The 57,671-nt window shown below is 43.5% G+C and carries 53 protein-coding genes and 1 tRNA gene (1 of these 54 running past the window's edge); 26 read left to right on the forward strand and 28 right to left on the reverse strand.

All coding sequences use genetic code 11. The features are described 5' to 3' along the window. The 6 genes from I595_RS17840 to xerA form a co-directional block, all read right to left on the reverse strand. A partial coding sequence (locus I595_RS17840) for a helix-turn-helix domain-containing protein (RefSeq protein ID WP_157449727.1) occupies window positions 1-165 on the reverse strand: 165 nt, incomplete at its 3' end. Between the two features lie 199 nt (window positions 166-364). Beyond that, entirely contained in the window at window positions 365-1,294 is a 930-nt protein-coding gene (locus tag I595_RS10845; protein ID WP_054559464.1) for an alpha/beta hydrolase family protein, read from the reverse strand. A gap of 170 nt (window positions 1,295-1,464) precedes the next feature. Beyond that, entirely contained in the window at window positions 1,465-1,857 is a 393-nt protein-coding gene (locus I595_RS10850) for a hypothetical protein (protein WP_054559465.1), read from the reverse strand. A 229-nt stretch (window positions 1,858-2,086) separates the two neighbouring features. After that, on the reverse strand, window positions 2,087-2,419 hold the full coding sequence (locus I595_RS10855) for a helix-turn-helix domain-containing protein (RefSeq protein WP_054559466.1): 333 nt from the start codon (window positions 2,417-2,419) through the stop codon (window positions 2,087-2,089). 11 nt (window positions 2,420-2,430) lie between these two features. Next, window positions 2,431-2,763: a type II toxin-antitoxin system RelE/ParE family toxin gene (locus tag I595_RS10860; protein WP_054559467.1), complete on the reverse strand. Its 333-nt coding sequence runs from the start codon at window positions 2,761-2,763 to the stop codon at window positions 2,431-2,433. 553 nt (window positions 2,764-3,316) lie between these two features. Beyond that, the gene (xerA, locus tag I595_RS10865) at window positions 3,317-4,444 is read right to left on the reverse strand and encodes a site-specific tyrosine recombinase/integron integrase (RefSeq protein WP_172675938.1); all 1,128 of its coding nucleotides are present in this window, start codon (window positions 4,442-4,444) and stop codon (window positions 3,317-3,319) included. Window positions 4,445-4,508: 64 nt separating this feature from the next. Between xerA and I595_RS10870 the strand changes: the two genes are divergently transcribed. After that, window positions 4,509-4,886, forward strand: coding sequence for a hypothetical protein (locus I595_RS10870; RefSeq protein WP_172675939.1), 378 nt, complete (start codon window positions 4,509-4,511; stop codon window positions 4,884-4,886). Between the two features lie 108 nt (window positions 4,887-4,994). Here the strand turns inward: I595_RS10870 and I595_RS10875 are convergent. Next, window positions 4,995-5,067 (reverse strand) — tRNA-Met (locus tag I595_RS10875). 195 nt (window positions 5,068-5,262) lie between these two features. On the opposite strand from I595_RS10875, the gene I595_RS10880 reads away from it, so the two are divergent. Together I595_RS10880 and era are read left to right on the forward strand one after the other, a co-directional pair. Then, the gene (locus I595_RS10880) at window positions 5,263-6,645 is read left to right on the forward strand and encodes an alanine/glycine:cation symporter family protein (RefSeq protein WP_054559468.1); all 1,383 of its coding nucleotides are present in this window, start codon (window positions 5,263-5,265) and stop codon (window positions 6,643-6,645) included. Continuing rightward, entirely contained in the window at window positions 6,632-7,516 is an 885-nt protein-coding gene (era, locus tag I595_RS10885) for a GTPase Era (protein WP_054559469.1), read from the forward strand. Before I595_RS10880 ends, era begins: the two co-directional genes overlap by 14 nt. On the opposite strand, the gene I595_RS10890 is transcribed toward era, so the two are convergent. Further along, entirely contained in the window at window positions 7,517-8,029 is a 513-nt protein-coding gene (locus I595_RS10890; RefSeq protein ID WP_054559470.1) for a hypothetical protein, read from the reverse strand. 77 nt (window positions 8,030-8,106) lie between these two features. Here I595_RS10890 and der point away from each other — a divergent pair, with 77 nt between their 5' ends. The 3 genes from der (at window position 8,107) to I595_RS10905 (ending at window position 10,126) form a co-directional block, all read left to right on the forward strand. Beyond that, window positions 8,107-9,408, forward strand: a complete 1,302-nt coding sequence (gene der / locus I595_RS10895) for a ribosome biogenesis GTPase Der (RefSeq protein ID WP_054559471.1) — start codon at window positions 8,107-8,109, stop codon at window positions 9,406-9,408. Between the two features lie 158 nt (window positions 9,409-9,566). Further along, window positions 9,567-9,812 (forward strand): AbrB/MazE/SpoVT family DNA-binding domain-containing protein, encoded by a 246-nt coding sequence (locus I595_RS10900; RefSeq protein WP_054559793.1) that lies wholly within the window; start codon window positions 9,567-9,569, stop codon window positions 9,810-9,812. After that, window positions 9,803-10,126, forward strand: a complete 324-nt coding sequence (locus tag I595_RS10905) for a type II toxin-antitoxin system PemK/MazF family toxin (protein ID WP_054559472.1) — start codon at window positions 9,803-9,805, stop codon at window positions 10,124-10,126. The genes I595_RS10900 and I595_RS10905 overlap by 10 nt, the downstream gene beginning before the upstream one ends. 626 nt (window positions 10,127-10,752) lie before the next feature. Here the strand turns inward: I595_RS10905 and I595_RS17845 are convergent. Then, complete coding sequence (locus I595_RS17845; RefSeq protein WP_417926339.1) at window positions 10,753-10,851, reverse strand: type II toxin-antitoxin system ParD family antitoxin; 99 nt, start codon at window positions 10,849-10,851, stop codon at window positions 10,753-10,755. A 396-nt stretch (window positions 10,852-11,247) separates the two neighbouring features. Between I595_RS17845 and I595_RS10920 the strand changes: the two genes are divergently transcribed. Beyond that, window positions 11,248-11,565, forward strand: coding sequence for a hypothetical protein (locus I595_RS10920; RefSeq protein ID WP_054559475.1), 318 nt, complete (start codon window positions 11,248-11,250; stop codon window positions 11,563-11,565). A gap of 164 nt (window positions 11,566-11,729) precedes the next feature. Here the strand turns inward: I595_RS10920 and pbpC are convergent, their stop codons facing one another. The 8 genes from pbpC to I595_RS10960 form a co-directional block, all read right to left on the reverse strand. After that, window positions 11,730-14,042 (reverse strand): penicillin-binding protein 1C, encoded by a 2,313-nt coding sequence (gene pbpC / locus I595_RS10925; RefSeq protein WP_083467596.1) that lies wholly within the window; start codon window positions 14,040-14,042, stop codon window positions 11,730-11,732. Between the two features lie 43 nt (window positions 14,043-14,085). Beyond that, window positions 14,086-14,796: a hypothetical protein gene (locus I595_RS10930; RefSeq protein ID WP_054559477.1), complete on the reverse strand. Its 711-nt coding sequence runs from the start codon at window positions 14,794-14,796 to the stop codon at window positions 14,086-14,088. A 28-nt stretch (window positions 14,797-14,824) separates the two neighbouring features. Further along, window positions 14,825-20,383: an alpha-2-macroglobulin family protein gene (locus tag I595_RS10935; protein WP_054559478.1), complete on the reverse strand. Its 5,559-nt coding sequence runs from the start codon at window positions 20,381-20,383 to the stop codon at window positions 14,825-14,827. A gap of 382 nt (window positions 20,384-20,765) precedes the next feature. Continuing rightward, a complete protein-coding gene (locus I595_RS10940; RefSeq protein WP_083467579.1) occupies window positions 20,766-21,617 on the reverse strand; it encodes a TPM domain-containing protein in 852 nt (283 codons plus the stop codon). Continuing rightward, window positions 21,598-22,035 (reverse strand): TPM domain-containing protein, encoded by a 438-nt coding sequence (locus I595_RS10945; RefSeq protein ID WP_054559479.1) that lies wholly within the window; start codon window positions 22,033-22,035, stop codon window positions 21,598-21,600. The genes I595_RS10940 and I595_RS10945 overlap by 20 nt, the downstream gene beginning before the upstream one ends. Before the next feature lie 7 nt (window positions 22,036-22,042). Next, window positions 22,043-22,639, reverse strand: coding sequence for a LemA family protein (locus I595_RS10950; protein ID WP_054559480.1), 597 nt, complete (start codon window positions 22,637-22,639; stop codon window positions 22,043-22,045). Between the two features lie 74 nt (window positions 22,640-22,713). Then, window positions 22,714-23,043: a MerR family transcriptional regulator gene (locus tag I595_RS10955; RefSeq protein ID WP_054559481.1), complete on the reverse strand. Its 330-nt coding sequence runs from the start codon at window positions 23,041-23,043 to the stop codon at window positions 22,714-22,716. Next, window positions 23,043-24,020 (reverse strand): M23 family metallopeptidase, encoded by a 978-nt coding sequence (locus tag I595_RS10960; RefSeq protein ID WP_054559482.1) that lies wholly within the window; start codon window positions 24,018-24,020, stop codon window positions 23,043-23,045. The genes I595_RS10955 and I595_RS10960 overlap by 1 nt, the downstream gene beginning before the upstream one ends. A 104-nt stretch (window positions 24,021-24,124) precedes the next feature. Here I595_RS10960 and alaS point away from each other — a divergent pair, with 104 nt between their 5' ends. Genes alaS through I595_RS10975 form a run of 3 tightly spaced genes read left to right on the forward strand, consistent with a single transcriptional unit; the run spans window position 24,125 to window position 27,971 of the window. Next, window positions 24,125-26,740 (forward strand): alanine--tRNA ligase, encoded by a 2,616-nt coding sequence (gene alaS, locus I595_RS10965; RefSeq protein WP_054559483.1) that lies wholly within the window; start codon window positions 24,125-24,127, stop codon window positions 26,738-26,740. 39 nt (window positions 26,741-26,779) lie between these two features. Next, a complete protein-coding gene (locus I595_RS10970; RefSeq protein WP_054559484.1) occupies window positions 26,780-27,322 on the forward strand; it encodes an ASCH domain-containing protein in 543 nt (180 codons plus the stop codon). Window positions 27,323-27,344: 22 nt separating this feature from the next. Next, complete coding sequence (locus I595_RS10975; RefSeq protein WP_054559485.1) at window positions 27,345-27,971, forward strand: DUF4230 domain-containing protein; 627 nt, start codon at window positions 27,345-27,347, stop codon at window positions 27,969-27,971. Here I595_RS10975 and I595_RS10980 read toward each other — a convergent pair. Both I595_RS10980 and I595_RS10985 read right to left on the reverse strand, forming a co-directional pair. Continuing rightward, entirely contained in the window at window positions 27,939-29,705 is a 1,767-nt protein-coding gene (locus I595_RS10980; RefSeq protein ID WP_054559486.1) for an aromatic amino acid hydroxylase, read from the reverse strand. The genes I595_RS10975 and I595_RS10980 overlap by 33 nt on opposite strands. 46 nt (window positions 29,706-29,751) lie before the next feature. After that, window positions 29,752-30,219, reverse strand: a complete 468-nt coding sequence (locus I595_RS10985) for a DUF3291 domain-containing protein (protein WP_054559487.1) — start codon at window positions 30,217-30,219, stop codon at window positions 29,752-29,754. 148 nt (window positions 30,220-30,367) lie between these two features. Between I595_RS10985 and I595_RS10990 the strand changes: the two genes are divergently transcribed. Next, window positions 30,368-30,835 carry an Lrp/AsnC family transcriptional regulator gene (locus I595_RS10990; RefSeq protein WP_083467580.1) on the forward strand — a complete coding sequence of 156 codons (468 nt, stop codon included), beginning with the start codon at window positions 30,368-30,370 and terminating at the stop codon, window positions 30,833-30,835. A 74-nt stretch (window positions 30,836-30,909) separates the two neighbouring features. Here I595_RS10990 and I595_RS10995 read toward each other — a convergent pair whose 3' ends face one another. Both I595_RS10995 and I595_RS17550 read right to left on the reverse strand, forming a co-directional pair. Next, complete coding sequence (locus I595_RS10995) at window positions 30,910-31,512, reverse strand: DUF4136 domain-containing protein (protein ID WP_054559489.1); 603 nt, start codon at window positions 31,510-31,512, stop codon at window positions 30,910-30,912. A 76-nt stretch (window positions 31,513-31,588) separates the two neighbouring features. Next, entirely contained in the window at window positions 31,589-31,750 is a 162-nt protein-coding gene (locus I595_RS17550) for a DUF5522 domain-containing protein (RefSeq protein ID WP_172675940.1), read from the reverse strand. 185 nt (window positions 31,751-31,935) lie between these two features. Here I595_RS17550 and I595_RS11000 point away from each other — a divergent pair, with 185 nt between their 5' ends. From I595_RS11000 to hemL, 4 genes are read left to right on the forward strand one after another with little or no spacing between them, the layout of a single operon-like run. Then, window positions 31,936-32,265 carry a hypothetical protein gene (locus I595_RS11000; RefSeq protein WP_054559490.1) on the forward strand — a complete coding sequence of 110 codons (330 nt, stop codon included), beginning with the start codon at window positions 31,936-31,938 and terminating at the stop codon, window positions 32,263-32,265. Then, the gene (locus tag I595_RS11005) at window positions 32,255-33,175 is read left to right on the forward strand and encodes a 1-aminocyclopropane-1-carboxylate deaminase/D-cysteine desulfhydrase (protein WP_245628272.1); all 921 of its coding nucleotides are present in this window, start codon (window positions 32,255-32,257) and stop codon (window positions 33,173-33,175) included. Before I595_RS11000 ends, I595_RS11005 begins: the two co-directional genes overlap by 11 nt. Window positions 33,176-33,183: 8 nt before the next feature. Beyond that, window positions 33,184-34,029: a glucosaminidase domain-containing protein gene (locus I595_RS11010; RefSeq protein WP_417926340.1), complete on the forward strand. Its 846-nt coding sequence runs from the start codon at window positions 33,184-33,186 to the stop codon at window positions 34,027-34,029. 28 nt (window positions 34,030-34,057) lie between these two features. Beyond that, complete coding sequence (gene hemL / locus I595_RS11015) at window positions 34,058-35,335, forward strand: glutamate-1-semialdehyde 2,1-aminomutase (RefSeq protein WP_054559493.1); 1,278 nt, start codon at window positions 34,058-34,060, stop codon at window positions 35,333-35,335. A gap of 419 nt (window positions 35,336-35,754) precedes the next feature. Here the strand turns inward: hemL and I595_RS11020 are convergent, their stop codons facing one another. Both I595_RS11020 and dinB read right to left on the reverse strand, forming a co-directional pair. Then, entirely contained in the window at window positions 35,755-38,760 is a 3,006-nt protein-coding gene (locus I595_RS11020) for a DNA polymerase III subunit alpha (RefSeq protein WP_054559494.1), read from the reverse strand. Window positions 38,761-38,990: 230 nt separating this feature from the next. Further along, a complete protein-coding gene (gene dinB / locus I595_RS11025; RefSeq protein ID WP_054559795.1) occupies window positions 38,991-40,205 on the reverse strand; it encodes a DNA polymerase IV in 1,215 nt (404 codons plus the stop codon). A gap of 197 nt (window positions 40,206-40,402) precedes the next feature. On the opposite strand from dinB, the gene I595_RS11030 reads away from it, so the two are divergent. Continuing rightward, complete coding sequence (locus tag I595_RS11030; protein ID WP_054559495.1) at window positions 40,403-41,359, forward strand: ROK family protein; 957 nt, start codon at window positions 40,403-40,405, stop codon at window positions 41,357-41,359. Between the two features lie 367 nt (window positions 41,360-41,726). Further along, window positions 41,727-42,296 (forward strand): hypothetical protein, encoded by a 570-nt coding sequence (locus I595_RS11035; protein WP_157449729.1) that lies wholly within the window; start codon window positions 41,727-41,729, stop codon window positions 42,294-42,296. 1 nt (window position 42,297) lies between these two features. Here the strand turns inward: I595_RS11035 and hutG are convergent, their stop codons facing one another. The 4 genes from hutG to hutH all read right to left on the reverse strand — a co-directional run bounded on the left by hutG (window position 42,298) and on the right by hutH (window position 48,260). Further along, the gene (gene hutG / locus I595_RS11040; protein ID WP_054559497.1) at window positions 42,298-43,251 is read right to left on the reverse strand and encodes a formimidoylglutamase; all 954 of its coding nucleotides are present in this window, start codon (window positions 43,249-43,251) and stop codon (window positions 42,298-42,300) included. 98 nt (window positions 43,252-43,349) lie between these two features. Beyond that, window positions 43,350-45,350 carry a urocanate hydratase gene (locus tag I595_RS11045; protein ID WP_054559498.1) on the reverse strand — a complete coding sequence of 667 codons (2,001 nt, stop codon included), beginning with the start codon at window positions 45,348-45,350 and terminating at the stop codon, window positions 43,350-43,352. A gap of 95 nt (window positions 45,351-45,445) precedes the next feature. Then, entirely contained in the window at window positions 45,446-46,678 is a 1,233-nt protein-coding gene (gene hutI / locus I595_RS11050) for an imidazolonepropionase (RefSeq protein WP_054559499.1), read from the reverse strand. Between the two features lies 1 nt (window position 46,679). Then, window positions 46,680-48,260 (reverse strand): histidine ammonia-lyase, encoded by a 1,581-nt coding sequence (hutH, locus tag I595_RS11055; RefSeq protein WP_054559500.1) that lies wholly within the window; start codon window positions 48,258-48,260, stop codon window positions 46,680-46,682. Window positions 48,261-48,342: 82 nt separating this feature from the next. Between hutH and I595_RS11060 the strand changes: the two genes are divergently transcribed. Together I595_RS11060 and I595_RS11065 are read left to right on the forward strand one after the other, a co-directional pair. Next, complete coding sequence (locus tag I595_RS11060; RefSeq protein WP_054559501.1) at window positions 48,343-49,236, forward strand: LysR family transcriptional regulator; 894 nt, start codon at window positions 48,343-48,345, stop codon at window positions 49,234-49,236. Between the two features lie 128 nt (window positions 49,237-49,364). Further along, window positions 49,365-49,919 (forward strand): nitroreductase family protein, encoded by a 555-nt coding sequence (locus I595_RS11065; protein WP_054559502.1) that lies wholly within the window; start codon window positions 49,365-49,367, stop codon window positions 49,917-49,919. A 1,115-nt stretch (window positions 49,920-51,034) separates the two neighbouring features. Here I595_RS11065 and I595_RS11070 read toward each other — a convergent pair. Beyond that, the gene (locus tag I595_RS11070) at window positions 51,035-51,538 is read right to left on the reverse strand and encodes a DUF456 domain-containing protein (protein WP_054559503.1); all 504 of its coding nucleotides are present in this window, start codon (window positions 51,536-51,538) and stop codon (window positions 51,035-51,037) included. Between the two features lie 146 nt (window positions 51,539-51,684). Between I595_RS11070 and I595_RS11075 the strand changes: the two genes are divergently transcribed. The 7 genes from I595_RS11075 to I595_RS11105 all read left to right on the forward strand — a co-directional run. Continuing rightward, window positions 51,685-52,044, forward strand: coding sequence for a BlaI/MecI/CopY family transcriptional regulator (locus tag I595_RS11075; RefSeq protein ID WP_054559504.1), 360 nt, complete (start codon window positions 51,685-51,687; stop codon window positions 52,042-52,044). Further along, window positions 52,041-53,939 carry a TonB family protein gene (locus I595_RS11080; protein WP_054559505.1) on the forward strand — a complete coding sequence of 633 codons (1,899 nt, stop codon included), beginning with the start codon at window positions 52,041-52,043 and terminating at the stop codon, window positions 53,937-53,939. Before I595_RS11075 ends, I595_RS11080 begins: the two co-directional genes overlap by 4 nt. Continuing rightward, the gene (locus tag I595_RS11085; protein ID WP_054559506.1) at window positions 53,936-55,105 is read left to right on the forward strand and encodes a tetratricopeptide repeat protein; all 1,170 of its coding nucleotides are present in this window, start codon (window positions 53,936-53,938) and stop codon (window positions 55,103-55,105) included. The genes I595_RS11080 and I595_RS11085 overlap by 4 nt, the downstream gene beginning before the upstream one ends. 126 nt (window positions 55,106-55,231) lie before the next feature. Further along, a complete protein-coding gene (locus I595_RS11090) occupies window positions 55,232-55,711 on the forward strand; it encodes a hypothetical protein (RefSeq protein WP_054559507.1) in 480 nt (159 codons plus the stop codon). Then, the gene (ruvC, locus tag I595_RS11095) at window positions 55,712-56,314 is read left to right on the forward strand and encodes a crossover junction endodeoxyribonuclease RuvC (RefSeq protein WP_083467581.1); all 603 of its coding nucleotides are present in this window, start codon (window positions 55,712-55,714) and stop codon (window positions 56,312-56,314) included. It abuts the gene before it with no gap. A 24-nt stretch (window positions 56,315-56,338) separates the two neighbouring features. Beyond that, the gene (gene hemW, locus I595_RS11100; protein ID WP_054559508.1) at window positions 56,339-57,532 is read left to right on the forward strand and encodes a radical SAM family heme chaperone HemW; all 1,194 of its coding nucleotides are present in this window, start codon (window positions 56,339-56,341) and stop codon (window positions 57,530-57,532) included. Between the two features lie 20 nt (window positions 57,533-57,552). After that, window positions 57,553-57,671, forward strand: partial view of a cyclase family protein gene (locus I595_RS11105; protein WP_054559509.1) — the 5' end (the start) only. Its footprint extends 631 nt past the window's final position; only the first 119 of its 750 coding nucleotides appear in the window; the start codon lies at window positions 57,553-57,555; its stop codon lies off the right edge, out of view.

The following is a 57,671-nucleotide window of genomic DNA, read 5'->3' on the forward strand; positions in this document are numbered from 1 at the left end:
TTTATCGTTAGGGTCGGACACCCATTTGTTGACCTCCCTGGTGATGGTGGAACGTGAACGACCGAGCTTTTTTGCTATAAAGGATTTGGTCTTTTTCTCTTCCAAAAGTGTCTGGATAATGACACGCTCCTCAAGTGACAACCGTTTGTGCTTTTTTGTCTTCATACAACAAATCTAAAAATTGGATTTGTTGCGTTAAGTTATTGAACTCGCACGGTCATTTTCAATATTGTGCCCAACGGTCTGGGCTATGAGTAGTTGCGTGGTTTAGAGGTTAACTTTGCAAGTACACACCAAACTGAAAATCCGCGAGGATTTTCAGAAGTAGGCGAGAACAAGCAATTACTTATAGCCATTGTTAGGGTTAGTTTTTTATCCACTCAATTGCATTTTTAGACATTCTTTTGTAGTCATGACCTACATTTTTTATAGTGTCTATTTCCCAATTAAATGTCCAATTATTTTTGTTTTTCAATTTCTTATTCGCATTAAAAAAGGTTGTTCCACGTTCCAGCCTATGTGCCCCTTGTTCCATTGCCAATTCAGTTGTTCTAAAAGTTCCTAAACTTGGGTCATTATCTAATTCGCCCAATAGAATAACCAATCTCTTATTATAAGATTTTTGCAAATCTATTCCTGTATTTTGAATGCCATACGGAAATTCAAGCTTCTCATTTGGCAAACTGTAAAATCCAGAATTAGCAGAGATAGCTGTTCTAATTCTCGATTCTGGCATCAACATTACCATTCTATGCACAAATTGTCCACCAGCAGAATGTCCAAAAATGTCGTATTGTTCGTTTGTAATATTGTTAACAGATTTAATATGGTCAAATATGTTTTCAACCACCGAATATGCCCATTCGCTTTTTGGGTTCTTAGTTCCAAAAAATGTGTATAGATTTCCCTCTTGATAGTCGTTAGTTGTGTATTTTGAAAACTTATTTTCGAATTCAGGTGCCAATATTAAAAGGTTATTTTCATCAGCTAATTCAATCCAAGCGTTTAGATAGTCATCTGCATTTCGACCACCACCGTGCATAACGAAAACTATTTTGTCTTCATCATTCCAACTTTCAGGTTTATAAGTCCATACCTTAATCGATTTTCTCTTACTATCTTTATAAGCGTAGATAACAAAAGAGTCTATTCCGCTGTCAATTTTTTTGATTTCCGTTATTTCAGGTCCTTTTGGAAGTACATAGAGGTAAACATAACCTGTAACTGAAAGAAGTAAAAGGATTGAAAAGGTATATAAGATTACCTTTTTTAAAATTCTAAATGTCTTGTTCATTTTAATTCTCAAATGTTGTTTTAAATTAACCCTAACGTGTTTGTGTATGGTTAGTTGCGTGGTTAAGCCTTAAAGTTAGCAAACAAATCACAGATAGAAAATTCCAGCGGAATTTTCGTAAGTCGGCAGTGACCAAGCAATTAATTATACACGGTGTTGTGCATAGTTTTTTATTCTCCCGCGACTCCGATGAACATTAGATATTCAATTTCGGTATCATAGATTTCGATTAATTCGTCTTTAGTCAGGTCAACTTTTTCCTCATTCAGAGCATATTCCACCATTTTGTTAATATCCAATTCTACGTTCGATTCAGATTCGCTTTCAGGATTTGGATTGTCAGAAGTCAGTCCAGTTTTCTCCATATAATTCATTTCCGCAAGTAGAGCGTCACGAATCAAATTCAAGCCAGATTTTTTCTTATTCAGCTTTAATGCAATGAAACAAGTCGCCTCGTCCAAATCATAGATTTCTTTTCCAGCGTTATTTTCATTCACAGTACAGATTGGTTCGTTTTTACAACCGAAAAATGAGAGTAAAGTCAAGATTAATATTTTTTTCACGTTTCTTGGGTTAAATTATGCACAACGGTCACGGCTATGGCAAGTAGGGCAGATGATAAGCACTTATCTTTCCGCCAAACCCGTAGCCAAAGCTTTTGCATTTTGTTTTTATTTTATCTATTCTAAAAGCCAAATCAAAAGATTTGGCGGACTTCGCAAACACGCCCAAGCTAATCGTTTCAGCACTTACCGCCCTATTTGCTATAGCCATTGTTATCTTTAGTGCTTTTTACGCAACCTTGAATTCCGAGTCATTCATTTGTACACTGAACTTTATATTCGCCTTTAGTGCGTTAAACACTTTTAAAATAGTTTCAATCGTTACGTTTTTTGCGCTTCGCTCCAGTTTAGAAATCTGTGACTTTTGAACTCCAATCAATTCACCAAGTTGTTCTTGGGTCAATTTCCGTTCTTTTCGCACGGACTTAATCATTTCGCCCAAGACCTCCATTCGCAAATCGAATTCATACTTGTCCCTATCCGCTGTTCCAATTTTCCCGATGTCCTTGTCCTTCATTTGGTCAAGGGTCATCATTTTCATCTTTTTCTTTTTTGTTGCCATAACCTTTGTTTTTATTGCTCGAAATATTCCGTTCGAATCTGTTTTGCTTTCTCGATTTCAGCTTTTGGAACCTTGTCCGTTTTTTTAACCATTCCGTGCGTTAAAATCACAAGCGTTTCGGTTTTGCCCGTCCTATCCCAGAATGCGAAAAGTCGGTATTGAAGTCCTGCGTATTTTGTCCTGAATTCCCAAATGTCGTCCGTCAGTTTCTTGAACAATTTTGGGTCAAGTCCAAGTTTTGCCTTGTCCAGATTATAGTAAATCTTTGCTTTTGCTTTCTTGTCGACCTTTGACATAAAGTCAATAGCCTGCTCAAGAAAAACGACTTCAAACCTTTTTTCCATTCTGTTTATGTGCCCATTTATAAGACAAATATAAATAAAAAAGTTGAATTATATAGAAACTTTTATATTTTGGTCAGCATTAAAGATAACGGTTCAGCTAAACGTAGTGCGGGGGCAAGTATGCGATGACTGCTGCGCCCCGGCCCTGAGCTGAAGCTTTTGGTTTAGGTTTATTTTTTTCTTCAAAGCTAAATCCCAAAGGTTTAGCGACCCCATAAATATACACAGACCTTTGGGTTTTGCCCCCAACCCCCGCATTACGTTTAGCTTTTGTTGCCACACGTATTTTTTATGCGCCGTTGCTTGCGCCCTTCCACCCCGGGAGGGGGAAGTCCGCGTAGTGCTTGCGTAGCTGCTCCGCACAGATTGGAAGGTTTTCCCATAACAGTTGCGCACTGCTTGGGCACCGTCCACTCGCCAATTTTCGAGTCCGTTTGCGTACCTGTTTTGAGCGTCCACGTAGCGCAATTCCCTACTTTATTTTACCTGCTCGATATGTATGGCAACAGTTGTATAAACGTAGTTTATTACGTTTATATCTATTTTGTGCACACTAATCTAAAGGATTTTTAATGCATTTAAAAGTATTAGTGGCCACATGGGTGTAAATTTCAGTTGTTTTACTGGAACCATGCCCCAAAAGTACTTGTATTTGCCTAAGATCGGCCCCGGATTCCAACAAATGGGTCGCAAAGCTATGGCGCAGTACATGGGGTGTTACCCTGGTTCGTATATGGGCTTTTCTTGCTGCGGCCCTTACAATGCTCAGAACGCTTTCGCCACTGTATTTAGTTCCTTTCCGGCCCTCAAATAAATAGGTTTTGGGCCTATGCATCACATAGTACTTTCTAAGGTCCGTTAAAGCGGTTTTGGATAGTAAGGTAAGCCTATCCTTGTTGCCTTTTGCATTTTTTATGTGTATCAACATACGTTGGCCGTCTATGTCCTGCGGCTTTAGGTTTAACAGCTCGCTACGTCTTAGACCGGAGCTATACAGCAATTGTACAATACACCTATGCTTAATATTGTTGGTATGGGCAATCATGGACAATACCTCTTCTTTGGAGATCACCGTGGGCAGTTTGCGCTCTTTTCTGGGCCGCTCTATGGCGTAGAGACGGTTGGGCATGCCCAACACCACCTCGTAGTAAAATTTAATGGCGTTGATCGTTTGGTTCAGGTAGGAGTTGGAAGCGTTTTTGTTGATAAGCGTTTGCAAAAAGGCCCGTACATCACTCTCGTTAAGACTGTTTGGTTCCTTGGTTTTGTAGTGGTTAAGGAACATTTCAAAACAGTGGACATAGGTTTTAACCGTACTGCGGGCATACCTTTTTAATTCTAGCTTTAGTAAGTATTCCTCCGGACAAAATCTATGGCCGGGTATGGGCTTTCTGTTCCTTAACCAGGCAACATCCACCACCGTATTGCTCCTTTTTATGGCCCTATTGGTCAAAAAACGGTTATAGTTGATATAGACCACCCCTTTAAAGGTGTTGAAGATTATGCCCAGGTTGGCTTTGTTATGTGGAATGTATGCCATGTTGTAGCGGTGGCTCCATTTAGGGTTGGGAAGTCCCTTGACCAAGCTTTGGATGAGCCGGTCTGGGGCAAATTTAATGCCGATGAATTTTTCCCCTTTAATCATTAAATGGTATAGGGTGATAGATTTTATGGAATCCATTGTGCAATCCTAAGCAAGAAATGGAATTTAAATGGTATATTATGCGTATAATATACTGCTAATTATGTCCAAAAAAAATTGCCCCATTTGCAATGCCGTGGTGACCGGCCGCACGGATAAGATATTTTGCTCCATCAAATGCAAATCCATAGACCAATATGAGCAAAGACAGCAAAAAGAGGCTTTCTATTTTAAGGTAGACAGGCAACTCCGCACCAACAGAAAAATATTGCGCAAACACAATAAAGCGGGTTTTACCACCCTAAGGGCCTCCACTTTGGCATCAGAAGGCTTCAACCCCAAATTTTTCACGCATTACTGGAAAAATAAAAAAGGGGAGGTCTACTTATTTGTGTATGAATATGGTTTTCTAAAAAAACGGATCCATGCAAAGGACAAATACGTCTTGGTCACCTGGCAGGACTATATGTCCACCCCCTAAACAAAATAAAGCTTACATCGTAGCGATTGGGGCACGTTAAAAAGGGCAAGTGGGTCTACAAATCATAAAAAAAGCCTTCCAGTTTCCTGAAAGGCTTGTTTTTGCTAGTAGCGGGAACTGGACTCGAACCAGTGACCTTCGGGTTATGAGCCCGACGAGCTACCTACTGCTCTATCCCGCGATATGGGTTTCTTCTCACTTGTTTTAAAAACATCGACACATGACACCAACGAGAAGAACGCTACTATTTGTAACGGGCGTCAAATATACAACTGTTTTTTCCTTAAATCAAAATACTTGCCATAATTAGTGCGGTAATTGGCAGATTCTTTAACAGGCTTTAAGATTTTTGGCGTAAATAACTACCTTCGGAACCATGAAAGAGTTCAACGATATTTTGCTAAAGGCCATTTCGGGCACAGAATGGCCCATGTTTCTCTTGTTGATAGGGGGTGGCTTATTTTTGGTCCTATTTTCCAAAGGTCTACCCTATCGGTATTTTGGTCACGCCGTGGCCATAGCCCGGGGCAAATATGATGATGTTACCGCCAAAGGGGAAGTTAGTTCACTCCAGGCCTTATCTGCCGCTGTGGCCGCAACGGTGGGCTTGGGAAATATTTCCGGTGTGGCCATTGCCATTCATGACGGTGGCCCGGGGGTTGTTTTCTGGATTTGGATGACGGCCCTCATTGGCATGTGCATCAAATTTTATTCTTGTAGCCTCTCCATTATGTTCAGGGGCCAAGATTCCAACGGTAATCTGCAAGGCGGCCCCATGTACTATATCACCAAAGGATTGGGCCAAAAGGCCAAACCGCTGGCCATCTTTTTTAGTATTGCCGGGCTGTTTGGGTTTTTAGGGGTGTTCACCGCCAATCAGTTCACGGAAACCTTTATGAGCGTGGTTAGGCCAGAAGAACGTTTGTTGGCTTTGGGAGGCACGGCAACCGACCCACTTTTTAATTGGAAGCTCACTATTGGGCTGGTGTTGGCCCTTGTTTCCTCCTTCGTGATTTTTGGCGGATTAAAGAATATAGCCAAAGTAGCCACGGCCATAGTGCCCTTTATGGTCATGGTCTATCTGGTGGCGGTCATTGCGGTAATGGTATTGAATGCCTCACAGGTGCTACCATCCTTAAAATTGATCATAACAGAGGCCTTTAACACCAAAACAGCCGTTACCGGAGGCTTTTGGGGACTGGTGATCATTGGGGTGAGAAGGGCCATGTTTTCCAATGAGGCCGGGCTGGGCTCGGCACCCATGTACCACGGACAGTCTAGAACCAATGAACCTATCAGAGAAGGGCTTGTGGCCATGTTGGGCCCTTTTATAGATACTATTTTGGTCTGTACCTGTACCGCGGTGGTGCTTATACTCAGCGGGGCCTATCTGCAGGAAGGAAGTGGTATTGTCATGACCCTAAATGCCTTTAATACCGCCTTGGGCAGTTGGGGCGGTGTGTTGTTAATGGTCATTGTTTCTGCCTTTGCCTTGTCTACCCTGTTTACCTATTCCTATTACGGCGTAAAAAGTTTGTCTTACCTCACCAATGCCAAAATAGGTAAATGGTATAACGTGTATTTTGTGGTCATGATCATCTTTGCGGCCATTGCTTCGCTAGAGTTGGTCAAAAACCTCATAGACCTCTCTTATGCGTTAATGGTAATTCCAAATATGATTGCCGTACTTTTACTGGCGCCAAAGGTAAACAGTGCCGCCAAGGTCTACTTTCAAAAATTAGGGAATGCAAAAACATAGAGCAGGTTTTGTGAACATCATAGGAAATCCCAATGTGGGGAAATCTACCCTAATGAACGCTTTTGTGGGTGAAAAACTGTCCATTATCACCTCTAAGGCCCAAACCACAAGGCACCGGATTTTGGGTATTGTCAATGGTGATGATTTTCAGGTGATTTTGTCCGATACCCCGGGCATCATAAAACCCGCCTATGAGATGCAAAATGCCATGATGGATTTTGTGAAGACCGCTTTTGAGGATGCGGATGTACTCCTTTACATGGTAGAAATTGGAGAAAAGGCCTTAAAGGACGAAGCCTTTTTTGAAAAAATAAAGCATAGCAAAATGCCTGTATTGGTATTGTTGAACAAGATAGACACCTCTGCCCAAGAAGTGCTGGAAAAGCAGGTGCAGCACTGGCAGGGATTACTGCCTGCCGCGGAAATACACCCCATTTCTGCACTAAGAAATTTTAACGTCAAAGAAGTCTTTGCCCGGATTTTGGAATTATTGCCAGAAGCGCCTCCCTATTACCCAAAAGACCAGTTAACGGATAAGCCAGAACGTTTTTTTGTGAATGAGACCATAAGGGAGAAAATCTTGCTGAACTATAAAAAAGAGATTCCATATGCCGTAGAAGTGGAAACGGAAGAGTTTTTTGAAGATGACACCATGATAAGGATACGATCCGTGATCATGGTAGAGCGGGATACCCAAAAGGGCATTGTTATAGGCCATAAAGGTGCCGCTTTAAAAAGGGTGGGGGTGGCCGCCAGAAAAGACCTGGAAAAGTTTTTTGACAAACAGGTACATATAGAGCTCTTTGTAAAAGTGAACAAGAACTGGCGCAGCAATACCAACCAGTTAAAACGTTTTGGGTACAACCAATGATCAGGTGCCATACTTTTGCTGTATGGCAATAAACAGCTCATCTGCGTATTTTCTAAGCTGTTGCATTTGGGGCTTTCCTTTGGATTTCCCAAGCCTGCCAAAGGCATAAAGTGCAAACCAGACCATCACCAAGAATCCCATGCCCAACAGCCAAGGGGTAACCTCATGCCCCAAGGAGTGCTTGGAGTAGGCAAAGACTCCCAAGATCAGGAACAATGTGGCCACCCCAAAATGAAGGAACATAAAAAAGGTCCATAATGCAGGGTTGGGTCCAAATACCCCGTGTATGGTGCTTTTTCCCTCGCTAAAAGAACTGATCTCCAAATGCAGTTGGGGAGACCAAAAGGTAGTCTCGGCCTTGTTGAACCTTATGTAGATATGCTCATCAATACGTTTGAGCAAGAAGGGTGGTTTTGGGGTTACGTCAAATGCTTGTTGTATAATATCCGGGCTGTTGTAAAGACGAATTTCAAAGCGTGGCCTTAGGATGATTTCGTTGACGAGTTCGCTCATTATTATTTTGTTAGGCCGTAAAAAGGTAACAACTTTTTGGTCAAAATAAACCGTACTTTTGCCAAAAATCTAAGTGCATGGGTGCTATTGTTGCCATTGTGGGACGGCCAAACGTGGGGAAATCCACCTTTTTTAATCGCCTTATCCAAAGAAGGGAAGCCATTGTGGATGCGGTAAGCGGTGTTACCCGGGACCGCCATTATGGGAAAAGCGATTGGAACGGAAAAGAATTTTCCTTGATAGATACCGGAGGCTATGTACTTGGCAGTGATGATGTTTTTGAAAAGGAAATAGATAAACAGGTAGAATTGGCCATAGATGAGGCAGATGCCATCATTTTTATGGTTGATGTGGAGTCTGGCGTTACGGGAATGGATGAAGATGTGGCCAAATTGCTTCGCCGTGTGGATAAACCGGTTTTCTTGGCCATCAATAAGGTGGATAATGCACAACGCGAAGCAGATGCCGTAGAGTTTTATGCCCTGGGATTGGGAGAATATTATACGCTGTCCAGCATCAACGGCAGTGGAACGGGTGAGCTGCTGGATGCCTTGGTAGAAGTGTTGCCAGAGGCACAGGATACGGATGATGACCTGCCGCGTTTTGCCGTTGTGGGCAGGCCCAATGCAGGAAAATCTTCTTTTATAAACGCCCTTATTGGGGAGGAGCGCTACATTGTTACGGATATTGCCGGGACCACTAGGGATAGTATAGATACCAAATACAACCGTTTTGGGTTTGAGTTTAACCTTGTGGATACCGCCGGTATACGCCGTAAGGCCAAGGTTAAGGAAGATTTGGAGTTCTATTCCGTCATGCGATCGGTAAGGGCCATTGAGCACTGTGACGTTTGTATCTTACTGTTGGATGCCACCCGCGGGTTTGATGGCCAGGTACAGAACATCTTCTGGCTGGCGCAGCGCAACCATAAGGGCATCGTTATTTTGGTGAACAAATGGGATTTGGTGGAGAAAGAGACAAACTCCGTCCGCGACTATGAAAAGCGTATCCGTGAGGCCATGGAGCCCTTTGTGGACGTCCCCATTCTCTTTATTTCCGTATTGAACAAGCAACGCATCTTTAAGGCCATTGAAACCGCGGTTGAAGTCTGTAAGAACCGTTCCAAGAAAATTGTGACCAGAAAGCTTAACGATATTATGCTGCCCATTATAGAAAATAGGCCACCCCCGGGATATAAGGGCAAATATGTAAAAATTAAGTTTTGTACCCAGCTGCCAACGCCCTATCCGCAGTTTGCGTTTTTCTGTAACCTACCACAGTACGTACGCGAACCCTACAAACGCTTTTTAGAAAACCAGTTGCGTAAGGAGTTTGATTTCACTGGCGTGCCCATGACGGTTTTTATGCGTAAGAAGTAATACCTGTGTTAAGGAAGAACTCCTAATTTTTTGTCAAAGCTCACTAACAATGGGATTAATATTTGTCATCTTAGGTTGGTTAAGCTGTTACCACTAATACTAGAAAAATTTGCGTATTCAACAAAATGTAATAACTTTGTATGTACATAAATAAAGCTATGGAAACAGCAATAATTAAAATCGGAAATTCCAAAGGCTTGCGTTTAAGCAAAACAATATTGGAAAAGTATAATATCAAGGACAAAGTGGAAATGATTTTGGAAAAGGGACAAATAATCCTGAAACCAATCGATAGTCCCAGAAAAAATTGGGACAAAGCATTTGAAAAAATGCGGGAAAACAATGACGACCGTTTATTGTTCAACGATGTATTCGAAGACGAGAATTTTGAGGAATGGAATTAAAACAATATTCCATTGTTCTCGTAAATCTAGACCCTACAATTGGCAGTGAAATCAAGAAAACACGTCCTTGTGTAATTTTATCGCCTAATGAAATCAACAAGTATTTGAATACAATCGTTGTTGCACCAATGACAACGAACCTGAAAAAATACCCGACTCGAATTCAGGTGCAACATAGTGCCAAGAAAGGTATGGTTGCAATCGACCAGATTCGGACAATTGATAAATCAAGGATACTAAAAACGTTCAACCAATTAACAAAATCCGAGATTCAAAAATGTAAGGATATTATTCATGAGACTTTCGTAGACTAAAAACAGAAACGGCATAGCATTGCGGGAAAGCACTAATGATAACCCTTGCTATAGTTCCTTGCGGCAGAATTTCCTATCCGAATTTCTAGACTATTTGCTAAAGTAATGGTTAAGGTGGCATGATACTCGCGTACTATTCCGTAACAAAAAATATACACAAACTGGTAGTAAAAATGTATAACAAAAAATGCGGTGAGGAATTCCCGTATTTAAAAAATTCATATCGCAAGTAGGTAATCAAATACCTCTTGGAAACCCATATATGTATTCATGTATCAGAGTACAATTCAACCTTATGGATATGATAGCAGATACAGATTTAGAAAATTATGCTATTTCGGAATTCACATCCGTAGTATTGGCATATGGCGCAGAAAATAGCGCTGACCCGAATAAAATTTAAACTAATAGACAAATTTGTAGAACAAGTTAAAATCCAGCCGATTTTCAATGCGATTATCATTTATGCAAAAGAAAAGGCCCGTTTAAGAAAAAAGGTAAGTTTTTATTCCGTCCTAGTTTTTACCAGTTCTGTATTTTCAGCTATATCTTGGCAAATATCAAGAGGCATATCATAATAGTGATCCGCTCTATTTTCATCCCATTTCCAAAAGATGAAGCCTCACTCAGATTACTTCGCTCACATTTTTGTATCTTCTAACAAAAACGTGACTTTGCACAAACTGCTCAGAATAATTTTCTAATGAGATTGAGGTGTTTTTCATTCTAATTGTAATGTATCCAATAACCCCAAATTTTGGTAAAGAATAAAATGGGAAGATGTTGCGCGTTAAGTAGGCCCTACCATCCCCAAATCCTATATGCACTTTGGGGAAAAATCTAAAGGGCTTTGTATATTTATAAAGTTGCTATGTTTTTGGATTTGGTTTATTACCCAGACTTGCCTACCAGCAAGCAGGCAGAAACTAATAGTTTGCTTCTTCTAGTCTTGCGCTTAGCCGAGTCGTTTCCAACAATTACAAAAATGAACAATAGAAAGATTTATTTTTTAACTTTTTGGTTTTTACCAGTGGTGCAATTTTACTTTTGATTACTGCTTCCTCTTTGCTTACAATAGCCCTAGATAACAACAAATTAATCCCTCTAAGAATTCTCATAACTTGGATTGGAATGATCTCATTACCCTTAACCGTATATTGGGTTTAAAAGCGGTAAGAAAGCCATGGAGCAAACTGAATAAAATTCTTTCTGGAATCCTGAAATTGATTATCCTGCTTGGAATTCTTTGGGTTCCGATCTCATATTTGCTTGCTGGCAATCTTTCATTTTCTTTTACCGAAAGAGAATCATTTCAGGGTGGACAACGAGCAATGCGATGGTTTTGGGGATTAAGCTACGGAATTGGTGCACTATTGATATTGATTGTTTGTTGGATTCCATTGCTCTTCAAAAAAAAGAAAATCTTGCCAAGAATGTAGCATCGGAATTAAGGCGCATTCTACTGCCTCTCGACTGTGCTTGGGGCAAGCCAGAATACAATCAGAATTGCTATGGTCAGTGTCAAAATTAAAATCAACGCAGACAAACCCAGAGCCATACTCCAGGACGTAACCAAAGCCAAATACCTTGATATTACCACGTATTAATAGGCTCTAGAGGCCTTTTGAATGCCAACTTGCCGGCTTATGGTATGCCCAGCTTCATCCACTGCCGTAAGCATATAATCACCGCTTGAAATGGGAAAAACCAATTCATGGATATCTTTGGTGCGCCCAATAAAAGCATCGTCCAAATACCAAAATACGGTGCTGTTGCCTTGTTGGTGGGCCAATTTAAAAACCACCTCATACGGTTGGTCTCCTAAGTCCTTGGGTAAAATAATATCCTCATTTTTCTTAGGGTATAGAAAAGTCATGATGTTTCTTTCTTCTGCACTGCAACCCAATTGATAGGGAGGTGGTGAAAGATAGTCTGGGTTGGCCTCTTGATAGTAATAGGCAATTTCAGAGGGTAAGATGAACCAGTTCTTCTGTTGAATTTCTGCAAGGGGATAACAAGAAGCGTTGACCTGGAAGCTGGCCGTGGCATCCAAGGAAATAACCTTGTGGTAAGGACAAGGCTTACTTTTGGCTCCGTTTTTGGGAACTAAAACCGCACTGCTTTTTTCACAATAAACACTGGCCAATAGACCGCTTTTGGTGCAGACGGCCAGCGAGGTAAAATCATCTAGGGGCTCTTGGAACCAGCCGCTGTAGGGCAGGTGGTTCAAGACATCAAATAACACCGGGGCCGCAGCGGTAATGCCCGTTAGCCCTGGTCTGCCTTCCCCGTCCGCATTTCCCACCCATACCCCAATGGCAAATCTTGGGGTGACTCCAATGGCCCAGGCGTCCTTAAACCCAAAACTGGTTCCTGTTTTCCAGGCCAAGGGCTGCGAATCTTCAAAGAACTGCCAGTTTTCTTCCCCTTCTGGCCGGTTTACCTCCCGCATGGCCTTGAAGGTATGGTAAATGGCACCTGCGTTCAAGTGGTTTGCTTCAAATTGGGACTCCCCAAAATCCAAGTGTTTGTTGGCCTCATAATTAGGGGATTGAAATTCCTGTGATCTATAGGTGCTGGAATTGGCGGTAAAGTGGTTTAAGGTAGATGCTAGGTTGGCATAGGTCTGCGTCATTTCCCAAAGGGAGCTTTCCGCACCGCCAAGGATCAAGGGCAAACCGTAATGGTTAGCAGGTTTCTCCAAGGAAGAAATCTTCATTTCCTTTAATCCATTGTAGAACTTTTGAAGTCCGTATTCCCGGAGCAACCTAACGGCAGGCACGTTTAAAGACCTAGATAAAGCGCGGCTGGCAGGCACGGCGCCCGCATATTTTTTATTGAAATTTTTAGGGTTGTACCCATTGATGACGGTGGGTATATCTTTGACCAGGGCATTGGGTAAAATGGTGCCGGCATCTAGCAAAGAGGCAAAAAGCAGTGGTTTTAAGATGCTTCCCGTACTCCGGTTTTTGCCAATTACGTCCACAAAATTACTGTCTTCGCTGCCAGAGGGAGAGTTGCCCACATAGGCCAGTACATTCCGTGTCTCCACATCCAACACTAAAATGGCAAGGTTGTGTATTTCATTGTTTTTAAGGCGGTGGTAGTGGTGGCTTGCCACTTGGTTACAGTGCCGTTGTAGGGTTACATCAAGGGTAGTGGTCACTGCTTTACCGGGATGTTCCTTGCGGATGCGCTCCGTTAAATGCGGAGCGTTATTAGGTAAGGCAAGCGGTTTTTGGGGCAATGGCTCCATAAGCGCCAGTTCATACGTAGTCTGGTCTATATGGCCTTTATCCCGTAGTTTTTTTAATAGCCGATTTCTTTTTTTAAGGAGGACATTTTCATTTTTTCCGGGAAAGATCAGAGATGGTGCATTGGGCAGCACGGCCAAGGTAGCTGCCTGTCCCCAGCTTAATTCTGCTGCGGAAAGTCCAAAATAACGCCAAGAAGCTGTTTCCAAGCCCACTACGTTGCCGCCATAAGGGGTGTGTGTGGCGTAAAGGTTTAAAATATCATCTTTGGAATACCGCCATTCCAGCCGGGTGGCCATGATCAATTCCTTCACCTTTTCAAGATAGGTTCGGCTTTGCTGGCCCCGGCTTAAACGGATTACCTGCTGGGTAATGGTGCTGCCGCCCCTACGGTTGTTTTTGGTGAGGTTGTGGTGCATCGCCTTGACAATGGAAATGGGGTTAAAGCCGGGATGCGTATAAAAGTATTCGTCCTCAAAAAGTAAAACCGCTGTTTTAAACCTGTGCGGCACGGAATCCAAGGTTGGAAAACGCCATTGCCCGTCCTTGGCAATACGTGCCCCGATCAAACTACCGTTGCTCGCTTTTATCACGGTTGAGGTTGGGGCGTTAAAGAGTGTGCTTGGCAAACAAAAAAGCCAGCCCAGCAGCAATAAAACCACCAATACAAGTTTGATTTTGTGGTTCTTAAGGGTGCTAATGAATTTAGAGCGGTTGATAAGGGAAGGACTTTAACTGAGGGTCATAAAAGTTGATGAAATAGTAATGAAAACGGTCTTTTTTGTCAAAATCCCCGTCCCTATCGGTATCTTCAATAGTCTTGTAGTACAATCTGTTTGCCGTACTTACCAATTTCCAATCCAACAGTTCATGCCCCTCAGCCGTTAGTTTGGTAAAGTTGCTGCCGTCCAGTTTACTTAGGTAGAGCGCACTTACGTCATTATTGTCAATACTGCCATCTTGGTTGGTGTCCCTATCATTAATTTCGTAGAGCAGATAGGATTTGTTCAACTGTTTGTAAATATCCCTTAAAAAAGTGAGGTATTGGATGTTCATGTCTTTTTTGGTCAAGGGGGCAATGCCATTGGAATCCAAGGTTTGAAACAAAATATTGCTCAGGTTTCCAGCAATGTAGGTGCCATCGGTACGGGCAACATTATAATTGGCCTGTTCATACCACCTAGAGGAAAAGAGTACTTTGTTGCGGCCGTCCTTGAGCACAAAATCGCCTACTGGGTGTAAAAGGTAGTTGGTGCTGTCTATATGGATGGGAAAATCCATCATCCTAATGCTAGTGGTGTCCTTTATTGCCACGTCCATGGTCTTTGAGCCATCCGTGCCATGCACAATTTTAGGTTTTTTCTGGTCCGTGCACGCTAGGCCCATCAACCAGAATAAGAGTAATATGCGTTTCATGTTTTACGTTTTTAAAGAAGTGATCTTTTTAGGGAACCACTTTCACCCATTGTCCTTTGGTTCTGGCATAACTGGTAGGGTCATACATCGCTTCTATTTGACTTCCTGGTAAATAATAATCGCCCAGATAAGAGGTATTTAATTTTACGGTAAATGTTTTCGCCTGTTTACGGCCCAAACTAAAGTAGAAGTGGGTACGATCGTCACGGTTGTCCGTATAATCTAGCTGTTGGCCCATGTTTTCACCCGTGTTGATATACGAGGTATCCACTATTTCCCAACCACTGGGAACAATCTGTGTAAGCGCTAGATTATCCATGGCGTCCGCGGTGGTATTGTATACCGTTATGTTGGCTTGCAGTTCCGTACCCTGTCTTACGCTGCCTACGTCCATAGGATTGCCCAAGGCATTGGTATAGGTCACTTTTAACCGTAACTTCTGTTGCTGGGTAAGTTCTTGGCCCACTGGCAATTTGCCACTTTGGGTCAGGGTGGCGTAAACCGTGTTCCCTAAGGTATTTTTTAGTTGTATCTCGTTCTCCATCCCGCTTATAACCAAAGTTCTTAGTGCAATGGCCCTATCTGTTTTTACGGTCACCGTCTTACCATTTTGTGTGTAGCTGAGGTCTAATGCCTTACCTCCATTTTTGGCCACCATCTTAGCTAGGCCCAAAAGGGCATACGCTGTTTCTTGGGTGCTGTACCAGTTTTGGGAAGATAGGTCCTTGGCCAATGATACCGCCAATTCCCGTTGTTTTGCATCTTCCAGCAGTACCAGGGTCTCCAAGGCCATGCCCCTATTTCTGAATACGGACCCATAGGTGCGGTAGTCATAAGGGTTGGGTTGGATATCCATGTTGGATGTTTGGAGGAGTGATTGGGCAACCTCCCTTTTGCCCACTAGGGCGTATGCCGCGGCCAATCGTAATTTTGCCTCGTTGGCCAGGTTGCCCATTTCACGCATGCGGTTCATGGCCGCCAATTCTGGCTGTTGCGCAAGCGCCAAGGTATATAAGCGATATGCCTGAACCAAGTCCGTGTTGTAGTTCAGCTGCTTGCTGCGCCATTGCCTTGCTTGCGTCTTTTGATAGCGCAACCAATTGTTCAAAAATGTCAAAGGCAATTGATATCCTTTCTGTTTGGCCTCCAATAGAAAATGCCCTGCATAGGAGGTGCCCCAATCGTCTGCATTGCCGGCTCCGGGCCAATAGCCTAGGCCACCACTTGGCAGCTGGAAATCGTTGAGCCTATTGATGGCCTTTTTAACATTGTTCTCCGCTTCTTTTTTCTTCTCAAAGGTGAGGTCCAATACATCCGCAATAAAGAGCTGCGGAAAAGCTGCCGAGGTGGTCTGTTCCACACATCCATGGGGATATTGCAACAGGTACTGCATCCGCTTACTAAAATCCATGGGCGGTAGGGTAGAAAACTCAATTTGTGCGGTGTTGGTGCCAGAGGTGCCAAAGGGTTGGAAGGTTATGGTTTGGTTTTCACTTCCCGCTAACGTCACTAAGCTGCTTTTTGTGGTGATTGGATTGGGGTTTACTACATCAATTTCCAATTGGTCACTGGCCTTTTCGCCTGCACCGATGGCCGAAACTTCAATGGTTTGGAACGTAGAGGCCGGATTCACTTTAAAACTAAAGTTCACGATCTGTTCCCCCACGGCATCAAACCTAATGGATTTGGAAGTGCCCTCCAATGGTACCAAGGCCTTATCCGCCTTGATGGAAACCATGACATCTTTTACCTTTTTTTCCATGGCGAACACGGTTACGGGAATGGTCACTGTTTCTCCGGGGGATAATTTTCTAGGTAGCGAGGTGAGTACCATCAAGGGTTTGCGTACGGGGGTGGTTTCCTCAGTTTTTCCATACGCACTCTTATCATTTCCGGCAATGAGCATGGTGCGCACGGAACCTACATAATTGGGCATGTCTAGCGTATGTTTGGCCTTTTCCCCTGGTTTTAGGGTAAATGGGCCTAAGTAGGTGACCACGGGCTTAAAACGTTGGGCCTTTCGGTTTTTGGCCCCATCTGCAATACCGCCGCCGCCAATGGCATAAACATGATCTACGCTTACGGAATAGGCACCCATCACATCATCAAAAATATCAAAGGTCTTTACACCTAGCGCTTGCCTTGCATAAAAAGAGCTGTGGATATCCGGGGTGGTAAAGCGGGTAAGGTCCAATAGGCCCTCATCCACTACCGCCAGGGTATAGGTCATTGCTTTTTTGTTGCCCTCCGATACGGTTACCGTGTAGGGCATATCAGGCTTTAAGACCTTGGGCAGGTCCAGTTTGGGCAGTAAGCGGGTGGCTTTATTTTCTACCAACAACGGCACCACACCGTACAGTCTTATGGGAAGGTCATTTTTAACGGTACCGTGAGGTTGCAATAAGGAAATGTTCACGTAAATATTGGGGGCCATCCCTTCCGTGATGGGTATCACGGCACGGGTTTCCTTAGCGGTTGTTTCCACCCATTGTTGTGAAAGTACCTCCGTCCCATTTTCAACACTGATGAGCGCACGGCCACCGGCATCGGACGGAAAGCGGATACTGGCCTGCTCGCCGGTTTGGTATTGTTCCTTGTCCGCGGAAAAGAGCAATATTTTAGCGCTTTCCGTATCGTTGGAATTGGGCCTGCTCCACCAATTCCTATAAAAATAGGTAGTACGCCCCGTGGCGTGGCCAGAAACCCGGTCCACGACCCGTATCAAATAACGCCCGCCATCATCATCGGGGATGTTTACCTTAAAATTGCCCTTTCCGTTGGCGTTGGTCTTTAGGCTCATTTCTTGGTAGGGTCTGTGTACCGTAGTGTTCTCATATCGGGATAGGTTATCCCTGCCTCGGTTCCACCACCAGCGCCATTCCAGTTTAAAGATGTTGATGTCCAATGTTCTATTGGCAGCGGGTTTTCCGTTTTGATCTACGGAAACCACCTGAAATTGAGTGTCCTCATCCGTTAAAAAACTGCCATATTGCTTTGCCTCTGGAGATTTAAGTCCCACAAAGTGACGGTACGGTGCAATGTTTTTGGAAAACACATCAATGGAAAAATCACCGCCACCCTCAAAAACTTTGGTGGTAAAAGTGGCCTTTAACATTCCTGGAGCCTTGCTGTTGACGTCTATTTTTTTATCGATTTCCAACTTACCGGCATTGTCCAGGGTGGCATTTAAAAATTGGAGTTCCGTTTCGTTAAAACTGCGGATAGGGTCCTGGAACTGGTAAGCATCAAACCCGCTAAAAGCAGTTGCCGTGGATTGTAGTTTGGCATTGATATCCACCTTTAGGTTTCTGGCGGGTGCGCCATGTAACCATTGCACATTAACCTTTCCCGTAGCATTTTTTTGAGTGCTTAGAATCTCATCGTCAAAATTAAAATTCACCTTTAGTCGGTTTGGTTTTACCGTGGCTATTTTTAGGCTTTGGGCAAAGGATGCCCCACCCACTTTTATGGTGGCGTTCCATGTTCCGGTAGGCGCATCGGCTGCCGTTGGAATGGGGAAGTAGTGGAAGTTCCCCTCTTTTCTTGCAAAAAGCCCCTCTGCCACCTTCACTGGGTCTTTGACCAATACGTGGCGTTGTACCAGTTTTCCCCTGGCATCGGTCACCTCCAAGACCACGGGATGGTCCTTGGGTAGTGGATTGTTTTTATCATCCAGCACAAAGGTTAGATGCGCCGTGTCCCCAGGGCGGTGAACGCCTCTTTCCAAATAGGTAAAGCCTTGAAGGCCTTTTTGTAGTTGATTTCCAGAAATATCAAACGTGCTCATGGAAAGTGCGTTGCCATCCGCCAGTTTGGCATAGGCATAATTGGCGGCCTTTTCTGCAACGGCAAAAGCAACATTGGACGTTCCATCGTACACCGCAAAACCAGCCGCATCCGTTACCACTTCGCCGAGCAATTGCTGTTGAAAATTATATAGTTTTATTTTGGTGGCCGGTTCTGGTTTTGCCGTTAATAAATTGGTGGCTGCAAAGTGGTAGGACCGGTTGTTTCCTTTTTTTATGATAAGCCCAAGGTTACTGCCCAAAAGGTTGGTATGGACCACCCGATCCGGATTGTAGTAAGCTTCATGGCAAGGATTTTCCTGTTCCTCCCAATTGTAACTGTAATTGCGCCAGTAATAAATCTCATTGTCCCAATACCGTTCCTCCGCAGAAGTATCCGCTGGGGCCATGACAACCGTTTCCAGCGCAGCGTTTTCGGACCCGGTACCCGTACCGCAGTCATAAGCGGTGTGTTCTTTTTTAAAGCTGAATTCTATGCGGTACAATGAACCCGGATGCACTTGTATCAGTTCTGAAAGATCCAGGGCGTGTGCCTTCCAAAAACTGGCATTATCTTCGCCACCCTTACTCAGTTGTATCACTTTAAAGGCCACCCTTCTTCCAACAGGTCGCAGATCAGGGTAATAGTTTTGTGTAAGGCTGTTGTTCTGTAGAAATTGCAGCATGTTGTTTTCAAAGACCTGAATCACCCTAACTTCTACGGCTTTAAGGTTGACGGTTTCAAAATAAATAGGGGTGGTCGCCGCATTGGGTAAAATGGTTCCTTTGGAAATTAGGCGCACTTGGGGTTTTAATTGCTCAAAAGAAACACGCTCCGAAAAGGTGTCCTTTAATCGGAAGCCATAGGCACTTTGGATGCCCTCAAAAGCATTGATGCGTACCTCCCCCAAAATCCGGTTGGTGGGATATACGCGCAATACGTTTCCATCAATTTCGTACCGCAGGCCTTCCGCATTTTCAATAGCCACCAGCCCGTTTAGGTTTTGGTCTGTTTTTAATGGTTCGGAAAAATTTAGTAAAAGTGCGGCATTTGGCGCGGTAGCCGTTTTCACATCTGTGATAACAAATTTGTTGAGACCGGGAATGGGATACGCTTCTGAGCCCTCGTTCTTAATTTGCAGTGATTTGCCGGACCAGGCAATGGTAATGGAGGAATCATCGGTGAAACGCTGAATGCTATCAATTTTAAAGCTAAAGAAGCGGGAAGCTGTATCTGTTTGGTTCCATTTAACGGGTATGGTTTTCTGGCCATTGGTGACGCTGATGGTGCCTTGGACAGCGGAGGGGTCTAGGATATCGGAAGCTTCCAAAGTTCCAGTAAGGTATTGCCATTCCTTGGAGTAGGATTGTAATTCCCCCAAGTCTATTTTAAAATTTGGGGCAATGGTCTTAAAGGCAAAGGTGTATTTTTTAAATTCGGACGTCACGTCTTCGTACAGCTTGTCCAGCAGCAGGGTAACCTCATATATGGTATCTGGCCTTAGGTTTTCATTGGGTTGAAAAACCAGTGCGTTGCCGTTTTCCACCACCAGTGTTCCGTCTACCTTTGGGTTTAGCTGTACATATTCCGATGGGATTTCTTGGGTAAGTTCATACTGTTCCAAGGGCTGGCCGAGCCAAATTTTTATGGGCGCAGCAATACTTTGCTGTCCCTGTGTATGGTTGCTTATGTAGTCCTTAAACGTAAAAAGGTTGTCTGTATCCGTTGTTCCGGAGTCTTTGTTTTTACACGCAGCGACCAAAAAAAGCACCAAAAAAGATAAACGAAGTAAGCGCACCATAATCAAATAATTACATACTATTCCTTAATACAATGGCAAGATACTTGAAATTGAAGCTTCACAACACACGGTAAACGGGGATTTTTGGGTGGATTGTCCCTTTTGGCCATGGGTTGGGAAAGCAAGCGTTTGTTATATAATGGGCTTAAGGAATGCTTTATTGGGATTTTGGGAATGTCTGGTAACAAAGGATAAAACGCCTAGGGCATTATACCAAGGATAAACGGTGAAAAAGCAACAGCGTTGCAAACACTAGGTGTAAAAGCTGCATCACGTTTCTTTTATCAGAGGTTAAGCCGGGTCTAAGGCCAGGCAAATGGGAGTGCAAGCTGGACACGGATATAGCTGCAAAGTGCTAGATAAGACTACAGGAAAAGTTCCGTTACCACCCGCCAGAAGCTCCACCGCCGCCAAAGCCGCCACCACCAAAGCCGCCACCAAAGCCACCGCCTCCAAAACTGCCTCCACCAAAACCACCGGAAGAGGAGCCACCGCGCCCCATGTTGCTCAAAATAATGACGTCCCAAAGATCCAAGCCGCGTCCGCCACGTCCATTTCTGTTGTTGCCCTTGCCGCCACCGCGCTTATTCTTGCTCATTAAAATAAAGAAAATGACCAGAAAGATGATAAATGGCAAATAGGCCTCAAATGGCATTTTTTTACGGCTAAAATCCCTGGTTTCATCAAATTGTCCGGTAAGTACCTTAAAAATGGCATCGGCACCTTTATCCAGTCCGCCATAGTAGTTGTTCACCTTAAATTCTGGAATGATAATGGAGGTTATGATACGTTTGCTCATAAGGTCCGTCAAGGATGCCTCTACACCGTATCCGGTGCTTATCGCTATTTTACGGTCTTGTTTGGCCAAAAGCACAACCACCCCGTTATCCTTGCCGTCTTGGCCAATTCCCCAAGCTTGGCCCCATTGTGCACCCAAATAGTTAATGTCCTCCCCCTTGGTGGAATCAATGATCAACACCACGATTTGAGTGGACGTACTATCGCTATAACGAATCAATTTTTGTTCTAGCGTAGTTTTCTGATTTACGGATAGTAGGTTGATGTAATCATAGACACTGGTCTGATTCTGTTGCAGTGCCGGTTTTTTTGGAATGGTAAATTGTCCGGATACCGAACAAATCACAAAAAAAAGGATGAACGTTAACCAAGAATGCCATGGCTTACCATCCCTTGGTGTTTTGGGTAGAGGCTCTTTACCCTTTGGATACTGCATCGCTCAACTCGTTTTGGTCACCATGTTGCCATGGAAAGTGCGCCTCCATTTCCTTGCCGGCCTTTAATACCCCTTCAATGATGCCCTGTTTAAAATTCCCTTGTTTAAAATGATGTGCAATGACCTCTTTGGTGGCCTCCCAAAATCCATTGGGTACGGCTTTGTAAATGCCATTGTCCCCATAGATCACAAATTTCCTGTCGTTGACGGCTACATAGAGCAGTACCCCATTTTCATCTTTGGTGTTGTCCATTTTTAAAAAATGGAATACTTGCTGGGCCCTACTGAAATGGTCAATTTTGGCGGTAGCTTCAATATGTACCCTGATTTCTCCAGAAGTGTTTTTTTCCGCCGTTAAAATGGCTTCCACAATTTCTTGTTCTTCTTCTGGGGTCAGGAAATCTTCTACTCTGGACATAGGCTAATCAAAAATTGAAATCCACGTCTGGTGCGTTCTCCGATCCAGGGTTGGATTTAAATAGGGCCAGCGCTTCAAATCCTGCGATACCCGCGATGATATTGGTGGGTATTTTTTCAATTTTAATATTGTATTCCCCCGCCAAATCATTAAATCTATTCCGTTCTACATTAATGCGGTTTTCCGTGCCCTCCAGTTGTGATTGCAGTTCCAAAAAGTTTTGGTTGGCCTTTAGATCGGGATAGCGTTCCACCGTTACCAATAAGCGCGAAAGTGCGGAGGACAATCCGGACTGTGCCTGTTGGAACTGTGCTAGTTTCTCTGGCGTAAGATTGTCTATATCAATGGTGGTAGCGGTAGCTTTTGAGCGTGCTTCAATCACATCGGTTAAGGTTCCGCGTTCAAAATCTGCGGCACCTTGCACGGTTTTTACCAAATTGCCGATAAGATCGCTCCTACGTTGGTAAGAACTCTCAACGTTGGCCCATTGCTTGGTGGCCTGTCCCTTCATATCTACCAAGGTGTTGTTGGTGTTTATGTACCAGCTGCCCAAAACAAAGATGAGCACGCCTATGACAACTAAGGGGATAAGTAATTTTTTCATTTTCTGTGGTTTTAGTGTTTATTTGCTTTAGGTGGTTTATATGTCCAATCTAAGCGGTATTTGTTACAACCGCTTTACAGGCTCTCCTTGATTTTTACCAGTTCTGCCCGTACTTTTTGCAATTTTTCAATCACTTCAAAGGTAGAGAGTGTTTTGTGCTTTTCTTCCTTCAGGTGGGTTTTGGCACCTTCTAAGGTAAAGCCCCGTTCCTTGACCAAGTGATAGATGAGCTTCAGGTTTTTAATATCCTCAGGCGTAAATTTTCTATTGCCTTTGGCGTTTTTTTTGGGTTTAAGTACATCAAACTCCTTTTCCCAAAACCGAATCAAGGAGGTGTTCACCTCAAATGCCTTGGCTACCTCGCCAATGCCATAGTACCGTTTTTCGGGTAGGTCAATATGCATTAATCCAGGGATTGGTTTTCTTGGGTTGCGTATTTGAGCATATTCTCAAATTCTTGTGGAGACAAACTTCCGTAGTAGAAGTTGATGGGGTTAATGCGCTCCTTGTCCTTCCATACTTCATAATGCAGGTGGGGTGCTTCTGAACGTCCCGTATTTCCCACAAAACCAATAAGATCTCCACGTTTTACCTTCTGGCCTTTGGTGACGTTGTATTTGCTTAAGTGCGCGTAAAGGCTCATATACCCATAACCGTGATCAATCCGTATATGTTTTCCATATCCAGATGAGTTGTTGTCCGCTCTGGTTACCTCCCCGTCACCCGTTGCAAAAATGGGCGTGCCCCTTGGAGCCGTAAAATCCATGCCCCAGTGTTTTTTTCTTGCCTTGGTAAAGGGGTCTGTGCGCCATCCGTAACCAGATGCCATTCTTTTTAAATCTTCATTTCTTACGGGCTGTATGGCAGGAATCGCTGCCAATAATTTTTCCTTTTCCTCGGCCAATTTGGCAATTTCATCCAATGATTTGGATTGGATGACCATTTGTTTTTGAATCACATCCAATCTTTTGGAAGCATCTATGATGATTTCCGAATTGTTAAAACCCTCCAAGGATTTGTACCTATTAACCCCGCCAAAACCAGCTTTGCGCTGCTCCTCGGGAATGGGGTTTGCCTCAAAGTAAAGGCGGTAAATATTGTTGTCACGGTCTTCAATATTGGCAAGGACATTCTCTATTTGGTCCATTTTTTTATTCAATATCTCAAACTGGAGCTCATAATTCTGGACTTCCCGTTGCAGGGAAAGTTCGCGCGGTGTGTTGATTAGGTTGGTGTTGAGCAAAAAGATAAGGCCTAGAAAGCCAAAAAGGGCAGCGCCTAAAACAAAAAATAGCAGATTGCGATACTTTCTAGATTTTTTTGCCTCTATTTTTCTATAGGAAAGCGTATCCGGATCGTAATAGTATTTTACTTTAGACATGAAGTGAAATTGTCCTATTTTTGGTCATTCATTTTATGGTAACAGACAAATATAGAAATTGTTTTGTTCACTTAGTTAAAATTAATTAAAGCTTAACTCCCGTAATGACATCCCAAAAGGTTAGAGCACAGTTTTTAGACTTTTTTAAATCCAAGGAACATCAGATCGTCCCTTCCGCCCCAATGGTGATGAAAGAGGACCCCACCTTAATGTTCACCAATGCAGGGATGAACCAATTTAAGGAGTACTTTTTGGGGAATACACCACCAAAATACAGGCGGGTCGCGGATAGCCAAAAATGCCTTAGGGTCAGCGGAAAACACAATGATTTGGAAGAAGTGGGCAAGGATACCTACCACCATACCATGTTTGAGATGTTGGGCAATTGGAGTTTTGGGGATTATTTTAAAAAAGAGGCTATAGAATGGGCCTGGGAACTCTTGACGCAAACCTATGGAATAGACAAGGACAGTTTATATGTGTCCGTTTTTGAGGGGAGTGATGATGCGGATAACCTAAAGATGGACCAAGAAGCTTATGAGCTGTGGAAGGCCATTGTGCCGCAAGAGCGCATCATCATGGGCAATAAAAAGGATAATTTTTGGGAAATGGGAGATCAGGGACCCTGCGGGCCCTGTTCAGAAATCCATGTGGATATTAGACCAGCGGAAGAGAAGAAAAAAATCTCTGGGGCATCACTGGTCAACAAAGACCATCCCCAGGTAGTGGAGATTTGGAACTTGGTCTTTATGCAGTACAACCGCAAGGCCAACGGACAACTGGAAGACTTGCCCAACAAACATATTGATACCGGTATGGGGTTTGAAAGGCTTTGTATGGTACTGCAAGGCGTAACATCTAATTACGATACGGACGTTTTTACGCCATTGATACGGGAAATTGAGAAGCTAACAGGAGTTGCCTACGGAAAAAGTGATGAGACGGATATTGCCATTCGCGTTATTGCAGACCACGTAAGGGCCGTTTCCTTCGCCATTGCGGATGGGCAGCTGCCGAGCAATACAGGAGCGGGATATGTGATAAGGCGTATTTTAAGAAGGGCCATTAGGTACGGCTTTACCTTCTTGGATGCCAAGAAACCGTTTGTCCACAGTTTGGTGCGGGTCCTGTCCAAAACTATGGGCGGGGCATATCCAGAACTAGACAAACAGCACCAATTGATGGAGAGCGTGATTAAAGAGGAGGAACACTCTTTTTTAAGTACCCTGGAACAGGGATTGGTGCTATTGGATGGGGTAATTTCCAATACCACCGGAAAGACGGTTGGCGGGGAAAAGGCTTTTGAGCTGTATGATACCTTTGGGTTCCCCATTGACCTTACTGCCTTGATTTTAGAGGAAAAAGGCTTTCTTTTGGATGTTCAGGGGTTTGAGACGGCCTTAAAAGCCCAAAAAGAGCGGTCTCGCGCTGCCTCCGAAACCTCCATGGAAGATTGGAAAGTACTGCAGCCCAATACGGGACAGGAGTTTGTTGGATATGATCAACTAAAGGTCAAGGTGAACCTGGTAAAATACCGCAAGGTCACCAGTAAAAAGGAAGGCGGGCGCTATCAGTTGGTTTTTGATGTTACCCCTTTTTACCCAGAGGGTGGGGGCCAGGTTGGGGATAAAGGTCATTTGGAATCTACCGGCGGGGAGCTGGTCCATATTCTAGATACCAAAAAAGAAAATAACGAAATAGTCCATTTTGTCAAAGAACTGCCCAAAGATGTGGAGCAGCCATTTACCGCGGTGGTGGATGAGCCCCTAAGGCGGTTAACGGCCTGTAACCATACGGCGACGCATTTGCTTCACCAGGCCTTACGTGCTGTTTTAGGCACCCATGTGGAACAAAAAGGGTCTGCCGTAAATGACAAGTACCTGCGGTTTGACTTTTCCCATTTTTCCAAGCTTACGGCGGATGAACTCCATGAAGTGGAAACCTTTGTCAACCATAGAATTGCGGCGCAGTTGCCTTTTGTAGAACACCGGGACATTCCCGTTAAAGAGGCTTTGGCCCAAGGTGCCATGGCCTTGTTTGGGGAAAAATATGGGGACAAGGTGCGCACTGTCAGGTTTGGGGAATCTATTGAGCTTTGTGGTGGAACACATGTAAGGAACACAGCAGATATTTGGCATTTTAAAATTAAAAGCGAAAGTGCCGTAGCTGCAGGTATCAGACGTATTGAGGCCATCACATCGGATGCCGTAAAAGCGCTTTACCAGAAGAATGACCAGCAGCTTTCGCAAATTCGTCAGGTACTGAACAACACCAAGGAGCCCGTAAAAATGCTTACGGCCCTTCAAGAAGAGAATGCCCAGCTAAAAAAACAGTTGGAAGGTCTTTTAAAGGAAAAGGCCAAAGGGTTAAAAAGTGAGTTGTTGAAGGAAGTGAAGAAGGTAAACGGAGTTGCCTTTTTGGCCAAAAAAGTGGATTTGGATGCGGCCGGGATTAAGGACCTGTCTTTTGAGATGGGGCAGGGCCGGGAAGATTTGTTCCTGTTGTTGGCCTCCGATAAAGGTGGTAAGGCACTACTCTCCTGTTATATTTCCAAGCCTTTGGTTGCAGAAAAAAACCTAAATGCGGGTACCATTGTCCGTGAATTGGGAAAACACATCCAAGGCGGGGGAGGTGGACAAGCATTTTTTGCCACTGCCGGAGGCAAGAATCCAGAAGGAATCACCGCTGCATTGGCGCAGGTGGAGGAGTATTTGGATTGATGGTGATTCGTTTTTGGGTTAACCATTAAAAAGCATGGGATGCAAAAAATGATTTGGATTTTTAGTTTGACCTTGCTTGCTGCTTGCCAAAACCAAAGAAAAGCCAATCCTGTTCAAAAGGGAGGTACCGCAGCCAAAATGTGGGCAGATTTTACCGATTCCCATCCTGAAATTAAGGACGAAGAAATGCCCGAAGCTTGGTATTTTCACGATAACAAGAGGGATGCAAATCGTTTGGCAGCTTTAACGGTAGCCGGGAGGAAACAGGCGAGTTCTGGATTGTATACCTGGTATAGGGAAGCCAATGCAGATTTGCCCAAGGTTGGCACAAAACACATTGTTACTGATTTTGAAGGTAGGGCGCAATGCCTTATCTCCGTCACCAAAGTAGATACCATTCCGTTTTTTAAAATATCCAAAGCCTATGCCGCAATGGATATGGGAACGGAACAAGAACCGCTTAAAAAATGGAAGGACGCCCATTGGAAGTTTTTTAAAAGTGCCTTATCGGAAAGTGGTAAGGAACCAACTGAAGATATGTTGGTGGTCTGTGAGCAGTTTCAGACCATTTGGCCAGAATAGTAACTAGCATAAAACCGTCATCATGAAAAAAATTCTTATTGGGGCAATAATCACTCTGGCGGCCGTATTGATCTATCAATCCTGGATGGAAAGCAATAAAGAGACTGCATTGCTCAAAGAAAGTTCCATGCTCATTGAGCAACAGATCAAAAACGTTTCAAAATTGGTGGTGACAGAAGGGCACTTTGCAGAGGTGTACAATTACCAAGATTCCAAAGAGTTGTTTGGGCCATTGGTTACGGCAGATAAAAAGGCCTTGGTGGTGGTCAATGCAAAAGTGAGTATTTCTTATGATTTAAAACAGCTGGGCTATGAATTGGACAATGCGGCTAAAACCCTGACCATCAAAACCCTGCCAGAGGCACAAATAGACATCAACCCAGATTTTGAGTATTATGATGTAACGGCAGATTACTTTAATCCCTTTGATGCCTCAGATTACAATACCATTAAAAGCAATGTTAACCGATCACTGCTCAAAAAAATCAGATTGTCCAAACTTCAGGACAATGCAAAAAACCGCCTTCTGAGCGAACTGGCAAGTTTCCTCCCACTGACTAACACCTTGGGTTGGACCTTAATTTATAAGGAACAAGCTATCCAAAGCAAACAGGATCTACTGGAGAACCCCAACCTCTTTATCAATTAGTGCAAGCCCATGATCAATTAAATGCCCCACCTTTGGGTGGTTTTGTTTTACCTTTTCCAAGTGCTTAGCAATGGCGTCCATTAATTGGGTTTCCTTGTCGCTCTTGGCCAGTTCATACAGTTCTACGGACAGCAGCCAATCCTTTGGGAACTTTACGGAAATTTCTTGGAATACCTTATTCCTGGATATGGTGGTATTAATGCCCTCCCGATACTCCCGTACTTGACGGTAATATCTTTCTAACTGTTTTCTTTCTGGCTGTAATTTGGAATTGTTTTTTACCGTTGGCGATAATTCATGTGATACCAAATTAAAACTATGTACATCTGCAGGGCCATTAAAGGCTGATGTGATTTGTTCACCTACCGCCATATGATAGTCCCCCCATTCCGGTAAAAATAGTGGGGTTCCTGCGTGGGTCACCTTGCAATTTTTAAACGTAATCAGGACAATTTCACCTTTTAGGTTTCGGGTTCCGGTCACAATTTCACCATCTACCAAAACGCCGCCCTCAAACTCCAATTGTACCCTTTCGCCCTCAAAAATATTATAGGCCTTTAAATCTCGCGGACTCATATCCTCAATGGCAAGGTTGATGCCTTTTAGTTTCCCGATGGGCGATCCAAACCCCTCTGGATGACTTTCAATACCGTGGCCCACCAATTCCTTTTCCCGATAGGCCAAGGCCGTAGGGCCAAAGGTCCGTAGGTAGATTGGTTTGCCGTCATAGGATAGGATATGGTTAAAAATACCAGAGATTTGAAGCCCCGTGCTTAGCTCTACGGTGCCAAGCGCTTTGGATTTCACCAGTTTGTCAATGCCTTTTAGCCCTCCTGTCCGCAATGCCATAGTATGGGCAAAATCTTCCAATATCTGGCTCAAATGCGCAAAATCTGGCGTAACGAACAACTGTGGTTGTGGTTTGGTGATATCAAAACTAGTAAATGCGGCATCCATGGTGTAGGGGAGCTTTTTTACATCGTCCGTCATGCACCAGGCACTTTCCCCAATAGAGGACAATAGTCCCGCACCGTAGATTTTGGGATTTTCAACGGTTCCGATCAAGCCGTATTCCACCGTCCACCAGTGGAGGTTTCTAATCAATGCCATTTCGCTTGGCTCACCCATATTGTTTTGTAATTCCTCAATGTGCTGTTCTGCTTTTTTTATCTCCTCTGCGGGAGTGCCCTCTGCTTCCTTGATGATGGAGAGGTGGCGCACGGCTTCATAGAGTTCGTAATCTTTTGCGCTGGAAATGGCCTTACAGCCAATTTCCCCAAATCTTCTTAGGTATTCTGCGTATTCTGGGTTGGCAATGATCGGGGCGTGACCGGCACCCTCATGAATGATGTCCGGGGCAGGGGTGTACTCTATATTTTCCAGTTGCCTAATGTCCGAGGCAATCACCAAAACGTTGTACGCCTGAAACTCCATAAATGCGGAGGGTGGTATAAAACCGTCAACCGCCACGGCTGCCCATCCAATTTCTTTGAGAATACGGTTCATGCCGTACATATTGGGAATGTGGTCTATTGAAATACCGGTTTTTTGCAAGCCCTCCATATAGCTTGGGTGGGCCACCTTACTTAAATAGTCCACATTTTTACGCATCACATACCGCCATACAGCTTGGTCTATAGCGGTATAGTCCCCATAGTTTTGAGGTTTAATGTATTGCCTTAAATGTAGGGGCAGTTTGTCTAAAATAGGATTGCTTTCATAGGCGTTTTCCATAGTATTTTTTCTTTTTTAAGGAGCTTAAATTTTACTGTTGTCACCATTATACCACCAGTTTTGCACCGGAGGCGTCATATAGGTTTCGCATGGAAAATGCGATTTGGCTATCCCCATATTTTTGCTGATGTTCCAACTTTTCTTTGGCCATGCCTATGCTGGGCAGCTCGGTTGCCGGTAGCCACCACATTACAAATTGGGAATGGCCCTTGACATCAAACCATTTTCTTTTGTTTTGTAAAAAGTAGGCATGTACGCTGCCATACACAAAGTTTTTAAAACTATCCATATCTCGCCAAAGGCTAATGTTCACTGCCATCATTTCATCATTAAAGGGAGATTCAATGTAGCTCGCAGATCGCCCCTGTTCATCGGTCAGCCTCCATATAAACCCATCACTTTCCTCCGCAAATTTGTTTACAGGGGCTAAAAAGTCTATAAACTCTTTCATTTCCGGTCTATCCAAAGACGTTTTGAAACGGGCAATATTGGCTTGCGCCAAATTATGGGTCATACTGTAAGTTTTCCTTTAAAAATATAAATTAATGTTGATATGCTTGTAATAAGGTGATAATTGAAGGAATAAATAATAGTAAAACATGAAATTAAAGGAAAAATAACTAAATTTAACAATAATTAGTTTTACGAGAAGGAAAATAGCCATGCAAGACAAATTAGATGCCGTAGATAGGGAAATCCTAAGGATGTTGGAAAAGGACGCCAAAACCGTGGTAAAAACCATGGCAGAGCGGTTAAAGATGACCAAAACCCCAATCTATGAACGGATAAGACGTTTGGAGCAAGAAGGAGTCATAAAGCAATACACGGCCATAGTTGCCAAGGAAATGGTAGAAGCTAGTATCACTGTTTTTAGCTTTGTTTCCCTTGAGGCACAAAAGGGCCATTTGATGGATAATTTTTTAAGTTCGGTCAAAGCCTTGGATGAGGTGGTGGAGTGCTTTGTTGTGGGCGGGGAATTTGATTTTCTGCTGAAGGTAGTGGTGAAGGATTTAAATGCTTATTATGATTTTGCGAAAACCAGCATAGCCTCCTTACCCAATATAGGGGCGGTGAAAAGCGCGTTTGTTTTGCACGAGGTGAAGGATGAAACAGCGTTTCCGTTACTTTGAAAAAACAAAGTAGCTACCTTGATTTGATAAACACCTGCTTGGTTATCGCTGATAGCTACTTTGCTTAAAATAATTTAATTTGCCGCTATTGCTGGCGGATATGCCTCTAAAATTTGGGACACGAATTTTTTGATGCGTTCTTCCTTCTTCTCAATGTTCTTGGTGTTGTTTAAGGTGCCCACCCCACGACCTTGCCAGACCAGTTCTTTGTTCTTGGTATCTATAAGGTCAATATACAGGGAACCTTCCGTCCTGGTGGCTACATCTGGTCCAAAGCCTCCGCCCCAGCCCCAGCCCCAGCCAGGTCCAAAGCCCCAGCCTCCCCAGCCAAAGCCGCCCCATCCAAGGCCACCCCAACCCCAGCCTCCCCAGCCAAAGTTGTTGTTGTAGATATCTACCTGCTCACGTTCCTTGGTGAAAATACTGACCAATAGGTCAGGATTTTGGGATTTAACAAACCCACGGGAATCCATCTCGGCCTCAATGGCCTTAAGGATTCGTTTTTTGTCCAAATCGGAAATCTGTGCCTTATCTATACCAGTTTTGTAAAAGGCATAGGTTTTAAACGTATTAAAATCGGTCTCCTTGTCATAATCTGCAAGGACACGAACGGAGGAACACGAACTTAATGCCATTAGGGCCACCAATGCAACTACTACTAATTTTATCTTTTTCATAACGCAATTATTTTTGGGTTAACCGGATACTTTACTCTATTCTTAATCATCAATAATTATGCCGAAAATAAGTTTTCTACCTATGTCCATTGGTTTTTCTGTTGTATCCATAAGGACAATGCCGGCAACCACTTTCACAGCAATAGCCTCGTTTTAGATGATATTTTTCCGTAAAAACCTTATAGCCTTCCGGAGTTAGGTAATAATCGCCATCCTCCAGCGGAATTCGTTCTTTCATAACAGCCAATCAACAGTAAATGTAAAAGAATTATCGGGGTTGCAAATGGTGTTTTAGAACGTTTTAACGTCAAAAGCAGACAGATTCTCGAGAAATAGCAAGAAAATAGGGCCTTCATCGTTGTCAACTTGCAATCTATTATCTTTGTAAAGCCCCAACGAAGATTTTTTAAAGCTACGTTGCTAATGATTTTGGTTTTTAAACACTTTTTTCGACGGAATTATGTTGGGCTTTCCCTTTGGCCATTCATCATCGTAAAAGAAGACAGCTATTTACAGGATTCGGTCCTATTAAACCATGAACGTATCCATTTGCAGCAGCAAAAAGAAATGTTCTTGGTGTTCTTTTATGTTTGGTATCTTTCCGAATGGTTGCTGAGAACCGTTTGTTACCTTGACAGTTATCGGGCTTACCAAAATATTTCCTTTGAGCGGGAGGCATATGCCAATGAAGATGATGCGTGTTATTTACAGAACAGATCCCGTTTTAATTTCCTGAAGTACCTTGTTCGATAGGTTGCCCTCCATTCCGTCGCAGTCCATCCAACTTCCCCTTTTGGTCCAAAAAGAGGTCTCGGTCACCGTAAAGCGGGAAGATCTTATCCATCCATTTGTTTCTGGTAATAAATACAGAAAGTTAAAGTACAACTTGATCAAGGCAAGGGAAGAAGACCAAGATAAATTGCTTACCTATGGGGGTGCCTACTCCAATCATATCGCTGCGACGGCCTACGCCGGAAAACTTGCTAATATCCAGACCGTTGGGGTCATCAGGGGAGATGAACTGGCTTCTGTTTGGCGCAAAAACCCAAGCCTGCGCTTTGCACACCAAAATGGTATGCAGTTAGAATTTGTTTCCAGAAAGACCTATCGGGAAAAAGAGCATCCAGCCCTACAAGGCTATCTCAAACAAAAATATGGGAGGTTTTATGAACTGCCGGAAGGTGGCACCAACCCATTGGCAGTACAGGGCTGTGGGGAAATCTTAACCCAAGCGGATATGGAATTTAATGTGGTATGCAGCTGCGTTGCCACTGGCGGTACGTTGGCCGGACTCATTAATTCCGCCGCTGCCCATCAACAAGTTTTGGGATTTCAGGTCTTGAAAGGCAATTTTTTACGTTCGGATATTCGTAATTTTACCAAAAATGAAAATTGGCGTCTGATTACCTCCTATCATTTTGGTGGATACGCCAAGATTTCGGAAAGTTTGGTTCGGTTTATGAACAATTTTAAAGACGAGACCGGCATTCAATTGGACCCCATCTACACAGCAAAATTGTTTTTTGGCTTGTTTGATATGATAAAAAACGACCGTTTTCCACCCAGGACCTCCATTTTAGCAGTGCATACTGGTGGTCTACAGGGAATTGCGGGCATGAACGCCGTGTTGAAAAAGAAATTATTACCCATGATCAAGGTATGAGAAATAAGATGCTTGTAATACTTGGTCTAGCCCTCTTCCTTATGGGGTGCGGGACCAAAAAAAGGACGGTAAGTGCCAAAAAACCTACCGTGGTGACAGCGGAAAGGACCAAGCCGTATGAACCCAATAAAGATTTGGGAAAGACAAAGTTCAACAAATCCGAGTTATATCCCATGCCTGCCGATCCTGGGTATTTTAAGCGCTTCCCAATTGCAACCACACAAGAGTATATTGATGTGTTTGCTCAGATAGCCCAGTATGAAATGCGTGCCTTTGGAATACCTGCAAGCATTACCTTGGCTCAGGGCATTTTGGAAAGTGGCTCCGGTAAAGGCCAGCTGACACAAAAAACAAACAACCACTTTGGTATAAAGTGCCACACCGGTTGGCAGGGCGATTTTGATTTCCATGATGATGACGCCAAGGGCGAATGTTTTAGAAAGTACAACCATCCCATGTTCTCCTTCCGTGACCACAGCATATTCTTAGCCTCAAGGTCTCGATACCGCTTTTTGTTCAACTTTAAGCGGGACGATTATAAAAAATGGGCTCATGGCCTTAAAAAAGCGGGCTACGCCACAGATAAAAAATACCCGCAAAAACTCATAGCGTTGATAGAACGGTACCAACTAGACCAGTATGATGACAAAGTGTTTGAACAAGGGCTCCAGGAAGTCCGTGATACCAAAACCTATGATGTTTTTACCCATGTAGTGGCCAAAGGGGATACCCTTTACGGGATATCAAGAAGGTACGGTGTTTCCATAGAGGAGATTAAGCGGTTGAACCGGCTTAAGGACAATACCCTGTCCATTGGCCAGACCATTAACCTTAGAAAAGCCAAAACCAAGTAAACGGTAAAAGAAATTAGCCATAAAGTCCATGCGATACCAGAGAAGTAGTGCCTTGTTTGCAGAAGCGAAAAAGTTTATTCCCGGTGGGGTAAATTCTCCCGTAAGGGCCTTTAAGGCCGTAGGTGGGGAGCCCATTTTTATCAAAAAGGCAAGTGGTGCTTATTTGTATGATGAAGACGGCCATGAATATATAGACTATATTTCCTCTTGGGGGCCACTTATTTTGGGCCATGCCCATGAGCCCGTCCTAAATGCGGTCATCGCAAAGGCCAAGGAGGGTACCTCTTTTGGAATCCCAACCCAAATTGAAACCCAATTGGCCCAACTGGCCGTTGAGATGGTGCCCCATATTGATAAAATCCGGTTTGTAAACTCAGGTACCGAAGCCTGTATGAGCGCAGTACGTTTGGCACGGGGGTATACAGGGAAAGATAAAATCATCAAGTTTGCGGGTTGCTACCATGGGCATTCCGATAGTTTTTTGATACAGGCCGGCAGTGGGGCCGTTACCTTTGGCAGTCCCAATAGTCCCGGTGTTACCCAAGGTACGGCAAAGGATACCTTGTTGGCCAATTATAATGATCTGGAAGGCGTTAAAACACTTGTAGCCGCCAATAAAGGGCAAATTGCGGCCATTATTATTGAACCTGTTGCGGGTAATATGGGATGCATCGTTCCCACGGAACCATTTATCAAAGGCTTGCGAAACCTCTGCACGGAAGAAGGAATTTTATTGTTGTTTGATGAGGTCATGACCGGTTTTCGATTGGCAAAGGGAGGAGCGCAAGAAGCGCTGGGTATTGCTGCGGATATCGTAATGTTCGGTAAGGTTATCGGTGGCGGACTACCTGTGGGCGCCTTTGCGGCCAGTGCAGAAATCATGTCCCATCTGGCGCCAGAGGGACCGGTATACCAAGCCGGTACTTTGAGCGGGAATCCGTTGGCCATGAGTGCGGGGCTGGCCATGTTAACGGAACTGAACAACAAACCAGGGACTTTTGATAGTCTGGCCAAAAAAACGGCGTTCCTGCATCAAGGTATTGCGGATGTCCTGACCCAAAAAGGCGTTCCACATCAAATCAACCGCTTTGGTAGCATGGTCAGTGTCCATTTTTGTGAAGCTCCGGTTATAGATTTCGCCAGTGCTGCAAAAGGCAATAACGATACTTTTAAAACCTACTTTCACGGCATGTTGGACCAAGGTATTTATTTGCCCCCTTCGGCTTTTGAAAGCTATTTTTTGAACGATGCCATTAGCTATGCAGATTTGGAAAGGACCGTACAAGCGGTAGCCAAGGTTTTTTAGGAGGTTGCAGTTAGGTGTCATGCCCACTTGGCACACTATAAGCGGGTTTGCTGTGTTTTAAATCTAAACTGTGACCCTTTTTTACATAAAACAGACCGCACACCACAAATTACCCTTACTTCACAACAATAATTTCAAGGCTGGCGCCTGCCTGCCTACATTTACGCTGTAATAAATCAGAAAGTAAATTTTTTCATTTTCATATAGTGTTCTCGTAAAAGGGTCTTGTGTTAAAGCAAGGCCTTTTTTGGTTTATATAGTGTTGTGGCCTACAAGGTGGAAATGCGATGGGTTTGTAGGTGATTGGAGGAAAGAAACAGGAAATAAGATTGGAGGTAGTTGGCTTCTTCTGTGTTCCGCATCCCCATAAGGTTAACTTTCCCGCTGAGAGGTAGCGCTAAGCTTAGCGCATCCAATAATCAGTTTTCTGATTTTTTGGACGTGGACCTTTTTAGGCTTGTTTTCATATCTGCATACCTGGGGTCCTCCACATAAGCCTCTTTTCGCATTTTAATTACCTCAATGCTTAAAAACCCAAATTCACTCACTACTTTGCCGTAGGAACGGTAGATGCCCCTTCCCCTAAAAGGGTATTTTGCTGCAATGGGCGGAAATAATACCGTATCAAACACCTTGCCCTGTTGGTCCAAAAATGTGGCAAAGAACATACGTTCACCTTTAGAGGTCTTGGTAGGTTTTACAGTGACCAAATAACCATAGATGTCTATTTTTTTGTTGAGGTACTGTGCTAAGTCTTTCTGCCCATTATGGTTTTTTGGGGTTTCGGTCAACAATGCAAACGGACTGCACAAGGTAAACCCCAATAATTCTAACTGTTCAAATGCAATTTCCAAGTCCGTGGTGTCCAATTTTGGGATTTTAAATTGCTGTCTCCTAGGGGCAAAAAGTTTTGGGTGCTCCAATCGTTTGGTTTTGGACAGTACCATATGGGCTTTCCACAATAGTTCATGTTTGTTAATGCCCGTAAATCTAAAAGCATCAATACGTATGAGAATGCTTAACTGGTCCATGGATAGCGGTACCCTGTCAATAAAATCCTCCAATGAGGTAAACCTGCCGTTAGTGGCTCTTTCTTTGACGATGCGTTTCATGCCCAGTTCTTCAAAATCGCGTAGGTACATAAGCCCTAGAAAGAGTTTGGAGCCATAAATGCTGTTTAGGATATGGCTATGGTTGACACAGGGCGCATGTATGCTGGCCCCTTTCATTCTGGCTTCATGGATATAGAATTCCGCGCTATAAAAGCCGCCGCCATTATTGAGTACGGCCACCATATACTCCAATGGAAAATAAGTGTACAAAAACAAGCTTTGATAGCTTTCTACAGCGTAGGAAGCAGAGTGTCCCTTGGCAAAGGCATAGCCTGCAAAACTTGCTGTTTGGTGCCAAATCTCATCGATCAAGGCCTTGTCATATCCTTTTTCCATACAGTTGGATCGGAACTTGGCCTTTACCTTTTCAAATTCTTTTCTGGAGCGGTATTTGCCACTCATGCCGCGGCGTAGGACATCGGCTTCGCCCAGATCCAACCCTGCAAAATGGTGGGCCACCTTAATCACATCTTCTTGGTAGACCATGACCCCATAGGTTTCTGGCATAATATTTAGCATCACAGGATGGGCCTTCTCTTGGGCACGGCCAGGGTTGCGGTGTCTTAAAATGTATTCCCGCATCATCCCGCTTTTTGACACCCCGGGCCTAATGATGGAACTTGCGGCCACCAACCCCAGATAACTGTCCACTTCCAATTTTTTGAGTAACATCCGCATGGCGGGAGATTCCACATAAAAACATCCCATACATTGTGCTGTCCTTATGTTGTTTTTGATGTTGTCGTCTTTGTAAAAACGTTTAACATCATGAATGTCAAAATTAGCCCTATCTGGTTGGTTATGTCTAACAATGGCCAGGGTATCCTTTATTTTTCCCAGGCCCCTTTGGGCCAAAATATCAAACTTGTACAGGCCAACGTCTTCTGCAATAATCATGTCATATTGCGTTACGGGAAATCCTTTTGGGGGTAAAAATGTGGCGGAAAAATAGTGTAACGGCCGGTCACTGATCAAAATACCACTGGCATGGACGCTAAGGTAGTTGGGCATACCGTGGATCAGTTTCCCGTACTTGATAACAAGCTTTGCGATGCTGTCCAATTTGCTGTTCTGGAACTGACCATCACCAAGACGGTCTATATCCTCTTTGGGCAGGCCAAACACTTTGCCCAGCTCACGGATGACCCCCTTTTCCTTAAAGGTAACATAAGTGCCTACGAGGGCTACATGCGGAAAACTGTTGAAAATGTACTGGGTCACGGCCTCACGGTCCCGCCATGAAAAATCAATGTCAAAATCTGGTGGGTTCGCACGATATAGGTTGATGAATCTTTCAAAATAAAGATCAAGTCCCATAGGATCCACATCCGTTATACGCAGGATATAGGCAATGATGCTATTGGCGCCACTGCCACGGCCTACATAGAAAAACCCTTGCTTTCTGGCGTAGGTCACAATATCCCAATTGATCAGAAAATAAGATACAAATCCCATTTTTTTAATGAGGTCCAACTCTTTGGTAATCCTGTTTTTAATGTTTTTGTCTACCTGGGGGTACCTGTAGGGGAGGCCTTGCTCACATAATTTCTGTAACAGTTGTTCATCTTCTTCCTTGCTGTTGGTGTAGTGTTTTAGGTTTTGAGGTTTTCTGTTCTTTGAAAAATCAAAATGGATACTACATTTTGATAGTAGTTTTTTTGTGTTCTTGATGATGTACGGATATTGTGAAAAGGTGTTTTTAAGTGTTTGTAATGGCAACATCTTCTCCTCAATATCACCAACCTCACTGTCATCCAGTTTGCTTAAAAGCACATTGTTGTCAATGGCACGAAGCAACCTATGGGCATTAAAATCCCTTTTGTTCCTAAAGCTTACCGGTTGTAATACCACCAGTTTGTCCTTTAACGTCTTTAGGCGTGAAAATGGAAGCCGCCGTAAATCTTTTGCTGAAATGCCAATGTATTCACTGGCTTTAAAATCATCAAATTCGTGTAGCAGTACGCTCTCAAAAGGATACACGACAAAGGCATCCATAAATTCAGGTGCCCTTTTGGGAATAGATTTGGCCTCATGTAGGTGTTTGGATAGGAAGGTATTGAGTTCTTGAAAACCGCTGTTGTTTTTGGCAATGGCCACAAAGCAAGGGTCCACCCCGTTCCTAAAATCAATGCCGACCAAAGGTTTAATGCCATACTCTGGCGCTTTCCGTATAAAATTCAAACAGGCCGAAGTATTGTTGATGTCTGTCAGGACAAGCCGTTTTACACCATTTTCCTGCGCAAGTTGCAATAGCTCTATCTCAGAGAAAGTGCCAAAGCGTAGACTGTAATATGTGTGGCAGTTCAGGTAGATTTTCTTAGGGTTTAAATGTTTTTTTGCTTTACGCTTTACGCTTTACGCTATACGCTATGCGCTTTGCGCTTTGCGTGTCTGGTCTGTGTTTTTTCTCTTATATACCAATATAAAGTTCAAGTTTAAGTCCAGTTTTCGCCATATGTTTTTTAGGTTATGGTCTTTTTAACTGCCCTCTTTTTTACCCCAATATCAAAACTTCCCCTTTGGAGGGGTAAGGGGGCTAGGGCTTACTGTTTTCTATGCGCCAAAACCACTGGCGGTTGCCCGTTAAAAGGGTTTTGTATGCGTCCTATGCTCTTGGCTTCCAGGGCCGAGGCGCGCAACACGCTTCGGTCACCAAACCGTTTTCGTACATGGTCCATTGCCTGATAGAGGCTTAAGGCTTCTTCCGTATCGTCAAAAAGATTGATTTGGTAATTTCCGGAGACTAAGTGGCTAAACCGTACACCCACCAAGCGTACCAACATCCTTTTGTTGTACAGTATTTTAAACAGGTCCAATACCTTGGGAATTAAAATATGATCGGCACTGGTGTATGGAATACGGAGTTGCTTGGAGTACAGATTAAAATCTGAGTACCTAATTTTTACGGCAATACAGGCCGTGAGCTTATCTCCCCTGCGTAGTTGATATGCCAAGTTTTCCGTCATGGCAATCAAAACGCCCCTTAGTTTGTGCACGTCAATGGTGTCCCTGTCAAAAGTACGTTCCGTAGAGATGGATTTTCTATCGCAGAAAGGAATTACGGGGGTATGGTCAATACCGTTGGCACGTTTCCAGATAACCTTGCCATTGGCGCCCAGTACGCGCTGCATCACGTCCATGGGCATTTGTTGTACGGTCTTAACTTGCCTAATTCCCAGATTTCTAAGGGTTTGATAGGTTTTGTCCCCCACCATGGGTATTTTTTTGATGGATAAGGGAGCCAGAAAAGGTTTCTCATAACCAAAATCAATTTTAAGTTGGTTGTTGGGCTTGGCCTCATTGGTAGCTACCTTGGAGACAACTTTGTTTATGGATAGCCCAAAGGAAATGGGCAGCCCACATTCTTTGATAATGGTATGGCGCAGTTCTGATGCATATTTGTAGGCACCAAAAAAACGGTCCATTCCTGAGAGGTCTGCATAAAATTCGTCTATGCTGGATTTTTCAAAAACAGGGACTTTTTCCTTGATGATTTCAGTGACAATATCCGAGTGTTTGCTGTAACTGGCAGAATTTCCCCGTATCACTACGGCTTCAGGACACAGTTCCTTGGCCATTTTCATGGGCATGCCAGAGTGCACACCAAAGGCACGCGTTTCATAACTGCAAGCAGCCACTACACCGCGGTCGCTAGTGCCCCCTACCAATAAGGGCCTATGCTTGAGCTCACTATTGATGAGGCGTTCTACGGATACATAAAACGTATCCAGGTCCAGATGTAAAATGGTCTTGTTCACAACAATAAAAAAAGGATAGCTAAAATATGGATATATTCCTAAAAAATGGAAATAATCCATACTATAAAATGTTAATTCTTATTGTTTGTTTTTTGATGGGCTAAGTATCAGGATATTGAAAAAGTTAAAATTACTTGGGCTTTCCCATTGGCGGGGTTTCAAGAAAAAACTATCTTTAAAACCATAGCATATGGATTATGGATCTAGTAGTTGGAATTGACATTGGAGGCACCAAAACCAAAGTTGGTTTAGTAGATAGGCACGGCAACAGTCACGGGCAGACATTTTTTAGGACAAAAGAGTATCCCGTACTTGAAACGTATCTGATCAAAACCAAGGAAACCGTTGATGCACTCATTAATGACCTTGATGATGCCCCCCGTATTTTAGGATGTGGTATCGGGGCGCCAAATGCGTCCAGTAAACGGGGTACCATTGAAAATGCTGCCAATCTCCTATGGAAAGGACAGGTGCCTTTTTTGGAGAAATTCAAGGCCATTATGCCCATGCCCATGCGCATCATGAACGATGCCAGTGCAGCGGCCTTGGGAGAATTGCTTTTTGGCAGTGGCAAAGACATGACAGATTTTATAGCCATTACCCTAGGTACCGGTTTTGGTGCGGGCATTGTGGCCAACGGCCAGTTGATTGATGGTTACGATGGCTTTGCGGGAGAATTGGGCCATGTGGATATGACCATTGGCGATGGCCGGTTAACAGGTTTGGGCGTAGAAGGGGGCTTGGAAGCTTATGTCTCCGCAACAGGTTTAAAGCGTACCATTACCTATATGCAAAGTCAATATTTGGATGAGAGTCGTTTTAGGGATATTGCCTACAACGATTTACATGGCGAAGACATTACCAGAGCAGCCGAAGAGGGGGACGTACTTGCCCTAAGGGCATTTGATTATACGGCAAAGATCATGGCGCAGGCCTTGGCAAATTTTACTGCCTTTACCCAGCCCGAAGCTTTTGTGCTCATGGGAGGACTCACCAATAGTGGTAAGTGGATCTTGGAGCCCTTGGACAAATATTTCAATGAATTTCTGTTGGAAGTCTACCGTGGTAAGGTTAAGATCATAGAATCTGGTATGCCGGATAAAACTGCCGCTATTTGTGGTGCAGCTGCCTTAATTTGGGAAAAACACAAATAGAATAAATTCTTTTATATCTTTGTATCGTTGTGTTGGGTTTCAATAATATTGGAACCAGGTGATGTGCAAAGTCACATGCCAATGAGAAGCTTTCCTTTTGGGAGGCTTTTTTTGTGCAATGTCCACTGCATATGTCCATTTATTGCCGGTACACATTCGTTGGCTGTATTTTGTGCGGTTCCCAAGTTACTTTTAAGGATATCTAACAATCACTAGAGTTGATGAAATTGCCCTCTTGGCTTGCTCCAAGTTGGCAGGCACCCATTACAAAGCATAGCATGGTGTTGTATAGGATGATAGAAACAACATATCTTAGCCAAAGTGTGGACAATCCAGATAGCCTGGAGGCACTATAAAAACGGTAATCATGAATGTTATGAAAAACTGCTTGTCCTGTATACTGCTTTTTTCGCTCTTACTGGGGTGTACTGCTAAAACCCCAACCTACAAAGAAGTTGTTAGAACCTATTACCAGGCCAGGGACCACAGGGATTACGATGCATTAAAAAAAGTGGTGGGTGATAGCATTACCATTGTGGAAGGTGACTATGCAATGCCCTATTCAAAGGCAAGTTTTCATGAACAGTTAAAATGGGATTCCATTTTTAGACCCTCATACACTTTACTTCAACTAGAAGAGGAAGAACAGCAACTCATTGCCACGGTAAGGATAACGTCACTAAGGAACCAGTTTTTAAAAAATGAGGCCATGACCTGTACGTATCGTATCGGTTTTAGCTCTGAAAAAATAACAAGCATTACCACCATGGACTGCCAAGGGGTAAATTGGGAAGTTTGGGAAGCCCAGCGAGATTCCCTAGTCCAGTGGATAGCTAAAAACCACCCTGAACTAGATGGTTTTGTATATGATATGAGCATGCAGGGTGCTTTAAACTATATGGCTGCCATTGCGTTATATACACGAAAAAGCGATTAATTCAAGAAAACTCAGAGTGCACTATTTGGTGCATTAAAGAAGCTGCGAGTTTGGCTGTTTGGCCATCCACGTCATAAACAGGGTTCATTTCTGCAATATCCATACTAATAAGTTTGCCAGAGGCAATAATGGTGTCTAAACTCTGTGACACAATATCTGGGGAAAAACCCATGGGGGACGGAGCACTTACCCCTGGCGCATAGGCAGAGGAAAATCCGTCCAGGTCCACACTCACATAAATATGGTCTACCTTATCCATAAACGCCCTGATCCAGGTATTGATTTCTTTGGCAAACTGAATGCGAAAGGTGTTTCGCTCTACGTAAGTGACATCCAGTTCATGTGCAGTCTCAAATAATTTTCTGTCATTGGCATCTTTTCTGATACCTAAACATAAATAGTGAAAAGGCTCATTTTCATTGCTGATCTGGTAAAAAGGTGTACCCGAGTTTGCGCCTTGGGTATCTTCCCTTAGATCAAAATGGGCATCAAAATTGATGATGCCAATGGAAGGTCTTTTTCCTTTGGAAAGTAAATGGTTTTTAATACCGTTATAATGGGCATAGGCCATGTCATGACCCCCGCCCATAAGTAGGGGAAATAAATTTTTGTCCAGTAAAGTGGTCACCGCATCACTGAGGGCCTTTTGGGTTTCCTCCAGATCTTGGGATTGGCAATGGATATCACCTACATCTGTTATCTTTTGATGGGCTTCCAAGTGATTGGGCATTTTTCCCAAAGCTTTTCTGATTTCTGCGGATCCGTTTTTGGCTCCAATACGCCCTTGGTTTCTTTTTACGCCTATATCGCAGGCGTACCCCAATAGGGCAAATCCTGTAGTGTGCTTTGGTAGATGGGTGATGATTTGGCAGTCCACCTTTTCATGAAGGTACAAGACCCTGTCCGAGTCCCTACCTTTCCAACTACTTTTTACTGGGGGAGTGTAGTTTTTCATTTGGTATGCCTTCTTAGGTTCCCTTGCGGAACCCTTGTTCCTGTCTTAGATTAAAACCTCCACAACGTATACAAGAGATTGGTTTTTACACGGCCCTATTAAAATAAATGCTCCAAAATATTGTCATCCACCATATGGGGTAAAGTAACCGTTAAATTAGAAGAACGTTCCATTTCGCGTTTGATTGTAAAGATGGCCTCTTCATTTCTTGCCCAGCTTCTTCTGGCAATGCCATTGTTGACATCGTAAAATAGCATATTTAACAGGCGTTCATTGGCTTCTGGTGAACCATCTAACAGCAAACCAAAGCCACCGTTGATTACTTCGCCCCAGCCAACGCCACCGCCGTTATGAATGGAAACCCATGTTGCCCCCCTAAAGCTGTCGCCAATGACATTATGGATGGACATGTCTGCGGTGAACTGACTGCCATCGTAAATATTACTGGTTTCGCGGTAGGGAGAGTCCGTCCCGCTTACGTCATGGTGGTCACGGCCCAAAATAATGGGTGCCGATATATGCCCACTGGCTATGGCTTGGTTAAAGGCTTGGGCAATCTTTATCCTACCTTCTGCATCGGCGTATAAAATCCGTGCTTGTGAACCCACTACCATCTTGTTGGCATCTGCTTCTTCAATCCATGTAATATTGTCCTGTAGCTGTTGTTGGATTTCCTCCGGGGCGCTTGATTTTAACTCCTTTAAAACGTTAGCGGCTATAGCATCGGTTTTTGCTAAATCTTCAGGACTTCCCGAAGCACAGACCCAACGAAACGGCCCAAAACCATAATCAAAACACATAGGCCCCAAAATATCTTGCACATAAGACGGATATTTAAAATCCCTATGATTAGGTGCCATTACGGCTCCACCGGCCCGTGAGGCCTCCAATAAAAAAGCGTTGCCATAATCAAAGAAATAGGTGCCTTTGGCCGTATGCTTGTTAATGGCATCTACCTGTTTTTTTAACGATTCTTGAACCCTTGTTTTAAATGCTTCCGGATTTTTGACCATAAGCTGATTGGCATCTTCAAAAGTTAGGCCTACGGGATAATACCCACCCGCCCATGGATTGTGCAGTGAGGTTTGGTCAGATCCCAAATGCACGTAAATATCCGCTTGATAAAAACATTCCCAAACGTCTACAATATTGCCCACATAGGCAATGGAAATCACCTCTTCCTGGGCGATGGCCTCCTTTGTTCTGGTTATGAGCTGGGGCATGTCATCAATCAAAATGTCTACCCAGCCTTGTTGATGCCTTTTAGCGGCCGCTGCGGGATTTACTTCTGCACAAATGGTAATGCATTTGGCAATGGTACCTGCTTTGGGCTGTGCCCCGCTCATACCCCCCAGCCCTGCTGTCAAGAATACTTTTCCTTTTGGGGATTCCCCTTGTTTAAGGACGCGTCTAAAAGCGTTCATTACCGTGATGGTTGTCCCATGTACAATTCCTTGCGGCCCAATATACATAAAGGAGCCAGCCGTCATCTGTCCATATTGGGTAACACCTAGGGCATTGAATTTTTCCCAGTCGTCCGGTTTGGAGTAGTTGGGAATCATCATTCCATTGGTCACCACCACCCGTGGTGCCTCTTTGGAAGATGGGAATAGTCCCATTGGATGCCCCGAGTACATATGAAGTGTCTGCTCTTCGGTCATTTCAGCAAGATACTTCATGGTGATGAGGTATTGCGCCCAATTCTGAAATACGGCTCCGTTACCGCCATAGGTAATCAATTCTTCCGGGTGTTGGGCCACAGCAGGGTCAAGGTTGTTTTGTATCATGAGCATGATACCAGCCGCTTGTTGGCATTGATGTGGATAGGCATCAATAGGTCTGGCATACATCTCGTAATCCGGTTTAAATCGATACATATAAATACGACCGAAGCTCTTGAGTTCTATCAGAAATTCTTTGGCGAGTTCGGAATGCCAAGCTTTTGGGAAATAGCGTAGGGCATTTTGCAATGCCAACTTTTTTTCTTCGGTAGAAAGGATGTCTTTCCGCTTTGGGGCGGGATTTCCTTGTTTTGGATATGGCTTTGGTTCCGGTAATTTCTTGGGAATACCTTGCAGAATTGCCTCTTTAAATGTCATCTCTTTTTGTGTTTTTTATGCTATTCGTTCTGTGCTATGCGCCATGTGCTTCACGCTTTTCGCCATCTGCTGTTCGTTCATGACACCTCTTGCAGTTAAACTACTTTTTTGCCCCGTTTCCAGACGGCTGCCGGTAACAATTGCCCTTGTTGATAGGTGATTTCTTGATAGGTATGAGTGTCAAAGCAAATAAAATCAGCTAACTGCCCTGCTGCCAAACTTCCCCTATCGGATAAGCGCAAAGCTTTTGCCGCGCGAATGGTAAGCCCTGCCCATACCTCCGCATTGGTCAATTTTTCAAAAGTAGCCAAGATGGATGCTTGATTCATGAGGTTCCCCATGGGCGCCGATCCTGGGTTGTGGTCACTTGCAATAGCGAGACATGCGCCGGAGTCCAAAAGTTTTCTGGCTGGTGCAAAGGGGCAACCAAGGCCCAATGATGCGCCTGGTAAGGCTACAGCAACGGTGTCACTGTTGGCCAATAATTCAATTTCCTTTGCGGTACTTGCCTCCAAATGGTCTGCACTAAGCGCACCAAGTGCAACGGCAATTGGAGTTCCCACGGGCGTAAACTGGTCTGCATGTAGGGTAAGGTCAAACCCCATGCGTTTGGCTTTTTGCAGATAGGGTTTTATTTGCTTTGCCGAAAAAGCACTTTCCTCAACAAAGGCATCTATCCGATGTGTCAATTTTTCTTTTAGTAGGATTGGAAATAGCGTTTCCGAAATTTCAGTGAGATAGGCCGTAGCGTCACTGTCCGCATCATTTGGTTTGATGTGGGCTGCCAAACATGTGGCAATTAAGTCTTGTGGAACGGTTTTGTTGGCTCTTTGAATGCTGCGCAGCATTTTAAGCTCTTCTTGTACGGATAATCCGTAGCCACTTTTAACCTCCATGGTCGTAGTGCCTTGTTTGAGGTGGTCCTGGCTTCGGGTGATGATTCCTGCAATCAATTGATCTATTGATGCCTTCCTAGTTTGGGTCACGGTATCCCAAATGCCACCGCCCTGCTTGGCAATTTCTAGATAAGTTTTTCCTGCATTTCGCATCGCAAAATCATTAGCGCGACTTCCAGCAAAACAAATATGGGTATGGGCATCAATAATACCCGGAAAGCAAACTTGATTTCCCTCTATTGGAATGATTACCGTAGCGTCTTTCTTGATATCCTCAAAGCGTCCAATCTTGACAATGGTATCGCCTGAAAACAAAATCCCACCTTGCGGAATAATCGGCAACTGCTCGTCCGTTAAACTCCCTTTTAACGGTACATCTGTCATGGGGAAGAGTTGCGTAAACGGGCCTATGGCTGTTTTGGGTACTGTCATATCAATACGTTTCAAATTTGTCCTCAAAAGGGGCGTTCCATAAGATGCTTTTTTCGTTCATCGTTTTTTCCACCAGGTTAAGAATTTGTTGTTGTTGGATGATGGTTATGGCAATTTCAATATCATCCGAAAACACCCGGTCTTTCGCGGCAAAGGCCACTTTGGTGCGTAAAAATTGATGAATGGTGTCTAGAATGACCCCAGATTTCAAAGGTTTTCTAAACTCAAAGGCCTGGGCTGCGGTCAACAGTTCAATGGCGAGTATTTTCTCTAGGTTACCTATGACCTGCAGGGCTTTTCTACCACTTATGCTTCCCATGCTCACATGGTCTTCTTGGCCCAGTGACGTTGGAATACTGTCCGCACTGGCGGGAAAACAAAGACCTTTATTTTCGCTGGCCAAGGCTGCCGTAGTATACTGTAAAATCATATAGCCAGAATTGATGCCGGTATCCCTCATCAATAGTTTTGGGACACCCGGACTATTTCCCTCTAGGGCAAGGTAAATGCGCCTGTCGGAGACATTTCCCAGTTCTGATGCGGCAAGCGTGGCATAATCTAACGCCATGGCCAAGGGCTGTCCGTGAAAGCTGCCCCCGCTAATGGTGAGCTGTTCATCTATGACAATAGGGTTGTCCGTAACTGAATTCAGTTCAACTTCCAACAGTTCTTTTAGGTGTAGCCAAGCCGCACGGGAGGCCCCATGGATTTGGGGGATGCAGCGCAGGGAATAGGGGTCCTGCACCCGTTCACAGTTGGCATGGTCTTCCAAAATTTCCGAGCCTTTTAAAAGTGTTCGTATACGGGCAGCCACGTGTTGATTGCCCTCAAACGGACGTAACTCATGCAATTCTTTGTAAAAAGGCTTGATGGAACCTTGTAAGCCTTCTAACATCATGGCACCAATGATATCGGCCTGTTTTAGGCAATTATGTAATTGCGAAACTACCTTAACCGCATGCGCTGCAATGAACTGTGTGCCATTGATGAGGGCCAAACCTTCTTTTGGACCTAGGGCAATGGGCTTGAATTTTTCTGTTTTGAACAAGGATTCCGTTGAAATGATGGCCCCTTTGCAGTGAACCTTTCCCAAGCCGATCAGCGGTAAGAACAAATGGGACAAAGGTGCCAAATCTCCTGATGCCCCAACAGAGCCTTGTGACGGCACTACGGGGATGACGTCATGCTCAATATGCCAAATAATGCGTTTTAAAGTGGTCAATTGAATACCGGAATACCCTTTAGCTAAAGCATGGGTCTTGAGTATCAACATTAATTTGGCCAAATCCTTCGCAATGGGTTCGCCCACTCCAACACTGTGGCTTTTAAGGATGTTCACCTGCAGGATTTGGGTTTCCTCTTTACTTATTTTGGTAGTGCACAAAGGACCAAATCCCGTATTGATGCCATAGACGGGATGTCCTTGGTCCACAATATGGGCAACGGCCCGTGCACTTTTGGTTATCTTTTGTTTGGTGGTGTCCAATAGTTTGCCTGTGATAGTGCCCTGGGCAATAGCCAAAGCTTTCTTTGCGGTTAAATGATCCTCACCATAATAAAATACTGACGTGCTGTCTAGCATAGGCCACCAATTTTTTTACTGCTTAAAATTAAATCCTATTTTTGATAAGTATTGATACTATTTTATATAAGAATTGATAATCATGGCTTATCAAATAGAATTACGTCATCTTCGTTATTTTTTGGTGGTGGCCCAAGAACTCCATTTTAGACGTGCCGCAGAAAAATTATGTATTTCCCAACCTGGTCTTAGCACCCAAATTAAACAGTTGGAGGAGGGTTTGCAGCTACCATTGTTCCATAGGGATAAAAAAAAGGTAAGCTTAACAGCGGCGGGACATTATTTTAAAGAAGAGGCTGCCTTTCTGCTCAATCATTTGGAACGGGCCAAAACACAGTTACGTCTTTTGGGCGATGGTCATTTGGGGGAGTTGCGCATAGGATTTTTGGGCTCTGCCATGCAGCGGGTGATTCCAGACTTGTTGGTGGCCTTAAAAAAGCAAAACCCCAAGGTGAGGACTTCCTTGGAAGAGCTTTCCAATAGAGCCCAAATAGACGCCCTCCAAAGAGACCGTTTGGATATGGGTTTTGTGCGTTTAAAACGGGTGCCACCAGATATGGTGCTCTATCCGGTATACCGGGATACCTTCTCCGTTGTGGTGCCCAAATCACATGGCATCAATGCTGCCAATTTTAAGGGAATGCATGAGTTGGCGCAAGAAGATTTCATTTTGTTTTCACAGGCCTATAGTCCTTTGTACTATGATACCGTAATGAGTATTTGTGAAGATGCTGGATTTACCCCAAGAATTTCACATAAGTCCGTTCATGCCCATACTATTTTTAAGTTGGTGGAAAATACATTGGGCATTGCCATAGTACCAACAGCCTTGCAATATGGTTTTGATTTAAAGGTGGACTTTATCGAACTAAAGAACATTAGGCAAAGGGCCGTACTTTCCGCAGTCTGGAAAGCGCAGAATAGAAACCCAGTGTTACCACCTACCATTGAACTTTTGAAGAAGTTGCATGATTAACACAATCGGCACAATTAAAAAAACCTGGAAGGTCCATAACTTCACTTTCTATGACCGTGAAGTGATTTGCCTTAACACAACTAATTGACTTCCCCATTGTATCTTTATCCTGTAAAAAAGAGAGGATAATGGTTTATGATTTGATAAAAAAAAGACGTTCTGTTTTTCCAGCCCAGTATAACGGCAAACCTATTTCAAAAGAAACGGTATCACAGATATTGGAAGCTGCTAACTGGGCGCCCAACCATAGAAAAACCGAACCTTGGCGTTTTAAGGTCTTATTTGGAAATTCCAAGGATGCCTTAGGTACATTTTTGGCTAATACCTACCAAGAGGTGGAGGCCCGGCCTAAAAAGGTAAAAATTAAAAAATTACTGGATAATCCATCCAAGGCGGCGGCCGTTATTGCCATTTGCATGCAGCGAGACCCCAAGGAAACTGTCCCGGAATGGGAAGAGATTGCGGCTACGGCCATGGCCGTGCAAAACATGTGGCTCTGCTGTACGGAACTTGGAATTGGGAGCTACTGGAGTTCACCCAGCCTAATTGCGTATATGGATGGTTTTTTTGATCTTGAGCAGGGCGAAAAATGTCTCGGTTTTTTCTATATGGGCTATTATGACGGACCCCTTCCAGAAGGAGAACGTAAGTCTATGGAGGACAAAGTGACGTGGATGGAGTAAAAGGCCCTAACCCCGGAGGGGGATTGTTGGCGTTTCGCGTTGGGCTATTCGTCAATCGCCTTGCGCTACAATGGCAATGGTTCTTGTCATGCTGAGGCAATAAGCATCCCAGTAATGATTAAGCGACAATCCTGAACAACTAAATTTTATCCGGTTTACGTGAGATTCTTCATTTGCTGCGCGCATTCAGAATGACAGGAACTAAATAGACAGAAATGAATTTCCTTGGAGTTTAGTGCAAGCCTGTTAGTAACAATGGTCATGCTGAGGCAATAAGCATCCCAGTAATGATTAAGCGACAATCCTGAACAACTAAATTTTATCCGGGTTGTTTGAGATTCTTCATTTGCTGCGCGCATTCAGAATGACAGGAACCAAATAGACAGAAATGAATTTCCTTGGAGTTTAGTGCAAGCCTGTTAGTAACAATTGTCATGCTGAGGCACGAAGCATCCCAGTAATGATTAAGCGACAATCCAGAACAACTTAATTTTATCCGGTTAGGTGAGATTCTTCATTTGCTGCGCCCATTCAGAATGACAGGAACCAAATAGACAGAAATGAATTTCCTTGGAGTTTAGTGCAAGCCTATTAATAACAATTGTCATGCTGAGGCACGAAGCATCCCAGTAATGATTAAGCGATAATCCTGAACAACTAAATTTTATCCGGGTTGTTTGAGATTCTTCATTTGCTGCGCGCATTCAGAATGACAAGGGCCACTCAAGTTCTTTAAATTGGCTAAATAGTACCGTTACAGAGAATTTCTTGTAATGTCATGCTGAGGCACGAAGCATCCCAGTAATGATTAGCGACAATCCTGAACAACTTAATTTTATCCGGTTAGGTGAGATTCTTCATTTGCTGCGCCCATTCAGAATGACAGGAACCAAATAGACAGAAATGGATTTCCTTGGAGTTTAGTGCAAGCCTATTAATAACAATTGTCATGCTGAGGCACGAAGCATCCCACGGGAGAAAGCTCGGGAACCCTTAATTAATTAGTGTAACGGAGCATCTTTGTATTTGTTATGTATTATAGTTGCGTTGTTCAAAATCAAGATTAAAACCATTCCCCGCCCACAGAGGGGTAAGGTGAGGACTTTTAGAACCTCCTAAAACGTAAAAATCTCCACACCATAACTAATACCTTTCCAGATAAAAAGAACAGCATAAACCACGGTGACCAAAAACTTCATAAAGGTACCGGTCAAAAATCCCAAAAACGAACCAAAAGCGGCTTTTAGGGCCAGTTTCTTGTCGCTGTTTTTTGACATTTCCCCAATAAAGGCCCCCAAAAAGGCCCCGATAATAATTCCCCCTGGAATGGGTAAAAAAATACCGATGATCAAACCAATGATACTGCCGTACATTCCTGCCTTGCTTCCACCAAACTTTTTGGTGCCCATGGCGGGAATCACATAATCCAGAACGGTGATCAGTAGCGCAAAGAAGAGGGTAATGCCCAAAAACCACCAGTTGTCCGGTACGGCGTCCGTCAGGTGGAGTAGCAATAGCCCAACCCAGCTAATGGGCGGCCCGGGAAGTACCGGCAAAAAGCTTCCTAAAATGCCAATGAGCACACAAAGCAAGCCAATAACAAGTAATGCAATATCCATAATCCAAAGTCTATTGGTTAGACAAATGTAAGGGGCTTTTGTTACAAATCGATGGGAATAAAACACACTTTTTTAACTAAAAGATTAGTTTAAACTAAATATTTAGTTATATTTGTTTCGTTATTCAACTAAAAACTTAGTTTAAAATGAAGCGATTGACCAAGGCAGAGGAAGAGGTAATGCAGTTGTTATGGCGTTTGGAAAAGGCCAATGTGGCAGCCTTGATAGCAGAGTTTCCAGCGCCCAAACCAGCCTACAATACCGTCTCTACCATCGTGCGGATTCTAGAGGACAAGGGATTCGTAGATCACCAAAAAGTGGGGAAGGGGCATGTGTATTTTCCATTGGTAAAAAAGGGGGAATACAGTAACGAAAGTATCAATAAACTAGTCGATGGCTATTTTCAAGGGTCTTTTAAAAGTATGGTGTCCTTTTTTATGAAGAAGAATGACATTAGCCTCTCCGAGTTGGAAGAAATTATGAATCACATACAAAAGGACAAATGATACCCTATCTCCTAGAAATTTTGGTTTTTCAGTTGGTCTTTCTTTTGGTGTACGACCTTTTTCTGAAAAAGGAAACCTTTTTTCAATGGAACAGGACCTACCTTATAGGCACTTTTGTTCTATCTGTGCTTTTGCCATGGGTAAAATTGGAGGCGCTTAAAGTTAGCCTGCCCAAAACAATCTCTACCTATGTGCCGGGCTATTTTGACTGGTCTGAACCTATTGCGATACAACCAGAAATACAACGCGGTTTTTGGGCCACGCTAGCGTGGTATGAGTATGTCTTCCTTACCGGAGTACTTGTTGCCAGTCTTTTGTTTTGCTACAAGTTATTTAAGATATACTTGCTTAGGTTACATGGACAAAAAAGATATTATCCAGAATATACCAAAGTAGTGGTACCCAAAAGTGAATTGGCATTCTCTTTCTTTAAACAGGTGTTTTTGGGAGAGGCCATACCTAAGATTAAAGAAACCCAGATCATAGCGCATGAACTGGTCCATATCAAACAATGGCACTCCTTGGATTTGGTGTTTTTTGAGCTGATGCGCATTGTATTTTGGTTTAATCCCTTGGTATATCACTATCAAAACCGAATTTCAGAATTGCACGAATTTATTGCCGACGCTCAGGTCACCAAGAGCCACAAAAAGGAACATTATCAACTATTGTTATCTGAAGTTTTTCAAACGGAACACATCAGTTTTGTCAATCAATTTTTTAAATCATCATTAATCAAAAAACGAATCGTCATGTTAGGCAAATCAAGATCAAAAAAAGTATTTCAATTAAAGTATTTGGTACTGTTGCCCCTGGTATTGGGGATGTTGGTGTACTCCTCTTGTGAGGGGGAAAAACGACATGATTCTTTAGAAGTGCCATTGAAAGTCAGTGTTGAAGAGAATAATGTCCCTTTTGCGGTAGTGGATGAAGTTCCCGTATTTCCGGGCTGTGAAAATGAAGCTGATAAAAAAGCCTGTTTTCAAGAAAAAATACAAGACCATATTCGCAAGCATTTTAACTATCCGCAAGAAGCATTGGATTTGGGTATTGAAGGCAAGGTAAGTGTGGTGTTTCAAGTTACAGAATACGGGTCCATTACCAACATTAGAAAGCGCGGTCCGCATGAGTTATTGGAAAATGAAGTAGAGCGCATCATCAATAGACTGCCTAAAATGCAACCCGGCGAACACGATGGTAAAGCGGTGAGTGTTCCGTTTTCTATTCCCATAATTTTTAGTTTAACAGGCACTTCAGCAGAAGCTATTAATGATAATAATCAAAAAGTAAATACCACTTTGAACAATGAAAATAAAATGGTTATTCCTTTTGCATATGCTGATGTGTCGCCAATTTTCCCAGGCTGTGAAAATACAACTGATCAAAGAGCATGCTTTCAGAAAAGAATAGGGCAGTATGTAATACAGTCCAAGGAACTTAACAAAACAGGTATTACAGGTAGAGCCTATGCCATATTTGTTATTGGAAGTGATGGAAGAATTAAAAACGTTAAAGTGAAAGGGTCTAACAGCCAGTTGAACAACAAAGCATTACAAGTGATTGAAAACATTCCTGTTATGAAGCCAGGAATGAAAGACGGAAAACCGGTAAACTTGTCATATTCTATTCCGATTAATTTAGCATCAAACGATGTTTCTGATATTGATATTCAAGTATCGGGATATTTAACGGAGGAAGGTTCAAATTCAGTTTTTGTAGGAAAAGTGTTCTCTAGTAAAGCATCGAAATTAGTCGGTGTTAATATTATATTAAAAGGCGGAAATATGGGAGTTGTTTCTGATGGTAACGGTACTTTTTCAATCGCTGCGAAGAAAGGACAAATTTTAAAGTTGGAATATGAAGGCGCAACAGCTAAACTTTATAAAATAGAATGAGGTACTATCTTGGATTGCTGCTATTTTTATTTACGATAAACAAAACCAAAGCCCAAACTTCGGATTTTACAGTGGCAGATAGTTTATATCGTATCGGCAATTATACCAAAGCCGTTAACGCTTATGCCAAGATTGGTGATGAAAATGCCAATCTTCAAATTGCCCGTGCCTATGCATCCATGAACAACAATGATAAGGCCATGGCGCAGTACCAAGGGCTCCTTAATAGGCATCCCAACAATACACTGGCCCGTTTTGAGTTGGGAAAGCTTTATGACAAGACCAAACAGTTTTCAAAGGCCGTAACCTTGTTTTCAGAACTTACCGCTAAGGTTACGGACAATCCCGAATTTTTTTACTATTTGGGAAAATCCAGCCAGGCCGAAAGGGAGTTTGACAAAGGCAAGCAAGCCTTGCAAGCAGCGATTATATTGGATAGTACCCATTTACGAAGCATCTTTCTGTTGGGAAAATATTATTCCAGCATTCAGGAACCCGCCAATGCCCTAGAGATTGTTGATCTAGGCTTGAAAACAGCCCCAAATGATGTTGCTTTATTGAACCTAAAAGCCTTGACCAAGTTTGATATTGGTGATTTTGAAGAAGCGGCACCGTTGTTTCAACGTGTCTTGGAGCTGGGGGAACGAAAACCTTTTGTTTATAGAAAATTAGGATACTCACTCGCCAATGCAAGGGAGTATGAAAAAGCGAAAACCGCCTACCGACAATTGGGTGATATCCCCAATTACGAGGCAGATGAGTATAAGGGTTTGGGACAGGTTTATCTTATGGAAAAAAAGTTGGACAGTGCCGAAACTTATTTTTTAAAGTCGATAGAAGAACGGCAATACATTTTTGATGATGAGTACCGTGATTTAGGCCGTATTGCGCGGCTAAAAGGAGAGCTCAAAAAATCATTGGACTATTATACCAAGGCTTGGGAGGAGGATAAGAACAACCAACTGAATTACTGGCAGGTCTGTATTTTATCCGATGAGTACTATCAAGACCCAAAACTAAAATTAGAACGGTATGAACATCTACTTGCTTACTACAAAAATATATACCCCTTCCTAAAAGAGCGAGCCCAAAAACGCGTTGCCGAGCTTAAGGAAGAAATCCACTTTGGCCCAAAAGAACCAGATCTGCCCAAAAAAGGAAATTAACCCATATCCTGGGCACTTTGAATACCACGGTCTTTTTTTGGAATTGGATCGATACTACAAAGCAGCCATCCCCAACCCCTAAAATTCTGCTAATTATCGTAATTTGAGCGAAATTCTTAGAACAGCATGCAGCGCTTGGTTTTATTCCTCTTTATTTTGGTCTGCGGTTCCTGTGATTTCTTTGTTTCCACACAAGAGAAAACGGAAAAGGAGGTGCGCAAGGCCTTGGGGGAAATTAATTGGAACGAGGTGGATACCTATCCTATGTTTGATGCCTGTGATGAATACGCCCCAAAGTCCGAGCAGCGTACTTGTTTTAAAAATCAGTTATTGGAGCGCTTTGCAGACACCTTGGCCAGTTTAAACCTTACGGCAGAGAAAGCGTTGAACGACACCTTGTGGATAGATTTTATTGTGGATGAAGATGGCTTTATCATCATCAATGAGATTAAGGACAATGCGTCTATAAAGGATGCCTTTCCAGGATTGGAAAAGGATATCGCAAAACGGTTGAATGACATCACTACCGTGGCTCCGGCCAGGAAGCGCAGTATTCCGGTGAGCATCAAAGTACGCCTGCCCATTATCATAAATACAACAGAATAAGTGGCCAACGAAAAAATTATATTGGGCATAGATCCCGGGACTACCATTATGGGCTTTGGAATCATCAAGATCATCCATAAAAAAATGCATTTTGTGCAGATGAATGAGTTGCAGTTAAAAAAATACGACGACCCCTATGTGAAGCTCAAATTAATTTTTGAACGGACCATTGAGTTAATAGATACCTACCACCCAGATGAGATTGCCATTGAAGCCCCTTTTTACGGAAAAAACGTGCAATCCATGCTAAAATTGGGCAGGGCGCAAGGGGTGGCCATGGCCGCAGGCCTGTCCAGGCAAATCCCCATCACGGAATACCTGCCCAAAAAAATAAAGATGGCCATCACGGGCAGTGGTAATGCCAGTAAGGAACAAGTGGCCAAAATGCTACAGGGCATGTTGGGCTTAAAGACCCTCCCTAAAAATTTGGACAGCACGGATGGGCTTGCTGCCGCTGTCTGTCATTTTTATAACGAAGGACGCGTAGAGGTGGGTAAATCCTATTCCGGTTGGAGTTCCTTTGTAAAACAAAACAGCTCCCCAACCCCTAAAGGCGGGGTTAAGGGAAGTACGGTGGTCAATCTTCGTAAAAAGAAGTCCTAATGGTCTTGTCAATTCGCTGCAAACATGGATAAAGAACATGCTTCCGCCCCTAGTAGCCAAAGGCCATTAAGCCCCGACAATGGGGGCATCTACATCCATATTCCGTTTTGCAAGCAGGCCTGCCATTATTGTGATTTTCATTTTTCTACGAATTTCAAGAAGAAAACGGAGCTATTGGATGCGCTGGCAGTGGAATTGGCAATGCGTAGTGCCGAATTTAAAGGTACCACGGTCGCAACCATTTATTTTGGCGGTGGCACACCTTCCGTACTATCGGTGAAAGAGATAGGCAAATTGGTGAACACGGTCTACACCCATTATAAGGTGGAGGCGAATCCAGAGATTACCCTAGAAGCCAACCCGGATGATCTATCCAAGGAAAAGCTAAGAGAACTATCGGCATCGACCATTAATCGTCTAAGCATTGGAATACAGTCTTTTTTTGAGGACGATTTAAAACTCATGAACCGCGCCCATAATAGCCAACAAGCTATGGAATGCCTTTTCGGGGCCAAGGCTTATTTTGATAATATCTCAATTGACCTTATTTATGGGATTCCTGGTATGAGTGATGCACGATGGCTAAAAAATATTGAAACCGCCTTGGAGTTTAATATCCCCCATATATCTAGCTATGCCCTTACCGTAGAACCAAAAACGGCCTTAAAGGCCTTTATAGAAAAAGGGGTTGTTGATGATGTGGATGATGAAACCGCCCAACGTCATTTTGAGATGTTAAACAATACCTTGACGCATGCCGGTTTTACCTGTTATGAAATTTCCAACTTTGGGAAACCCGGTTTTTTCTCTAAGAACAACACGGCCTATTGGCAGCAAAAAAAGTATATCGGCATTGGTCCTTCCGCACACTCGTATGATGGAAACCGCAGGGGTTGGAACATCAATAATAACAGTAAGTACATCAATGCCTTGGCACAGCGTCAGCTCCCTATTGAAATTGAGGAGTTGACCCTAAAGGACAGGTATAATGAATATGTGATGACGGGTTTGCGAACCATTTGGGGCGTATCCTTGTCCAAAATTGAAGGTGATTTTGGCAACACCTACCTAGACTATCTTATGCAGCAGGCCAATAAATACCTAGAGGGTCATTTGTTGTATCTGGATGGTGATACGCTGCTGGCCACCAAAAAAGGGAGATTTTTGGCCGATGGTATTGCCAGTGATTTGTTTATGCTTAATTTATCGGGAACTTGAAGCACACAAATTTTGCATATATGCTTGCCACCATAAAACATAACAATAGGAATTATAAGATTGATCTAGCTGCACCTTTGGATATTTCCATTGCCATGACAGGGAAGGAGAACAATATAAATGCTTGGTACCTGCAACC

Source organism: Croceitalea dokdonensis DOKDO 023 (assembly GCF_001306415.1).
GTDB classification, from domain to species: domain Bacteria; phylum Bacteroidota; class Bacteroidia; order Flavobacteriales; family Flavobacteriaceae; genus Croceitalea; species Croceitalea dokdonensis.

Excerpts from the sequence above, each read along its gene's own strand:
- I595_RS10845 (WP_054559464.1), bottom strand. The coding sequence starts at position 1,294 with ATGAACAAGACATTTAGAATTTTAAAAAAGGTAATCTTATATACCTTT.
- I595_RS10855 (WP_054559466.1), bottom strand. The coding sequence starts at position 2,419 with ATGGCAACAAAAAAGAAAAAGATGAAAATGATGACCCTTGACCAAATG.
- I595_RS10860 (WP_054559467.1), bottom strand. The coding sequence starts at position 2,763 with ATGGAAAAAAGGTTTGAAGTCGTTTTTCTTGAGCAGGCTATTGACTTT.
- xerA (WP_172675938.1), bottom strand. The coding sequence starts at position 4,444 with ATGGATTCCATAAAATCTATCACCCTATACCATTTAATGATTAAAGGG.
- I595_RS10870 (WP_172675939.1), top strand. The coding sequence starts at position 4,509 with ATGTCCAAAAAAAATTGCCCCATTTGCAATGCCGTGGTGACCGGCCGC.
- I595_RS10880 (WP_054559468.1), top strand. The coding sequence starts at position 5,263 with ATGAAAGAGTTCAACGATATTTTGCTAAAGGCCATTTCGGGCACAGAA.
- era (WP_054559469.1), top strand. The coding sequence starts at position 6,632 with ATGCAAAAACATAGAGCAGGTTTTGTGAACATCATAGGAAATCCCAAT.
- I595_RS10890 (WP_054559470.1), bottom strand. The coding sequence starts at position 8,029 with ATGAGCGAACTCGTCAACGAAATCATCCTAAGGCCACGCTTTGAAATT.
- der (WP_054559471.1), top strand. The coding sequence starts at position 8,107 with ATGGGTGCTATTGTTGCCATTGTGGGACGGCCAAACGTGGGGAAATCC.
- I595_RS10900 (WP_054559793.1), top strand. The coding sequence starts at position 9,567 with ATGGAAACAGCAATAATTAAAATCGGAAATTCCAAAGGCTTGCGTTTA.
- I595_RS10905 (WP_054559472.1), top strand. The coding sequence starts at position 9,803 with ATGGAATTAAAACAATATTCCATTGTTCTCGTAAATCTAGACCCTACA.
- I595_RS17845 (WP_417926339.1), bottom strand. The coding sequence starts at position 10,851 with ATGAAAAACACCTCAATCTCATTAGAAAATTATTCTGAGCAGTTTGTG.
- I595_RS10930 (WP_054559477.1), bottom strand. The coding sequence starts at position 14,796 with ATGAAACGCATATTACTCTTATTCTGGTTGATGGGCCTAGCGTGCACG.
- I595_RS10935 (WP_054559478.1), bottom strand. The coding sequence starts at position 20,383 with ATGGTGCGCTTACTTCGTTTATCTTTTTTGGTGCTTTTTTTGGTCGCT.
- I595_RS10940 (WP_083467579.1), bottom strand. The coding sequence starts at position 21,617 with ATGCAGTATCCAAAGGGTAAAGAGCCTCTACCCAAAACACCAAGGGAT.
- I595_RS10945 (WP_054559479.1), bottom strand. The coding sequence starts at position 22,035 with ATGTCCAGAGTAGAAGATTTCCTGACCCCAGAAGAAGAACAAGAAATT.
- I595_RS10950 (WP_054559480.1), bottom strand. The coding sequence starts at position 22,639 with ATGAAAAAATTACTTATCCCCTTAGTTGTCATAGGCGTGCTCATCTTT.
- I595_RS10955 (WP_054559481.1), bottom strand. The coding sequence starts at position 23,043 with ATGCATATTGACCTACCCGAAAAACGGTACTATGGCATTGGCGAGGTA.
- I595_RS10960 (WP_054559482.1), bottom strand. The coding sequence starts at position 24,020 with ATGTCTAAAGTAAAATACTATTACGATCCGGATACGCTTTCCTATAGA.
- alaS (WP_054559483.1), top strand. The coding sequence starts at position 24,125 with ATGACATCCCAAAAGGTTAGAGCACAGTTTTTAGACTTTTTTAAATCC.
- I595_RS10970 (WP_054559484.1), top strand. The coding sequence starts at position 26,780 with ATGCAAAAAATGATTTGGATTTTTAGTTTGACCTTGCTTGCTGCTTGC.
- I595_RS10975 (WP_054559485.1), top strand. The coding sequence starts at position 27,345 with ATGAAAAAAATTCTTATTGGGGCAATAATCACTCTGGCGGCCGTATTG.
- I595_RS10980 (WP_054559486.1), bottom strand. The coding sequence starts at position 29,705 with ATGGAAAACGCCTATGAAAGCAATCCTATTTTAGACAAACTGCCCCTA.
- I595_RS10985 (WP_054559487.1), bottom strand. The coding sequence starts at position 30,219 with ATGACCCATAATTTGGCGCAAGCCAATATTGCCCGTTTCAAAACGTCT.
- I595_RS10990 (WP_083467580.1), top strand. The coding sequence starts at position 30,368 with ATGCAAGACAAATTAGATGCCGTAGATAGGGAAATCCTAAGGATGTTG.
- I595_RS10995 (WP_054559489.1), bottom strand. The coding sequence starts at position 31,512 with ATGAAAAAGATAAAATTAGTAGTAGTTGCATTGGTGGCCCTAATGGCA.
- I595_RS17550 (WP_172675940.1), bottom strand. The coding sequence starts at position 31,750 with ATGAAAGAACGAATTCCGCTGGAGGATGGCGATTATTACCTAACTCCG.
- I595_RS11000 (WP_054559490.1), top strand. The coding sequence starts at position 31,936 with ATGATTTTGGTTTTTAAACACTTTTTTCGACGGAATTATGTTGGGCTT.
- I595_RS11010 (WP_417926340.1), top strand. The coding sequence starts at position 33,184 with ATGCTTGTAATACTTGGTCTAGCCCTCTTCCTTATGGGGTGCGGGACC.
- hemL (WP_054559493.1), top strand. The coding sequence starts at position 34,058 with ATGCGATACCAGAGAAGTAGTGCCTTGTTTGCAGAAGCGAAAAAGTTT.
- I595_RS11030 (WP_054559495.1), top strand. The coding sequence starts at position 40,403 with ATGGATCTAGTAGTTGGAATTGACATTGGAGGCACCAAAACCAAAGTT.
- I595_RS11035 (WP_157449729.1), top strand. The coding sequence starts at position 41,727 with ATGAATGTTATGAAAAACTGCTTGTCCTGTATACTGCTTTTTTCGCTC.
- hutG (WP_054559497.1), bottom strand. The coding sequence starts at position 43,251 with ATGAAAAACTACACTCCCCCAGTAAAAAGTAGTTGGAAAGGTAGGGAC.
- I595_RS11045 (WP_054559498.1), bottom strand. The coding sequence starts at position 45,350 with ATGACATTTAAAGAGGCAATTCTGCAAGGTATTCCCAAGAAATTACCG.
- hutI (WP_054559499.1), bottom strand. The coding sequence starts at position 46,678 with ATGACAGTACCCAAAACAGCCATAGGCCCGTTTACGCAACTCTTCCCC.
- hutH (WP_054559500.1), bottom strand. The coding sequence starts at position 48,260 with ATGCTAGACAGCACGTCAGTATTTTATTATGGTGAGGATCATTTAACC.
- I595_RS11060 (WP_054559501.1), top strand. The coding sequence starts at position 48,343 with ATGGCTTATCAAATAGAATTACGTCATCTTCGTTATTTTTTGGTGGTG.
- I595_RS11065 (WP_054559502.1), top strand. The coding sequence starts at position 49,365 with ATGGTTTATGATTTGATAAAAAAAAGACGTTCTGTTTTTCCAGCCCAG.
- I595_RS11070 (WP_054559503.1), bottom strand. The coding sequence starts at position 51,538 with ATGGATATTGCATTACTTGTTATTGGCTTGCTTTGTGTGCTCATTGGC.
- I595_RS11075 (WP_054559504.1), top strand. The coding sequence starts at position 51,685 with ATGAAGCGATTGACCAAGGCAGAGGAAGAGGTAATGCAGTTGTTATGG.
- I595_RS11080 (WP_054559505.1), top strand. The coding sequence starts at position 52,041 with ATGATACCCTATCTCCTAGAAATTTTGGTTTTTCAGTTGGTCTTTCTT.
- I595_RS11085 (WP_054559506.1), top strand. The coding sequence starts at position 53,936 with ATGAGGTACTATCTTGGATTGCTGCTATTTTTATTTACGATAAACAAA.
- I595_RS11090 (WP_054559507.1), top strand. The coding sequence starts at position 55,232 with ATGCAGCGCTTGGTTTTATTCCTCTTTATTTTGGTCTGCGGTTCCTGT.
- hemW (WP_054559508.1), top strand. The coding sequence starts at position 56,339 with ATGGATAAAGAACATGCTTCCGCCCCTAGTAGCCAAAGGCCATTAAGC.